The 57,671-nt window shown below is 40.1% G+C and carries 57 protein-coding genes and 1 pseudogene (1 of these 58 only partly in view); 27 read left to right on the top strand and 31 right to left on the bottom strand.

Translation table 11 applies throughout. The annotated features are described in order from the left end of the window. Window positions 1–634, bottom strand: partial view of a CTP synthase gene (locus F947_RS06055; RefSeq protein WP_004973343.1) — the beginning only. It extends 1,007 nt beyond the left edge of the window; 634 of the gene's 1,641 nt are visible here — the first part of the coding sequence; it begins with the start codon at window positions 632–634; its stop codon lies beyond the left edge, outside the window. Window positions 635–860: 226 nt separating this feature from the next. On the opposite strand from F947_RS06055, the gene F947_RS06050 reads away from it, so the two are divergent. Further along, window positions 861–1,280 carry a hypothetical protein gene (locus tag F947_RS06050; protein ID WP_004973341.1) on the top strand — a complete coding sequence of 140 codons (420 nt, stop codon included), beginning with the start codon at window positions 861–863 and terminating at the stop codon, window positions 1,278–1,280. A 196-nt stretch (window positions 1,281–1,476) separates the two neighbouring features. Here F947_RS06050 and F947_RS06045 read toward each other — a convergent pair whose 3' ends face one another. The 3 genes from F947_RS06045 to F947_RS06035 all read right to left on the bottom strand — a co-directional run bounded on the left by F947_RS06045 (window position 1,477) and on the right by F947_RS06035 (window position 5,252). Then, the gene (locus tag F947_RS06045; protein WP_026438425.1) at window positions 1,477–2,583 is read right to left on the bottom strand and encodes a YheT family hydrolase; all 1,107 of its coding nucleotides are present in this window, start codon (window positions 2,581–2,583) and stop codon (window positions 1,477–1,479) included. Between the two features lie 90 nt (window positions 2,584–2,673). Further along, window positions 2,674–3,087: a nuclear transport factor 2 family protein gene (locus tag F947_RS06040; protein ID WP_004973337.1), complete on the bottom strand. Its 414-nt coding sequence runs from the start codon at window positions 3,085–3,087 to the stop codon at window positions 2,674–2,676. A 140-nt stretch (window positions 3,088–3,227) separates the two neighbouring features. Continuing rightward, complete coding sequence (locus F947_RS06035) at window positions 3,228–5,252, bottom strand: NADPH-dependent 2,4-dienoyl-CoA reductase (protein ID WP_004973335.1); 2,025 nt, start codon at window positions 5,250–5,252, stop codon at window positions 3,228–3,230. 134 nt (window positions 5,253–5,386) lie between these two features. Here F947_RS06035 and F947_RS06030 point away from each other — a divergent pair, with 134 nt between their 5' ends. Both F947_RS06030 and F947_RS06025 read left to right on the top strand, forming a co-directional pair. Continuing rightward, on the top strand, window positions 5,387–5,938 hold the full coding sequence (locus F947_RS06030; protein WP_004973333.1) for a PadR family transcriptional regulator: 552 nt from the start codon (window positions 5,387–5,389) through the stop codon (window positions 5,936–5,938). Window positions 5,939–6,063: 125 nt separating this feature from the next. Beyond that, on the top strand, window positions 6,064–6,972 hold the full coding sequence (locus tag F947_RS06025; protein WP_004973331.1) for an alpha/beta fold hydrolase: 909 nt from the start codon (window positions 6,064–6,066) through the stop codon (window positions 6,970–6,972). Window positions 6,973–7,033: 61 nt separating this feature from the next. Here F947_RS06025 and F947_RS06020 read toward each other — a convergent pair whose 3' ends face one another. Next, on the bottom strand, window positions 7,034–8,275 hold the full coding sequence (locus tag F947_RS06020) for an acyl-CoA dehydrogenase (RefSeq protein ID WP_004973328.1): 1,242 nt from the start codon (window positions 8,273–8,275) through the stop codon (window positions 7,034–7,036). A 264-nt stretch (window positions 8,276–8,539) separates the two neighbouring features. On the opposite strand from F947_RS06020, the gene F947_RS06015 reads away from it, so the two are divergent. From F947_RS06015 to F947_RS06000, 4 genes are all read left to right on the top strand, one after another. Further along, window positions 8,540–9,241 carry an SIR2 family NAD-dependent protein deacylase gene (locus F947_RS06015; protein ID WP_004973326.1) on the top strand — a complete coding sequence of 234 codons (702 nt, stop codon included), beginning with the start codon at window positions 8,540–8,542 and terminating at the stop codon, window positions 9,239–9,241. Window positions 9,242–9,403: 162 nt separating this feature from the next. Then, the gene (gene trmA, locus F947_RS06010) at window positions 9,404–10,486 is read left to right on the top strand and encodes a tRNA (uridine(54)-C5)-methyltransferase TrmA (protein ID WP_004973323.1); all 1,083 of its coding nucleotides are present in this window, start codon (window positions 9,404–9,406) and stop codon (window positions 10,484–10,486) included. Window positions 10,487–10,727: 241 nt separating this feature from the next. Beyond that, window positions 10,728–10,952: a hypothetical protein gene (locus tag F947_RS06005; RefSeq protein WP_004973321.1), complete on the top strand. Its 225-nt coding sequence runs from the start codon at window positions 10,728–10,730 to the stop codon at window positions 10,950–10,952. 231 nt (window positions 10,953–11,183) lie between these two features. Then, window positions 11,184–11,432 carry a hypothetical protein gene (locus F947_RS06000; protein WP_004973320.1) on the top strand — a complete coding sequence of 83 codons (249 nt, stop codon included), beginning with the start codon at window positions 11,184–11,186 and terminating at the stop codon, window positions 11,430–11,432. 30 nt (window positions 11,433–11,462) lie between these two features. On the opposite strand, the gene F947_RS14835 is transcribed toward F947_RS06000, so the two are convergent. Continuing rightward, the gene (locus F947_RS14835; protein ID WP_249399396.1) at window positions 11,463–11,831 is read right to left on the bottom strand and encodes a phosphodiester glycosidase family protein; all 369 of its coding nucleotides are present in this window, start codon (window positions 11,829–11,831) and stop codon (window positions 11,463–11,465) included. After that, entirely contained in the window at window positions 11,746–12,216 is a 471-nt protein-coding gene (locus tag F947_RS14830; RefSeq protein ID WP_004973317.1) for a hypothetical protein, read from the bottom strand. The genes F947_RS14835 and F947_RS14830 overlap by 86 nt, the downstream gene beginning before the upstream one ends. A 135-nt stretch (window positions 12,217–12,351) precedes the next feature. Between F947_RS14830 and F947_RS05990 the strand changes: the two genes are divergently transcribed. After that, a complete protein-coding gene (locus F947_RS05990; RefSeq protein ID WP_004973315.1) occupies window positions 12,352–12,885 on the top strand; it encodes a lecithin retinol acyltransferase family protein in 534 nt (177 codons plus the stop codon). A gap of 130 nt (window positions 12,886–13,015) precedes the next feature. On the opposite strand, the gene F947_RS05985 is transcribed toward F947_RS05990, so the two are convergent. Beyond that, window positions 13,016–14,740, bottom strand: a complete 1,725-nt coding sequence (locus F947_RS05985) for a glutamine--tRNA ligase/YqeY domain fusion protein (protein WP_004973312.1) — start codon at window positions 14,738–14,740, stop codon at window positions 13,016–13,018. 206 nt (window positions 14,741–14,946) lie between these two features. On the opposite strand from F947_RS05985, the gene F947_RS05980 reads away from it, so the two are divergent. From F947_RS05980 to F947_RS05970, 3 genes are all read left to right on the top strand, one after another. Continuing rightward, window positions 14,947–15,456 (top strand): peptidylprolyl isomerase, encoded by a 510-nt coding sequence (locus F947_RS05980; RefSeq protein ID WP_004973310.1) that lies wholly within the window; start codon window positions 14,947–14,949, stop codon window positions 15,454–15,456. A 117-nt stretch (window positions 15,457–15,573) separates the two neighbouring features. Continuing rightward, on the top strand, window positions 15,574–16,293 hold the full coding sequence (locus F947_RS05975) for a UDP-2,3-diacylglucosamine diphosphatase (protein ID WP_004973308.1): 720 nt from the start codon (window positions 15,574–15,576) through the stop codon (window positions 16,291–16,293). Between the two features lie 91 nt (window positions 16,294–16,384). Next, entirely contained in the window at window positions 16,385–16,846 is a 462-nt protein-coding gene (locus tag F947_RS05970) for a super-infection exclusion protein B (protein WP_004973307.1), read from the top strand. A gap of 33 nt (window positions 16,847–16,879) precedes the next feature. Here the strand turns inward: F947_RS05970 and hpaI are convergent, their stop codons facing one another. Then, a complete protein-coding gene (gene hpaI, locus F947_RS05965; RefSeq protein WP_004973305.1) occupies window positions 16,880–17,674 on the bottom strand; it encodes a 4-hydroxy-2-oxoheptanedioate aldolase in 795 nt (264 codons plus the stop codon). A gap of 241 nt (window positions 17,675–17,915) precedes the next feature. Between hpaI and nfsB the strand changes: the two genes are divergently transcribed. Further along, a complete protein-coding gene (gene nfsB / locus F947_RS05960; RefSeq protein WP_004973304.1) occupies window positions 17,916–18,569 on the top strand; it encodes an oxygen-insensitive NAD(P)H nitroreductase in 654 nt (217 codons plus the stop codon). 115 nt (window positions 18,570–18,684) lie between these two features. Continuing rightward, window positions 18,685–18,906: a hypothetical protein gene (locus tag F947_RS14240; RefSeq protein ID WP_081402487.1), complete on the top strand. Its 222-nt coding sequence runs from the start codon at window positions 18,685–18,687 to the stop codon at window positions 18,904–18,906. Here the strand turns inward: F947_RS14240 and F947_RS05955 are convergent. The 4 genes from F947_RS05955 to F947_RS05940 all read right to left on the bottom strand — a co-directional run bounded on the left by F947_RS05955 (window position 18,869) and on the right by F947_RS05940 (window position 22,609). Beyond that, window positions 18,869–19,729 (bottom strand): DMT family transporter, encoded by an 861-nt coding sequence (locus F947_RS05955; RefSeq protein WP_004973300.1) that lies wholly within the window; start codon window positions 19,727–19,729, stop codon window positions 18,869–18,871. The genes F947_RS14240 and F947_RS05955 overlap by 38 nt on opposite strands. A gap of 103 nt (window positions 19,730–19,832) precedes the next feature. Continuing rightward, window positions 19,833–20,870 (bottom strand): class II fructose-bisphosphate aldolase, encoded by a 1,038-nt coding sequence (fba, locus tag F947_RS05950; protein ID WP_004973298.1) that lies wholly within the window; start codon window positions 20,868–20,870, stop codon window positions 19,833–19,835. Between the two features lie 138 nt (window positions 20,871–21,008). Beyond that, complete coding sequence (locus F947_RS05945; protein ID WP_004973296.1) at window positions 21,009–21,281, bottom strand: hypothetical protein; 273 nt, start codon at window positions 21,279–21,281, stop codon at window positions 21,009–21,011. A gap of 140 nt (window positions 21,282–21,421) precedes the next feature. Beyond that, entirely contained in the window at window positions 21,422–22,609 is a 1,188-nt protein-coding gene (locus tag F947_RS05940) for a phosphoglycerate kinase (protein ID WP_004973295.1), read from the bottom strand. A gap of 139 nt (window positions 22,610–22,748) precedes the next feature. On the opposite strand from F947_RS05940, the gene F947_RS05935 reads away from it, so the two are divergent. The 3 genes from F947_RS05935 to F947_RS05925 all read left to right on the top strand — a co-directional run bounded on the left by F947_RS05935 (window position 22,749) and on the right by F947_RS05925 (window position 25,020). Then, complete coding sequence (locus F947_RS05935) at window positions 22,749–23,132, top strand: DUF2237 family protein (RefSeq protein ID WP_004973294.1); 384 nt, start codon at window positions 22,749–22,751, stop codon at window positions 23,130–23,132. Between the two features lie 7 nt (window positions 23,133–23,139). After that, window positions 23,140–23,733 carry a Maf family protein gene (locus tag F947_RS05930; protein ID WP_026438423.1) on the top strand — a complete coding sequence of 198 codons (594 nt, stop codon included), beginning with the start codon at window positions 23,140–23,142 and terminating at the stop codon, window positions 23,731–23,733. Window positions 23,734–23,853: 120 nt separating this feature from the next. Beyond that, window positions 23,854–25,020 (top strand): ribosomal protein uL16 3-hydroxylase, encoded by a 1,167-nt coding sequence (locus F947_RS05925; RefSeq protein ID WP_004973287.1) that lies wholly within the window; start codon window positions 23,854–23,856, stop codon window positions 25,018–25,020. Between the two features lie 33 nt (window positions 25,021–25,053). Here the strand turns inward: F947_RS05925 and F947_RS05920 are convergent, their stop codons facing one another. The 6 genes from F947_RS05920 to F947_RS05895 all read right to left on the bottom strand — a co-directional run bounded on the left by F947_RS05920 (window position 25,054) and on the right by F947_RS05895 (window position 31,672). Then, on the bottom strand, window positions 25,054–26,964 hold the full coding sequence (locus F947_RS05920) for a sensor histidine kinase (RefSeq protein ID WP_004973286.1): 1,911 nt from the start codon (window positions 26,962–26,964) through the stop codon (window positions 25,054–25,056). Then, window positions 26,961–27,665 (bottom strand): LuxR C-terminal-related transcriptional regulator, encoded by a 705-nt coding sequence (locus F947_RS05915; protein WP_004973283.1) that lies wholly within the window; start codon window positions 27,663–27,665, stop codon window positions 26,961–26,963. Before F947_RS05915 ends, F947_RS05920 begins: the two co-directional genes overlap by 4 nt. A gap of 276 nt (window positions 27,666–27,941) precedes the next feature. After that, window positions 27,942–28,985: an alpha/beta hydrolase gene (locus F947_RS05910; protein WP_004973282.1), complete on the bottom strand. Its 1,044-nt coding sequence runs from the start codon at window positions 28,983–28,985 to the stop codon at window positions 27,942–27,944. Further along, window positions 28,985–30,112 carry a YdcF family protein gene (locus tag F947_RS05905; RefSeq protein WP_004973281.1) on the bottom strand — a complete coding sequence of 376 codons (1,128 nt, stop codon included), beginning with the start codon at window positions 30,110–30,112 and terminating at the stop codon, window positions 28,985–28,987. Before F947_RS05905 ends, F947_RS05910 begins: the two co-directional genes overlap by 1 nt. Window positions 30,113–30,118: 6 nt before the next feature. Then, window positions 30,119–31,159 (bottom strand): UDP-N-acetylmuramate dehydrogenase, encoded by a 1,041-nt coding sequence (gene murB, locus F947_RS05900; protein WP_004973280.1) that lies wholly within the window; start codon window positions 31,157–31,159, stop codon window positions 30,119–30,121. 3 nt (window positions 31,160–31,162) lie between these two features. Further along, complete coding sequence (locus F947_RS05895; RefSeq protein ID WP_004973278.1) at window positions 31,163–31,672, bottom strand: low molecular weight protein-tyrosine-phosphatase; 510 nt, start codon at window positions 31,670–31,672, stop codon at window positions 31,163–31,165. Between the two features lie 119 nt (window positions 31,673–31,791). Here F947_RS05895 and F947_RS05890 point away from each other — a divergent pair, with 119 nt between their 5' ends. Together F947_RS05890 and F947_RS05885 are read left to right on the top strand one after the other, a co-directional pair. Beyond that, window positions 31,792–32,952: an iron-containing alcohol dehydrogenase gene (locus F947_RS05890; RefSeq protein WP_004973276.1), complete on the top strand. Its 1,161-nt coding sequence runs from the start codon at window positions 31,792–31,794 to the stop codon at window positions 32,950–32,952. A 101-nt stretch (window positions 32,953–33,053) separates the two neighbouring features. Further along, window positions 33,054–33,503 (top strand): acyl-CoA thioesterase, encoded by a 450-nt coding sequence (locus F947_RS05885; protein WP_004973275.1) that lies wholly within the window; start codon window positions 33,054–33,056, stop codon window positions 33,501–33,503. A 60-nt stretch (window positions 33,504–33,563) separates the two neighbouring features. Here F947_RS05885 and dnaX read toward each other — a convergent pair whose 3' ends face one another. From dnaX to F947_RS05865, 4 genes are all read right to left on the bottom strand, one after another. Next, window positions 33,564–35,819: a DNA polymerase III subunit gamma/tau gene (gene dnaX, locus F947_RS05880; RefSeq protein ID WP_004973273.1), complete on the bottom strand. Its 2,256-nt coding sequence runs from the start codon at window positions 35,817–35,819 to the stop codon at window positions 33,564–33,566. Window positions 35,820–35,884: 65 nt separating this feature from the next. After that, on the bottom strand, window positions 35,885–37,171 hold the full coding sequence (locus F947_RS05875; protein ID WP_004973271.1) for a serine hydrolase domain-containing protein: 1,287 nt from the start codon (window positions 37,169–37,171) through the stop codon (window positions 35,885–35,887). A gap of 89 nt (window positions 37,172–37,260) precedes the next feature. Continuing rightward, window positions 37,261–38,115 (bottom strand): MaoC family dehydratase, encoded by an 855-nt coding sequence (locus tag F947_RS05870; RefSeq protein ID WP_004973267.1) that lies wholly within the window; start codon window positions 38,113–38,115, stop codon window positions 37,261–37,263. Between the two features lie 142 nt (window positions 38,116–38,257). After that, on the bottom strand, window positions 38,258–39,649 hold the full coding sequence (locus F947_RS05865) for a 3-oxoacyl-ACP reductase (RefSeq protein WP_004973265.1): 1,392 nt from the start codon (window positions 39,647–39,649) through the stop codon (window positions 38,258–38,260). A 239-nt stretch (window positions 39,650–39,888) separates the two neighbouring features. On the opposite strand from F947_RS05865, the gene F947_RS05860 reads away from it, so the two are divergent. Beyond that, window positions 39,889–41,400 (top strand): acetyl-CoA C-acetyltransferase, encoded by a 1,512-nt coding sequence (locus F947_RS05860; RefSeq protein ID WP_004973263.1) that lies wholly within the window; start codon window positions 39,889–39,891, stop codon window positions 41,398–41,400. A gap of 109 nt (window positions 41,401–41,509) precedes the next feature. Here F947_RS05860 and aceI read toward each other — a convergent pair whose 3' ends face one another. Then, window positions 41,510–41,941 carry a chlorhexidine efflux PACE transporter AceI gene (gene aceI / locus F947_RS05855; protein WP_004973261.1) on the bottom strand — a complete coding sequence of 144 codons (432 nt, stop codon included), beginning with the start codon at window positions 41,939–41,941 and terminating at the stop codon, window positions 41,510–41,512. 107 nt (window positions 41,942–42,048) lie between these two features. Here aceI and aceR point away from each other — a divergent pair, with 107 nt between their 5' ends. From aceR to F947_RS05835, 4 genes are all read left to right on the top strand, one after another. Then, the gene (gene aceR / locus F947_RS05850) at window positions 42,049–42,939 is read left to right on the top strand and encodes an HTH-type transcriptional regulator AceR (RefSeq protein ID WP_004973259.1); all 891 of its coding nucleotides are present in this window, start codon (window positions 42,049–42,051) and stop codon (window positions 42,937–42,939) included. A gap of 89 nt (window positions 42,940–43,028) precedes the next feature. Beyond that, window positions 43,029–44,015, top strand: coding sequence for a transaldolase (tal, locus tag F947_RS05845; protein ID WP_004973257.1), 987 nt, complete (start codon window positions 43,029–43,031; stop codon window positions 44,013–44,015). 96 nt (window positions 44,016–44,111) lie between these two features. Continuing rightward, the gene (leuE, locus tag F947_RS05840) at window positions 44,112–44,774 is read left to right on the top strand and encodes a leucine efflux protein LeuE (protein ID WP_004973255.1); all 663 of its coding nucleotides are present in this window, start codon (window positions 44,112–44,114) and stop codon (window positions 44,772–44,774) included. Between the two features lie 83 nt (window positions 44,775–44,857). Next, on the top strand, window positions 44,858–46,033 hold the full coding sequence (locus tag F947_RS05835; RefSeq protein WP_004973254.1) for a benzoate/H(+) symporter BenE family transporter: 1,176 nt from the start codon (window positions 44,858–44,860) through the stop codon (window positions 46,031–46,033). A gap of 112 nt (window positions 46,034–46,145) precedes the next feature. Here the strand turns inward: F947_RS05835 and F947_RS05830 are convergent, their stop codons facing one another. Beyond that, entirely contained in the window at window positions 46,146–47,024 is an 879-nt protein-coding gene (locus F947_RS05830) for an IS982-like element ISAba4 family transposase (RefSeq protein WP_004973252.1), read from the bottom strand. A gap of 59 nt (window positions 47,025–47,083) precedes the next feature. After that, the gene (locus tag F947_RS05825) at window positions 47,084–48,034 is read right to left on the bottom strand and encodes an alpha/beta hydrolase (RefSeq protein ID WP_004973249.1); all 951 of its coding nucleotides are present in this window, start codon (window positions 48,032–48,034) and stop codon (window positions 47,084–47,086) included. A gap of 315 nt (window positions 48,035–48,349) precedes the next feature. Here F947_RS05825 and F947_RS05820 point away from each other — a divergent pair, with 315 nt between their 5' ends. Continuing rightward, entirely contained in the window at window positions 48,350–48,799 is a 450-nt protein-coding gene (locus F947_RS05820) for a universal stress protein (protein WP_004973248.1), read from the top strand. Between the two features lie 50 nt (window positions 48,800–48,849). Then, window positions 48,850–49,296 (top strand): universal stress protein, encoded by a 447-nt coding sequence (locus F947_RS05815; protein WP_004973247.1) that lies wholly within the window; start codon window positions 48,850–48,852, stop codon window positions 49,294–49,296. Window positions 49,297–49,455: 159 nt separating this feature from the next. Here the strand turns inward: F947_RS05815 and F947_RS05810 are convergent, their stop codons facing one another. Next, window positions 49,456–49,674: a hypothetical protein gene (locus tag F947_RS05810; protein ID WP_004973244.1), complete on the bottom strand. Its 219-nt coding sequence runs from the start codon at window positions 49,672–49,674 to the stop codon at window positions 49,456–49,458. Between the two features lie 489 nt (window positions 49,675–50,163). Next, window positions 50,164–51,516, bottom strand: coding sequence for a glutathione-disulfide reductase (gene gorA / locus F947_RS05805; protein ID WP_004973241.1), 1,353 nt, complete (start codon window positions 51,514–51,516; stop codon window positions 50,164–50,166). 329 nt (window positions 51,517–51,845) lie between these two features. Between gorA and F947_RS05800 the strand changes: the two genes are divergently transcribed. Next, complete coding sequence (locus F947_RS05800) at window positions 51,846–52,100, top strand: hypothetical protein (protein ID WP_004973239.1); 255 nt, start codon at window positions 51,846–51,848, stop codon at window positions 52,098–52,100. Between the two features lie 78 nt (window positions 52,101–52,178). Here the strand turns inward: F947_RS05800 and pepN are convergent, their stop codons facing one another. Further along, window positions 52,179–54,788, bottom strand: coding sequence for an aminopeptidase N (gene pepN / locus F947_RS05795; RefSeq protein WP_004973234.1), 2,610 nt, complete (start codon window positions 54,786–54,788; stop codon window positions 52,179–52,181). Between the two features lie 371 nt (window positions 54,789–55,159). Between pepN and F947_RS05790 the strand changes: the two genes are divergently transcribed. Then, window positions 55,160–56,317 carry a hypothetical protein gene (locus F947_RS05790; RefSeq protein ID WP_004973232.1) on the top strand — a complete coding sequence of 386 codons (1,158 nt, stop codon included), beginning with the start codon at window positions 55,160–55,162 and terminating at the stop codon, window positions 56,315–56,317. Window positions 56,318–56,431: 114 nt separating this feature from the next. Here the strand turns inward: F947_RS05790 and F947_RS05785 are convergent, their stop codons facing one another. Next, complete coding sequence (locus tag F947_RS05785) at window positions 56,432–57,163, bottom strand: hypothetical protein (protein ID WP_004973230.1); 732 nt, start codon at window positions 57,161–57,163, stop codon at window positions 56,432–56,434. A gap of 116 nt (window positions 57,164–57,279) precedes the next feature. Further along, window positions 57,280–57,671 (bottom strand): annotated as a pseudogene (locus tag F947_RS05780) (IS982-like element ISAba4 family transposase); the annotation flags it as partial.

Genomic DNA, 57,671 nt, shown 5'->3' with positions numbered 1-57,671 from the left:
TACGGCAGATGAGAATATCTGGCTGAATACCGATAGATAACAATTCTTTAACTGAGTGTTGAGTTGGCTTGGTTTTTAACTCTGCTGCAGATTTGATATATGGCAATAAAGTTAAGTGCATGAGCATAGTACGCTTATGCCCTAATTCCACCATCAATTGACGTACAGATTCCATGAATGGGAGAGATTCAATGTCGCCTACTGTACCGCCAATTTCTACGATTGCGACATCGTAGCCTTCGCCAGCGCGAAGTACACGTTCTTTAATATTATCGGTAATGTGTGGAATCACCTGAACAGTACCGCCCAAGTAATCACCACGGCGCTCTTTGTTTAGAACGTCTTGATACACGCGACCAGATGTAAAGTTATTTAACTTGGTCATTTTCGCACGACGCAAGAAACGTTCGTAATAACCCAAATCTAAGTCAGTTTCGGCACCATCCTCTGTGACAAAAACTTCACCATGTTGGAAAGGACTCATTGTCCCTGGATCGACATTAATGTATGGATCCATTTTGACCATGGTTACTTTTAAACCACGGGCTTCTAAAAGTGCAGCAACTGAAGCAGCTGAAATACCTTTACCTAGTGATGAAACTACACCACCAGTCACGAAAATAAAATGGGTCATTGGGTTTCTCGTACAATCGAGCCTAAATCGGCCTGCAATGTTGCGCAATTTTACTTTACTCTGCACCAATAAAGCAAAGTCATTCCGCATCAATTCATAGAACAATAAACAATTGGTTATTCTATCAGCATTTCCTATAAAAAATTAGAACTTCTTGAGAGGATTTTCATCTGTCATTTTATTGCTATAATACGTCCGTCTATCCGATCTTTTATTTTGTGCAATTATGAATAAGAAACTTTTAATTTGTGGTGCAATTGCAACGGCGTTGTTATTAACTGCATGTGTAAAAAAAGAACAGCCAAAGCAAGATGAGCAAGAACAAGTAGAGGTTCAAACTGAACAAACTACTGAAACTGCTCAATTTGAACCACTAGAACCTGTTGAAAACATTCAAGATGCTGAACCAGAAGCGCCTGCACAGGTAGAAGTGGAGCGCACTGAAACAGCGAACACCACAACTGAAATCCGTCGTGAAACACCTGCACAACCTGCTGCTGCACCTGCGCCTGCGCCGAAAGCGGCAGCTCCTGTAGCAGAAGATAAACCAACTCAAGCACGTCCAAGCAATAACACAGGTGCTCAATCTGAAGATGATGCTGTTGCCGCTGCGATTGCTGCTGCAACCCCAGCACTTGAGAACTAAGTGCTCATTAAAACTAAGCTTTAAGTTAAAGTCAGTTTTAAGGTGTAAGTTCTTATCTTAGATTTGAATTGACGTTAAAAAACCCAGTCATTGTGTACTGGGTTTTTTATTCATTTGGATGAGTCTTCGCTGAGATAACTCGTGAATACATTTGCAATACAGCTACCTATTTCTATATAGGTTTGTGCGCTTCACTTTAACTTGCCTGCAGCAACTGCGATTGCACTTTAAAATAATTAGAAATTAAACGCGATGCCCAAGATTTAGTAAAACCGACACCTTCATAAAAACCACAATGACTGCCTTTACGGGTCGTCACTACCATAATATTTGGCATTTTCCGTATGGTTTCTTTATAAGGATCAAAGTTTTTGATGTGGCACACTGGGTCATCTTCTGCATTTAAAACCATAAGCGGAATTTTGACATTCTCAAACACATAAATTGGGTTAATGGCTTGTGTGTAGCTGTCATAATCTTCAAAACCCGCCAATTCAAAATACGCCTTTTCAAACTCTGCCAATGTAGTCGCACTTAACACTTGCGATAAAGATTTTACGTTTTGCCAAATGTCCTGATGGGGCTGAATAAAAAACTGGAATAATTTTTTGGTCATTACTTTACTGTAAAAAGGATGCACATGCTGAAAGCCTAGTTCAGTGTTATATCCTGGGCACAGTGCAAACGCGGCTTTAATTGGGGTTTGCTCGCCTTCTTCGCCCAAATAGCGCACCAATAATCCTGTCCCTGCGGAAGAACCAACAGCATATAATTCAGATTGTGGAAATTGTTGCTGAATAAACACTATTTGTTCACGCAAATCATGCGTCGAACCAAACAGATTCATTTGTGGTACAGGCATAGGTAAATTGCCATGCCCACGACGTAAACATAAGGCAATACGCCACTGTGTCTGTTGATGTAAATCGCGCACCAACTCACGCATACTTTCCAAAGAACCTGTAATGGTATGCATTAAAACAATTGTGGGAGTATCTGCAGGTAAGTCATAACCCACCCAAGCAACTGCGGTGATACCGCCATCTTGCATAGTGAGTTGATCAACCCGATCATACTGCTGACGAATGGTTTTCTTTTTAATTAAATCAAAATATAAAAGATGCGCATGTGTATTGGACAGCCACGGTGTTGGACGGTATTTTTCTTTGAGCTGTGGTAAATAATCCAATACCCGACGGATTTCTCCATGTGGATGATAATACAACGTCGGTAAATCTGCGCCTGTGACCTGATCTAAAACCGCTTGTGTAATTTTCGCTATTTTTTGTAATGTAGACATCATTTTACTCCCAAGCAATACATGCACTTTCAAGCATGCCAACCCGAAACCGATTTCTATAAAACAACTTCATTGCCATACACACGCGGTATTTTATTTTTCGGTTGGCATAAAGGCAGCCATACGTTGTCCCATTTGCACAGCCAATGCCTCTAAACCACTTTTCGGGCGAATCATCACTTCAAAGTCCACAATTTGTCCTTGTGTATTGAATTGAATCATATCAATTCCTTTAAGTTTTTTATCTCCCACATTGGCGGAAAATTCAAGTACAACATTGCAACCATCTTCAGTATAAAACTCACGGTGATAAGTAAAGTTTTCAAAGACCTGAATTACATTGGTCAAAATAAAAAATACCACTTGTTTACCCGCATAAGGTTGGTACGCTACAGGTGAACGAAACACCACATCATCTGCCAGCAATTCACTCAAAATAGACATATCATGGTTTTGCAGCATTGTATGCCAACGCTGTACCGCTAATTTTGTTGTTTCCAAAGTCATGTTAAGTTCCTTTTTTTTGTTTTGATATTTCATTTCTATGCAGAGTCCCTGAGTGAGACTGAAGCACTGCTGCACTGGGCAGAAGCGATTATTAACTCTCTCCCCAGCCCCCTCCCAAAGGAGAGGGAGAAGGAATTACATTAAATTTTCGCTGCCAATTCAGCACCCTGACGAATTGCACGTTTGGCATCTAACTCGCCTGCTTCTTTCGCCCCACCAATTAAATGCACATTTTTGCCTGCTGCCTGTAATTGCTCATACATGGCGGTGTAAGACTCTTGCCCTGCACAAATCACCACATGATCAACTTCGAGCACTGTACTTTGACCATTGACGGTGATGTGCAAGCCTTGATCATCAATCAGGTCATAACTTGCCCCTGCAATCATTTTAACGTCACGGTTTTTTAAACCTGTACGATGAATCCAGCCTGTTGTTTTACCCAAGCCAGCACCCACGGATGATGCTTTACGTTGCAATAAATAAATTTCACGTGGCGATTCTTCAACTTTTGCTGCTTTTAAACCACCGACATGCGCATAATTGGTATCAATTCCCCATTCATCGTAGAATTTTTCAGGATTTAGACTACCACTTTCACCTTCATGGCTTAAATATTCTGCAGTATCAAAACCAATACCACCAGCGCCAATAATCGCAACACGTTGACCTACAGGCTTACGCTCTTTTAATACCTCAATATAGCTCAGCACTTTAGGGTGATTAATACCTGCGATATCCAATTGACGCGGGGTTACACCTGTTGCCACAACCACATCATCGAAGTCAGCATTGAGCAATTGTTCAAAACTAGCCGTATGATTCAATACCAATTTAATATTCGGTTGCAGCTCAATTTGGCGTTTGAAATAGCGCAAAGTTTCGTAAAACTCTTCTTTACCAGGAATGGTTTTAGCAATATTAAACTGCCCACCAATTTGATTCGATGCTTCAAAAATCGTCACCTGATGCCCACGTTCTGCAGCATAGGTTGCAAAGCTCAAACCTGCAGGCCCTGCACCAATCACCGCAATTTTTTTAGTCTGTGTTGCTTCTTTAAAAATGAGTTCTGTTTCATGGCAAGCACGTGGATTGACCAAACATGAAGCAATCTTCATTGAGAAAATATGGTCTAAACAAGCTTGGTTACAACCAATACATGTGTTGATTTCATCACTGCGACCTTGCTCTGCTTTTTGCACAAAGAAAGCATCTGCCAACATTGGACGTGCCATCGATACCATATCGGCATGTCCTGCAGCCAAAACATGCTCAGCCATTTCAGGGGTGTTAATACGGTTTGAAGTGATCAGTGGCACTTTAACCAAACCTTTTAATTTCTCTGTCACCCATGTAAAAGCTGCGCGAGGGACTTTGGTAGCAATGGTTGGGATACGTGCTTCATGCCAGCCAATCCCTGTATTGATAATGGTTGCACCTGCTTTTTCAATCGCTTGTGCCAATTGCACCACTTCTTCAAAACTCGAACCGCCTTCGACTAAATCCAACATCGACAAGCGGTAAATAATAATAAAGTTTTCACCCACTTCTGCACGGGTACGTTTAACAATTTCAATTGGGAAACGAATACGGTTTTCATAACTGCCGCCCCATTCATCATCACGATGGTTGGTACGCGCAACAATAAACTCATTAATTAAATAGCCTTCCGAACCCATGATTTCGACACCATCATAGCCTGCGTATTGTGCCAATTTGGCACAATTCACAAAGTCGGCAATGGTTTGCTGTACTTCTGCCGATGTTAGTGCATGTGGTTTACTTGGGTTAATCGGTGCCTGAATTGCTGACGGTGCGACAATATCGGGCTGATAGGAATAACGTCCCGTATGTAAAATCTGTAAAGCAATTTTGCCGCCTGCATCATGCACAGCCTGAGTCACCACTTTATGTTTTTCTGCTTCTTGACGAGTATCAAGTTTATTGCCGCCCGCAAAGGTTAAGCCTGCATCATTCGGTGAAATACCACCTGTTACAATCAGCCCAACGCCACCTTTGGCACGCTCTGCATAAAAAGCCGCCATACGTTCGTATCCACCCGGTGCTTCTTCTAGTCCAACGTGCATTGAACCCATTAAGACCCGATTTTTTAAAGTGGTAAAGCCTAAATCTAAAGGCGCAAGTAAATGTGGATAGTCAGACATAGAATCTCCCTGCTGGCAAAAATGCTGGCTGTTTTATGCTTAATGCAACTTGTTGCATACTTTTATATTCTAGATTTAATTTTTATGCAACATGTTGCATAATTACAGCTGAAAAAAATAAAGTTGCTCTGTTTATGTCGCTCGCTCACGTTTTATTGACCAGTTTAATTGAAAAACCCAGTAACGGTATTGAATTGGCACGCCGTTTTGACCGCTCTATGGGGTTTTTCTGGAATGCGACCCATCAACAAATTTATCGCGAACTAAATACCATGCTGAAAAAAGGTTGGATTTCAACCTTAGAAGATGAAGATTCTAGCAGTCGTAGCAAAACCTATCAGGTAGAAGCTTTGGGGCGGCATGAACTGGCAAACTGGATGGTCGAGCAAAGCCCGCCTGCACAATTACGCGAAGAACTTATGGTACGTTTACGTGCCGAAGCCCAACTTGGCGGCAACAGCGTCTTACCCGAACTAGAACGACATTTGCTGCTTCACAAAGCCAAGTTGCACACCTATCAACAGATTTTTGCCAAAGACTTTAGCCAAGCACCTGCGAACAACCGTACCCTGTATATTCATAAAATGATTTTGCAGCTAGGGATAGATCAGGAAATTGGCTGGATTGAATGGCTAGAAAATGTGATTCCTGAACTGAAAAAGTTTGATGCCGAAGCCTCATCTTAAAAGTATATTTTTAAGTAATAGCAACCACATCAATGTGAAATCAGGGTTGCTCACCATACAGAAATGATCAGGCTATGCTATAAAGAATAACGCATCTTTAATTACAACCATGCAAGGAAATGCTGATGCCTTTTTACCGCATGCCCGATGGCGAAGCTCTATTTGTACGTGAATTTGGTCAAGGTGAGCCTGTGGTTGTGCTTTCAGGTTTAGGCATGCACAGTTGGCAATGGTTGCCATTTCTGTATCAACATAAAAAGCAGTATCGTTTTATTATTCCAGACTGGCGTGGTTTTGGGGGTTCAAACCTGTGTGCCGTTCCAGAACTGGATGCTATTTCGAGCCATTGGCAAGATTTAAACAGTCTGCTTCAACAACAGAACCTGCAACAATTTAAACTGATTGGCTATTCCATGGGGGTAACCACTGCCATGCATGGCATGCAATATGGACAATTGGCTGCGCATTTAAGCAGTTATTTACAAATTGACCAAGCACCAAAAATTGGGGTAGATGAAAACTGGCCTTATGGCTTATTTGGCAATCAACATCAACAATTTAAACAGTTATTGATTCATCTGTCCGAGTTTTTACATGATCACGCGCAATATACTGATATTCAACAAATGGATGTGTTGCAGCGTAAAAACTTAGTCGAACTTTGGCTAGAATTTATAGAATTACAAGCCAGCAATAAAATCAGTCCGTTTTTATTTAAACTGGCCGTCAAACGTCCTGTTTTACAACGCTATATTTTACCTACACAGCGTTTAGATTATTTACGCTGGTATATCGACAATTATTTACACCATCAGGAAGATTATCGTGAGGCTTTAACTCAACTGGGTTGTCCGACAGTCTTTTTTACAGGCGCACAATCGACCTTGTATGCGGCAGAAGGACAACGTCAAGTGGTAGAAGCTATGCCGAATGCGAAACAAGTCATATTTCACCAATCTGGGCATACCCCTTTACTGACCGAACCGTTGAAATTTAATCAGGAAATTAGCCAATTTTTAAAACTAAACAGCTAAAGTAAAACGGTGGAAAATGTGGTTTGCAATATTTTCCACCGTAGCATCATTAGATCTAGATTTAATTGGCAAAAGCCGCGATACCCGTTTGCGCACGACCTAAAATTAGCGCATGCACATCGTGCGTCCCTTCATAGGTATTCACGACTTCCAAATTGACCAAATGCCGCGCCACGCCATATTCATCACTGATACCATTCCCACCAAGCATATCGCGCGCCATACGAGCAATCTCTAAGGCCTTGCCACAGTTGTTGCGTTTAATCAGCGAAGTACCTTCGAGTGAAGCAATACCCTCATCTTTCATACGACCAAAACGTAAAGCAATTTGTAAACCCAGCGCGATTTCGGTTTGCATATCGGCAAGTTTCTTTTGAATGAGCTGATTGGCCGCCAAAGGACGTCCGAACTGAATCCGATCCATCGTATATTGATGCGCAGTATGCCAACAAAACTCAGCCGCACCCATAGCACCCCAAGCAATGCCATAACGTGCACTATTTAAACAAGTGAACGGCCCTTTTAAACCACGCACTTCAGGTAACATATTTTCTTCATGCACAAAAACATTGTCCATGACAATTTCACCTGTGATTGAAGCGCGTAAACCAACCTTGCCTTGAATGATTGGTGCAGAAAGTCCATCCCAACCTTTTTCTAAAATAAAACCGCGAATATCACCCACTTGCCCATCTGCTGAAACTTCTTTTGCCCACACCACAAATACATCGGCAATTGGACTATTGGTAATCCACATTTTCGCACCGTGTAAACGATAACCGCCTGCAACTTTATGTGCTCTGCTGTTCATACTGCCAGGGTCGGAGCCAAAATCAGGTTCAGTCAGACCGAAACATCCCACCCATTCACCCGAAGCAAGTTTGGGTAAATATTTCTGTTTTTGTGCTTCACTGCCAAACTCATAAATTGGCACCATCACCAATGAGCTTTGTACACTTGCCATAGAACGATAGCCTGAATCGACCCGTTCAATTTCACGTGAAATTAATCCATAACTCACATAATTTAAACCTACACCGCCATATTGTTCAGGTATGGTTGAGCCTAACAAACCAAGCTCACCCATTTCACGGAAGATGCTGCGATCTACCGTTTCATGTCTAAACTGATCACGTACCCGCGGCAGTAATTTTTCCTGACAATAAGCATAGGCACTATCACGAATCATACGTTCGGTTTCAGTCAATTGCTGTTCAAGCAAAAAAGGATCTTTCCAATCAAATTTCACTTTTTCACTGTGAGTTGCAGGCGTGTGATTTGGCGATGGATTGTGTTGTGACATGGCATCCTCTGCACATTATTATAGGTTCTGGTTCATCAATATTTGATTTTGCAGCGTCATACTACTTTACTTTATGTTCTATCATTAAAATGAAATAACAAGCAATAAAAAGTGAACTTTGATTCAATTATTCAGCAAAGTTATAGACAGCACTAAACTTTCACATATTTAGATACTTAAAATTCTGAAAAAATGAGCTGTAGATTTGTGTTTCTATTTTCGGCACTTATACTCAAATCTAACCATCCATCAAGAGAATAAAACATGCGTAAATTAGTGGTTTTTTCGGGTGCAGGTATGAGCGCAGAAAGTGGAATCAACACCTTTAGAGATGGTGATGGCTTATGGGAAAAACATCGCGTGGAGGATGTCGCAAGTCCTGAAGCATGGGCAAGGAATCCTGAATTAGTCCAACGCTTTTATAATGAACGTCGTAAAAACATTCTTAATGCGCAGCCTAACTTGGCGCATCGCTTAATTGCTGAACTTGAAGATGATTTTGATGTACAAGTGATCACCCAAAATATTGATGATTTGCATGAACGTGCAGGCAGTTCAGAAGTTTTGCATTTACACGGCAATATTCGTTTAGCCAAAAGCTCAGGGCCTCATGCACAATACACGACAGAATTTTTTCCAATTGAAGGTGACTCGCTGAACTTGCAACAGGATCTTTGCCCACAAGGCTATCCTTTACGTCCGCATGTGGTCTGGTTTGGCGAAGCAGTTCCTGCCTATGAAGAAGCACTGGATTTGATTCAAGATGCCGATATTTTTATTGTGATTGGTACAAGTTTGGTGGTGTACCCTGTTGCTGGATTAGTACACGAAATTCCTGCAAATTGTCAGGCTTATTATATTGACCCAAAAGCCATGCAAGCCCAACTTCCTGCTCAATTTCAACGGATTTCCAAAACTGCCACTGAGGGCATGCAGCAATTGTTCGATCAATTACATCAAGTTTAAAGTAATTACAGTATCTAAATTTTTCCACTTGTAAGATGTCATCAACATGCTTAGGCTATTTTGACATCTTGCAGGATTGCATCATTTTCATAATAGTTTTAGGTATCTCTTTAAAACTTTGTTACCATCGCTCTTTCTCTGTGTTTGTGATGTTTACTGCATATGACCTCATCTTATCAGCAACAACTTGATGCAAAAGTTGCCCGTATTTCTGCCCAATTTGCCGAATATAACCCGCCTGCCTTGCAAGTATTTGCCTCACCAGAACACAACTACCGTATGCGGGCAGAGTTCCGAATTTGGCATATTGAAGATGATCTGTTTTATGCCATGTTTGAACGCAGTGAAGATAAGCAGAAAAAAGTTATTCGTGTAGATGAGTTTCCGATTGCAGACCGCAGCATTAACTTATTAATGCCAAAGCTGTTAGCCGCCCTGAAAGCCGATCCCGTATTATCGGCTCGTTTATTTGAAGTGCATTTTTTAGCGACTTTAAGTGGCGAAATGTTGGTTTCACTGCTTTATCACCGCAAACTTGAATCTGATTGGGAGCCTGCAGCCCAAGCTTTGAGCAAAGCATTAAACATTAAACTGATTGGACGCAGCCGTGGGCAAAAATTCGTGCTATCCGATGAGTATGTAGTTGAACAATTACAGGTTTTTGAGCGCACTTATACCTATAAGCAAATTGAAAGCAGCTTTACCCAGCCAAACGCGCAAGTTTGCCAAAAAATGCTGGAATGGGCATGTACGGTTGCCGAATATTCTGAGCAAGATTTATTAGAACTTTATTGTGGTAATGGTAACTTTACCCTGCCGCTATCGACTCGTTTCCGTCGTGTACTTGCCACAGAACTGGCTAAATCTTCGGTATATGCAGCGCAGTGGAATATTGAACAAAACCAGATTGAGAATATTCAAGTGGCACGCTTATCGGCTGAAGAGTTTACTCAAGCCTATAACGGTGAGCGTGAATTCCGCCGCTTGCAAGAAGCGAACATTGATCTTGCAAGTTATGATTTTGATACGGTCTTTGTCGATCCGCCACGCGCAGGAATTGACGATGACACCTTAAAACTCCTACAGCGTTTTAAACGTATTATTTATATTTCGTGCAACCCAGACACTTTGCATGACAATTTAAAAACCTTGTGTCAAAGCCATAAAGTGACGAAATTTGCACTGTTTGATCAATTCCCATACACCCATCATGTTGAATCGGCTGTTTTACTGGAAAAGATTTAAACAATTTGTTGCATTTTTCTTCAATATTTACAAGTTCTGCTTTTGAGCACTTGTAAATATTATGATGTAAATGAATCAGTTAAAGCATTACAAGCCCTTTAGCTGTCATAATTTCGTTAAAAAAATGCAATATCATCGAAAATTCTGCAACTCGATTGCTGCTTTTATCACTTAGGTCGACTTGATTTATTTTTTATATTGGCTATATTTCGATCTATGTTAGGTTGTGAATGAAGGCTGTATGAGTTTTTGGCAAAAGTTGTTCTCTACAGAACAGCAAAACGAGCATAAAAATCAAATTGCTTGTGTTGAAAATGATTGCTCTTGCAAGACAAATGAACAACTTCTCGAAGCTTTAACCAAAGCCACAGATGAAGATGTCATTATCGGGATTAAGAAGGTTCTCGCTTCGCGAGGTTATAGCCGCAAAGAGTTAAATGAACTCCAGCATCTACCATTCCAGTAATGGAATATGATAAAAAAGGCATTTAGTTGAACTAAGTGCCTTTTTTAATTGCTTCAAATATATTGGCACTTAAAACAATAAATTTTATAAATCTTAATACGTGCTTGAGCTTGCACAAAAACGCTAATCTTTTCAAACGCAGTCAATCATATCTTCATAATCATGCGCTAATATTTCTACACATAATCATCACACCAATAAATTCGAATTATTCAAACAGAGAAAATGACAATGAAAAAAACTAGCCTTAGCTGTCTTGCCCTACTCAGCCTAAGTTTAACAGCCTGTAGCCCAATGCCGAAAGAATGTGCCGAAACTTGGGAGAAAATGGAAAGTTTTGCTAAAAACATGGGTATTTCAGATGAGCAACTTAAACAACAAAAAAAGCAATTTGAAAATGAAGTCAAACAAATGAAAAGCGAAGAAGCAGTCAAAATCTGCAGGATGCAAGGCACAGCCTTAGGTTTTATTGGACAATAAATTCAGCCAAGCCAAAACCAAATTCCAATGTTAGGGTTTACAGCCTTGATGATCTATATAAGCTAAAATTGGACCTAAATTGCGATGTGGATGAGTATGACGTTGTAATTGCGGAATATACGCTGTAGAAATCGAACCATCTAAATACAAGGCATTTGGCGTTTGCAGTTCATCTTTAAAAAAGGTGGCAAATTGATGAAAAGTTACGGGCGTCTTGCTAATCACAAAGTACAGGCTTTGGTCTTTTAACCCAACCCCATTTCTAATTTTATAAGAAGTACTGTCTGCCAAAAAACGTGAATTTAACTGGCGATTAATAACTAACATTGGGCCAGACTGTGTCGCATACTGCGCTTTGAACGCTTGATTGGCATATTGTTGGGTTGTTCCTAAAAACACCCGTTGATGATTCCACGCCAGTACACCACTGGGCTGAATTAAAAAAATTCCCCCATCCCTGTTGCTGTCGGTTCAGCTTTTTAAGTTGTCGTCCTTGTTCCACATACAAACCCACGGGCGAATAATCTGGATGAAACATGCCTGCATTCATGGCAAATTGCATGTTTTCACAAGACTGTAGATTTTTTTGTAGTTGTGAAATTTGCAGATATGGTTTCCCTTGCCGATCTTTCAGATATAAGCCTAACTGTGACAACTGTGTCACTTCCACCACATCTGCATTGATTTTACTGTTGTTAACCGTCCATGCGCGAATTTCCGCTTGTGCAGTAGGCGTGCAGAATAAATAACAGAGCAATAAGCACTTCCACCGAGAACAAAACATTATCATCTCCATACCTGCTATGTTACAAATTGTGCATATAACTGAATGGGTTATCGCATATTTGCTTCAGACGCAGTACACTATAAAACCTGATTTCTTTTCTCTACTCATGTTACTTTATTGGTCAAGCGTACGATGCTCAAGCAGAAAACACGATTTCCTTTAGGGGCACATTTAATTGTGAAACACTTCGGCTATAGCCATCATGGTATCTATGCCGGGCGTGGTCGCGTGATTCACTATTCGGGTTTTGCACATCTTTTTAAAAAACACCCGATTGAAATGACCAGTATTGAAAAGTTTAGTCACGGCAAAAATTTTATTGTGCAGTCGTATCATGCGCCCAAGTATAAAGGCCGCAAAGTGGTACGCCGTATGCGCTCCAGAATGCATGAAAACAATTATCATCTGATTATGAATAACTGTGAACATTTATGCACTTGGGCAATTACAGGTGTGGAAAGCAGTCCGCAAGTATTTAAGATGATGGATCGTTTGACCACCATTGGGTATGTCAGCTCATTGATGAGTTATATGAATAGTATGATGCTGACCCTGACCACCACTTGCTTTGCTTTAGTGCTCTATATTAAGAAGAAACTACGCGATAAAGCCAAAATGCAGTTACCGCAAATCCTGATGAAGCAGGAACAGCATAAAAACCGCTGATTGCTGCCATTTTAGCGACACTGTATATCTCACAAAATATTCTATAAATCTTAAATAGACAAAATCAAAAGCCCAACCTGAATTGATCAAGTTGGGCTTTTAAGTTGCAAGCTAAAAGCTAAATAAGGTGTTACTTGCCTGGCTTAAAGCTGTCTTTTAAGTCTAAAATACGGTTAAACACTGGTTTTTCCGCACTGTGATCATACTGATCTGCAACAAAATAACCTTCTCGTTCAAATTGGAAACGATCTTCAGGTTGTGCTTTTGCCAATGCAGGTTCAACAATGGCTTGTACCACAGTCAACGATTCGGGGTTTAAATTCGCCAAGAAATCATCACCCACTTCTGGATCAGACTCAGTAAATAAGCGATCATATAAACGAACTTCTGCCGCAACGCCTTTACTTGCAGATACCCAGTGAATCACGCCTTTGACTTTACGACCTTCTGGGTTTTTGCCCAAAGTTTCAGGGTCAATTGAACATTTCAGCTCAATGACTTCGCCGTTAGCATCTTTAATCACTTCATCACACTTGATTACATAAGCATGGCGTAGACGCACCTCACCTTCTGGCACTAAACGCTTGAAACCTTTAGGCGGCACTTCTTCAAAGTCTTTACGGTCAATATAAATTTCAGAAGTCAGTGGAATACTACGCTCGCCCATATCTACATTTGGATGACGTGCATGGACTAAATCCAGTGCTTCAGGCAAATTGGTCAAAGTCACTTTAAGTGGATTCAACACCGCCATGCCACGTGCTGCAGTATTTTCCAATGACTGACGGATGCAATATTCAAGCATTGCAACATCCACAATACCATCCGACTTAGACACACCTACACGCTTACAGAAATCACGCAAACCTTCTGGTGTAAAGCCACGACGACGCATACCTACCACTGTTGGCATACGTGGGTCATCCCAACCATTCACAAAACCGCCTTCAACCAATTTACGCAATTTACGCTTAGATGTGATGGTGTAATCAATATTCAAACGGCTAGATTCATACTGACGCGGCACAGCCTCGGATTTCACCTTTTCCACCACCCAATCATAGAATGGACGATGGTCTTGGAATTCTAAAGTACATAGTGAATGAGTAATGCCTTCAATGGCATCTGATAATGGATGCGCATAATCATACATTGGGTACATTTTCCATTTATCGCCCGTTTGGTGATGCGATGAATGTAAAACACGATACAAAATCGGATCACGCATGTGTACGTTTGGTGAAGCCATATCAATTTTGGCACGGAGTACTGCCTGACCTTCGCCTAATTCACCATTGCGCATTTTTTCAAATAAAGCCAAGTTTTCTGCTACTGGCGTATCACGATATGGCGAATTTTTACCCGGCTCTACAAAAGAACCACGATTGAGCTTAATCTCATCAGGGGTTTGCAAATCGACATAAGCATCGCCTTGTTCGATCAGCTGAATTGCCCATGTATATAATTGATCGAAATAGCTTGATGCATAGCGTGGTTCGCCATTCCACTCAAAACCCAGCCATTTCACGTCATTGGCAATACCATCAACATATTCTTGTTCTTCTGCATCTGGGTTGGTGTCATCAAAACGTAAGTTACACACCCCTTGATATTCTTGTGCGATGCCAAAGTTCAAGCAAATTGCTTTCACGTGACCAATATGCAAATAACCATTCGGCTCAGGTGGAAAACGTGTCACCACCTGCTGAGTGCGACCCGCCGCAATATCATCGGTAATGACTTGACGTATAAAGTCCAAGCCCGGCTGTTGTTCTTGCTGCACAGCATCGACAGAGGCATTTGAACTTGGTGTCGGGGTGTTTGGCAGAGATGCAACAACATCATTTGGCTTCATAGCAATAAAATCACTTCTAAAATAAAATTGGATAAACTAGGTTACAGAAACTTCAGTAGTGAAGCATACATCACCCATTAGAACGCTTTTCCTTGTTTTTAACAAAGAAAATAACGTTTTTACTTGCCTTGTAGTTTACAGTTTGCTTATGCTTCTCTCAACCAAAAAACCCATGGCATTCGTGTCCATGTTTAGGAGATTACACAATGAGTTTTCCTCAAGTCGAATTAAACACCAATAAAGGTCGTATTGTTTTAGAATTGAACGCTGAAAAAGCACCAATTACAGTTGCTAACTTCTTAGAATACGTTCGTGATGGTTTTTATGACGGCGTAATTTTCCACCGTGTTATTGATGGTTTCATGATCCAAGGTGGTGGCATGGATGAAAACTTCAAAGAAAAAGCAACACGTGATGCGATTGAAAACGAAGCAGACAACGGCTTAAGCAACGATGTTGGTACAATTGCAATGGCACGTACCCAAGCACCTCACTCTGCTTCTGCACAGTTCTTCATTAACGTAAAAAATAACTCTTTCTTAAACCACACAGGCAAAACTGCACAAGGTTGGGGTTATGCCGTGTTTGGTAAAGTTGTTGAAGGTATGGACGTTGTAGATGCAATTAAAGGCGTGCGTACTGGCAACCGTGGTTATCACGCAGATGTTCCACTAGAAAATGTGGTGATTGAATCTGCAAAAATCATTGCTGAATAAGAATCTTACCCGACCTCGCTTACGCACATCATTTTAAAGTACTGCTTTAAAATTCGTTTAGGGAGGAGAAATCCCTCTTTTAAAAGAGGGATTTCGGGAGATTCCAAGGAATAATTCGTGACCTATCTGTTTATCGCAGATTTACACTTGTCACCAAATCACCCTCGACTTGTTCGGGGGTTTTTAGATTTGCTAGACGCTTATCAAAATAAAAACACCCAACTGTATATTTTAGGCGACTGGTTTAATGCATGGATTGGCGATGATTACACCGCAGCGTGGCTCGATGAAGTTGTTGCACGTTTAAAGCAATTTAGCCAAGCAGGTAATCAAATTTACTTTATTGTCGGCAATCGTGATTTCGCTTTGGGTCAGAAATTTTTAGATCAGTTTTCAGGACAACTCCTGCCCGATGTGTACACGCTGCATATTGGTTCTCAACAGGTACGTTTAGAACATGGCGATGCACTGTGTACCGATGATGTGTCCTATCAAAAATTCCGTAAAATCATTCGCAATCCCATCATTTTAGGGATTTTAAAGAAAACACCTTTGGCTTTTCGGCAAAAACTTGCACAAGGTTTCCGCAAAAAAAGTCAGCAAGCCAATCAAGTCAAAAGTTATGACGTCATGGACGTAAATGCAGATGCTGTGTCACAAGCCTTGCAGCATGCAGATGTGTTAATTCATGGGCATACGCATCGTCCAAATATTCACAATGAACACGGCAAACCTAGAATTGTATTAGGCGATTGGCGCGCAGATGCTGCGCAAATTTTAGAAATTAATCCACAACAAAACAATATGGAATTAAAATTAAAGAAATGGAGTTACTAGGATAAAAGTTGACAACATTAACTTCTAAGACTTGCCAAATCCGTTTTTAATATATTAATATTTCAATAACTTAGTTTTAAAAATTTATAATATGAAATTCAACGTTCAAAAAATAAATGCTGTATTTTCCATTTTTATGCTATTAATATTTTTTGTAGCTGCTATTAATTTAGATGAACACTTATCGTCTTTTGTTCAAAAAAATTTCACTTTTCTATTGATCATTTTCTTATTTAGTATCTCACTCATGCTATATGATTTATTATCAATGATCAAAGCTAAGAAGGATCAGGAGTTTTCTTTTTCAAATAAAAATAAAGAATTAATCAATAAACTAACAAAGCTTTCTTATGAAGAGAAAAACATCTTATCTTTATTTATGAATGACAAAGTTCAAGAAAAAGCATTAAATCCAAATGATCAAGCAGTAGTTTGGCTAGAAACAATTAAATTTATTTTTAATACAGGTAAAACAGAAGGAAATAAAAAAATTTTTAGAATAGAACCCACTCTATCAAAACATCTTCTACAAAATCCAAATAGTTTATATTGAAGAAATACCCAATAAATATTGGACTTTTATATTTTAGTACCCGCCTTCAAACTGAATGACTTCGGCATCTGCTTTATATTTAGCCAACAACTCACGCAGCGAAGTCATCAACACACTGGTATCTACCCCAACTGCCACAAATTCTGTGCCTAAATCCAAATACTTTTGTGTCACTTCATGTTGGGTCGATAAAATCCCTGCTGCTTTGCCTGCTGCACGAATCCGTTGAATCGCATCGACCACAGCGGCTTGTACTTCTGGATGGTTCGGATTGCCTTCATAACCCATCGTGGCAGATAAATCCACCGCACCAATAAACACCCCATCAATCCCATCGACTTGTAAAATAGCATCCAGATTTTCTAAACCTGTGACCGATTCAATTTGAATGAGCAAACAAATATTTTCATGCGCTGTCGCGTAATAATTTGGAATACTGTTCCAGCGAGTTGCACGTGCTAAAGCTGCGCCTACGCCGCGAATACCTTCAGGTGGATAACGTACCGCTTTGACCATCAACTCAGCGTGTTCAACGCTTTCAACCATAGGAATCAGCAAAGTTTGTACGCCAATATCCAACAGTTGTTTAATGAGTTGCACACTGCCAATCGGCGGGCGCACCACCGCTTGAGAGGGATAAGCCGCAATACTTTGTAATTGTGACAAAGTGGTTCTTAAATCACTCGGTGCATGTTCCCCATCAATTAAAAGCCAGTCATAGCCTGCATTGGCGGCAATTTCAGTGCCATACGCATCTGCTAAACCTACCCATAAGCCAATTTGCTGCTGAGTTTTTAATTTACGCTTAAAATAATTGATATATTCCATCCATACACCTTTGGGATGCACCATGCTCAAGTTTATATTTAACGCCTATTTGCTATAAACAACCAATAGTGAAAACGTCTTGCATGATTGAATTTAACACTAAGTTTAAAGATGTTTATGTCGTGCTCATCTCATCTTAACCGCATAAATAGCACATGGATTCATTCCGTTAGCATAGCGAGGCATGTTAAGCTTTTGGCGCACACCTGCCCCAAATATAGTCTTTAAATGGAGATGATTCATGGATTTGCTCAACGTTGCACAAACTCGTTATACGACCAAAGCCTATGATGCGAGTCGCACTATTCCTGCAGAACAATTTGAGCGTTTATTAGAAATTCTGCGTTTAGCACCATCTTCCATTAATATTCAGCCGTGGCATTTTTTTATTGCAGATCGCCCTGAAGCCAAACAACGTATTGCTAAAGCTTTAGTTGGAAAGTACGCCTATAACGCCCCTAAAGTTTTAGATGCTTCGCATACCATTTTATTTTGCACCAAAGCTGACATTAGCGAATTACATTTAGAAAACCTGCTTAATCAGGATGCTGCTAGTGGACGCTTTAAAGATGAAGCCGCTAAACAAGGTCAGAAAGACAGCCGCACAGGTTATGTCGATTACTACCGCAATGAAAAAGGCGATATTCAGCGTTGGGCAGAAAATCAAACCTTTATTGCACTCGGACAAATGCTTTTGGCTGCAGGCATTGAAGGAATTGACGCAACGCCAATTGGTGGTTTTGATGAAGCAATTTTAACTCAAGAACTGCAACTAACTGAGCAAGGACTGATTCCTTCGGTTTTATTGTGTTTAGGCTATCGTAGTGAACAAGATTTTAATGCCAAACTGCCAAAATCACGCCTTGATAAACGCGAGATTTTCACGCAACTGTAAAACAAACATGCGATAACACTAGGGACAAAATTTGTCCCTATTTTTTGGTCTGAATTTTGCTTTATCTATATTTGCAATCTGTACTCAATCTCTATCAAAAATAAAAATGAGGTGTATGATGCTCAATTTAATGCCGCTAAAACTAGAATGCCGACGTTGTAAAAAACTGTATTTATATCAAGCCAAACCAAGCTATCCAACCCTGCGCTGCCCGATCTGCGATAGAACCACAATGCTGCATGGTCTTGCAGAAACTGCAGATTTATTGCGACATCCTTTTCGCTTTATGTTGAGTTATCTTAAACCGTCATGGCATAAGCGAGGCAAAGCACACTAAGCAATGCCAAGCCTAGCCCAATAGTGGTCGTGCTTTTCAGCTTTTCTTTAAAGAACAATACTCCACTGATCACGCCAAATAGCACCACTAAAATATTCATCCCTGCAAATACCACTGCAGGGCTGTCTTTGAGCAGCATGTGAGCTTTGACATACAAGGCAATATTGGCAAAATTCAGTGCACCCAAAATTAAACCTGCACTGATATTTTGCATACTGCCCATGCTTTTATCGCGGATTAAGATATAAGCCATCGCCAAAACAAAAGCACATACAAACATCAAATTCAGCGCAACTGCAAATTGCAGTCCTAAACCTGTGCTGTATTTAAGCAAAACATCAATCAGTGCATAACCCAGCCAAACACAGCTCAAATATAAGATGCCTTGTTGCGCTTTAGCAGACTGCCCTGCAGCACGATGCGAATACAAAATACATAAGACTGCGATAATCCCAAGCGCGATTCCCACAATTTTCAGTTGGCTAAAATTTTCCTGAAAAATAAAATAAGCGGCTGCCAAAGACAAAACCACTGACAAACGCTGTGCAATTTCAGTTTTTAAAATACCTGCGCTGTCTAACGATTTTGCTAATGCTAAAAAGACACTCGGCAACAACACACCCAAACTAATAATGAGCCACCACGGCGTATGTTGGATTGAGATCGTGCCCAAGTTGGGTTTAAACCAGTAAAAACACAACACACTGGCACTGACATAATTCCATGTGATCATCTGCATAGGGTTAAAACCCTGCATTTTGCAGACTTTTAATAAAATAGAGACCAGTACACTACAAAAGGCTGCGGCTACAATCAGTTCCATGACACGCTCGAGGATTGTTTTTGTTCTTGATTGGAAGTTGTGGACTCATCAGTAAAAAGCCCACAAGGACTGTGGGCTTTCGAGTTCTTAATTAAATTAAGAATTATTTGTAACGTTCAACCATTTTCTCTAAAGAAATTGGGCGAATTTTGTCTGCATTACCTGCAGTACCAAATGCTTCATAACGGTCTATACAAATTTGTTTCATTGCATCTACAGTTTTTGCGAAGAATTTACGTGGGTCAAATTCGCTTGGTTGTTCTGCCATCATACGGCGCATTGCACCAGTAGAAGCTAAACGTAAATCTGTATCGATGTTGATTTTACGCACACCATGCTTAATTGCTTCAACCAATTGCTCAACAGGTACACCATAAGTTTCTTTGATGTCACCGCCGTATTGGTTAATCACCGCCAACCATTCTTGTGGTACAGAGCTAGAGCCGTGCATTACAAGGTGTGTATTTGGCAACGCAGCATGAATTTCTTTAATACGGTCAATTGCAAGAATATCGCCTGTAGGTGGACGAGTAAACTTGTATGCACCGTGCGAAGTACCAACAGCAATCGCTAAAGCATCCACATTAGTATCTGCAACGAAGCTACGTGCTTCTTCAACAGATGTTAACAATTGAGAGTGGTCAAGTACGCCTTCTGCGCCCACGCCATCTTCTTCACCTGCCATACCTGTTTCAAGACTACCTAAACAGCCAATCTCACCTTCAACCGATACACCACACGCATGCGCCATTTGCACAGTACGACGCGTCACTTCGACGTTGTATTCATACGACGTTGGTGTTTTACCATCTTCACCCAAAGAACCATCCATCATTACTGATGAAAAGCCTAGTTGGATCGAACGCTGACATACATCAGGGCTTGTACCGTGGTCTTGGTGCATAACCACTGGAATATGTGGCCACTCTTCAATTGCAGCCAAAATCAGGTGACGCAAGAATGGCGCACCTGCATATTTACGCGCACCTGCCGAAGCTTGAACAATTACAGGTGAATTGGTTGCATCTGCGGCTAACATAATTGCGCGCATTTGTTCTAAGTTGTTGACGTTAAACGCTGGAACGCCGTAAGCATGTTCACCGGCATGATCCAAGAGCTGGCGCAATGAAATAAGAGCCATAATATCCTCCCAAATAATGTTGGTTATTCTACCCTGTGATTTGTTTCAATTCAGCAACAAATCGCCTTTTTCAAAAAAAAGTCCCTGCAAAAGCAGGGACTTTTAAACAAATTACTACAATTTGTCGTTTTTCAGCACTTATTGCGCTTCAGAAGCAGCAACTTCTGTGTCTGTAGTCGCAACGTCAGCAGGTGCATTTGCAACGTCTTCAGGAATATCGGTGTTGCCTTCATCCAAGATTGGTTGGTCAATTGCGTCGATTGCAGCTTGTTGTTCTGGTGTAACTTGAGCGTTATCTACAACTGCAGAAGATGCATCAGTTTCAGTCGCAGGTGCGCTTTCTTTTTTTGCACAAGCAGTCAAGGCTAAAGATGCAGCAATTAAAGCAGCAAGTGTTAGTTTTTGAATCATCGTCATTTCCTACAGTTAGGTCATTCATTTACTACAGTTTATTGCATATTTATGACATTTTGATGACTACGGCATGACATAAATATAAAAAAGTTGACCGAAGTCAACCTTTTTAAAAATTATTGATAAATTTTCTAGATTTAAGCGCGTTCTAATAATACCGCAACTGCAGGTAAGGTTTTACCTTCTACAAATTCAAGGAATGCACCTCCACCTGTAGAGATATAGCCGATTTTGTCTGCAACTTCATACTTGTCAATTGCAGCTAAAGTGTCACCACCGCCTGCAATAGAGAAACCTGCAGATTCTGCAATCGCCAATGAAAGTGCTTTCGTACCTTCACCAAATTGATCAACTTCAAATACACCCACTGGGCCATTCCAAAGAATTGTTTTTGAAGTTTTTAAAATTTCAGCAAATGCTTTTGCAGTTTCTGGGCCTACGTCTAAAATCATATCGTTGTCTGCAACATCTTCAACTTTTTTCACAGTTGCTTTCGCTGCTGCCAATGAACCCAAGAAATCTTCAAAATTAATTTCAGCGGCATCTGCAACTACAACATCGGTTGGCAGTGGTACAGAAACTTTTGCGGCAATTGCTTTGGCAGTGTCAATCAAATCATTTTCACATAATGATTTGCCCACGTTATAGCCTGCTGCAGCAAGGAAAGTATTGGCAATACCACCGCCTACAATTAATTGATCGCAAATATCAGACAATGAAGTCAATACATCTAACTTAGTCGATACTTTAGAACCTGCAACAATCGCCACCATTGGTTTTTCAGGTGTTTTTAAGGCACGACCCAAAGCATCTAATTCCGCAGCCAATAATGGGCCTGCTGCTGCCACTGGTGCTAAACGTGCAACGCCTTCAGTAGAGGCTTCTGCACGGTGCGCGGTACCAAATGCATCCATCACAAATACATCACACAATGCTGCATATTTAGCGGCAAGTTCTGGGTTGTTTTTCTTTTCACCGTGGTTAAAACGGCAGTTTTCCAATAAAACGACTTGACCAGGAGCAACGTCTACACCATCTAAATAGTCAGTGATCAGTTGAACATCTTGACCTAATGCTTGGGTTAAATACGCAGCTACAGGTGCTAAAGATTGTTCAGCTTTTGGCTCACCTTCAACAGGACGACCTAAGTGAGAATACACCATCACTGCTGCACCTTTGGCAACAGCAGCTTGAATCGTTGGCAATGCCGCACGTAAACGTGCATCGCTGGTGATCACACCATTTTTAACAGGTACGTTTAAATCTTCACGAATAAGGACACGCTTACCTGCTAAATCGAGGTCAGTCATACGCTGAAAGTTCATGTATAGCTCACTTTATTGATATCAAAACGCCACGATTTTAAATGATTATGCAGAAAAAGGTTAGCAACTTTTGTAGAATTGCTGTTTAAAGCAAAAGTTTTGATTATGATAGAGAAAAGCCACCATCTTTCTCGCACTTATGTCTATTCATCCTGATCCAAATATCAATCGTTTAAATGTTTTGGGCGAATCTCTCGCCAGTTGTTGCTTTGATCCTATTACTGGATATTTTCGTAACGGTTTTTGTCATACCGCCCCAACCGATTTAGGTCAGCACACCGTTTGTGCACAAATGACCTCTGATTTTTTAAATTTCTCGCAAAAAATTGGCAATGATTTAATCACGCCAGTACCAGAAGTTGGTTTTAACGGCTTACAACCGGGTGATTTCTGGTGTATTTGCGTCACCCGTTGGGTTGAAGCCTATCAGGCAGGTCAAGCACCACCAATTAAAATTCAAGCCTGTCATCAGTCAGTATTGTCTTATGTGCCTTTAGATATTTTGATGGATTATGCGGTGTGATGATCTGATGCAACATCCTGAAATTATTTTAGCGTCTGGCAGTCAAACTCGTCAGCAATTGATGAATCGTCTGCATTTGGCGTATAAGTCAATTTCACCTGATATTGATGAATCTGCACAGGGTGAATTGCATGCAGATAATTTGGCGCGACGCTTGGCTTTTGAAAAAGCACACTGTATTGCGCAGCAATATCCTGATGCAATTGTGATTGGTTCAGATCAAGTGGCATGGCGTGAACAGCAGCCAGATATTTTTATAGGTAAACCGCTCACTTCAGAAAAAGCTATACAACAATTACAAGCCAATTCAGGTCAAACGGTTTATTTCAGCACTGCGCTGAGTGTGCAGCAGCAATCTACAGGCTTTGAACAAACGGTTGTAGAACACTACACAGTTAAATTCCGCAGCTTAACTGACAATGAAATTGCACGATATGTTGCAAAGGAACAACCGCTACATTGTGCAGGTAGTTTTATGTGCGAAGGTTTAGGTATTAGTCTGTTTGAAGCCATGCAAGGCAATGACCAAACTACTTTGATGGGTCTGCCGATGATTCAGTTATGCCGCATGTTAAGAATGCTGAATATTCAGGTTCCTTAAGTTTAAAACTGTGTAATTTAACAGCCGTGAATATTTATAAAGACTATAAATCACCTTGCCCTTTGCAGCGACAAATCAGACAATATTGAGATTATTGATAAAACTTGCTTAGGCTATTTTATGTCGCAACCTTTAGATGTTTTGGGCGGAATTACCGCAGAACAATTCCTAAGTGAATATTGGCAAAAAAAACCACTTTTGGTACGCAATGCACTCCCAGAAATTGCCAACCTACTTGAACCTAGTGACGTGATGGAACTGGCTCTCGAAGAAGATGTGACTGCCCGTTTAATCAAACAAAAAGATCGTGATCCAAATCAATGGACTGTGAAATCATCACCGCTCATTAAGGCTGATTTTCAAAAAATGCCAAAGTTGTGGACGCTATTGGTACAAGCCGTTGATCATTACTCTTTTGATCTCGCTGAACTTTGGAAAAAATTTCCTTTTATTCCGCAATGGCGACGTGATGACATAATGGTGTCTTATGCCCCTAAAGGCGGCTCTGTAGGTCAGCATTTTGATTTCTACGATGTGTTTTTGCTACAAGGCTATGGACATCGTCGTTGGCAACTTGGGCAAATGTGTGATGCTGAAACTGAATTTGTCGCAGGACAACCGTTAAAATTATTGCCTGAAATGCAGGTCAATTTTGATGAAGTTCTTGCACCTGGCGATTTACTCTATGTGCCACCGGGTTTGGCACATTATGGCGTGGCGGAAGATGATTGTCTGACGTTCTCGTTCGGTTTCCGCATGCCGAATATTAGTGAAATGATGGATCGAGTGAGCGATAAATTCTCTGCCGATGAAATGTTACGCACGCCACTACAAGACCTTGTTCGTAAAAAAAGTACCCAAATTGGCGAAATGACTGCGACAGAATTGGATTATCTGAAAGCAGAATTGTGGGCGCGTTTACAAAACTCATCGGTGTTGGATGATGCGATTTTAAGCTTAATGTCTGAACCGAAATATCCTGAAAATATTCCTGAAGTAGATGAAATAGGTGTAGGCGATTTAGAAGATGCGCTAGATCAGGGTTATCAAATCATGTTGGAACCCGCCTCTCGCCTACTTTATGCAAATCAGCTAGATGAAGTTTTATTTTGGGCGAATGGTGAAGCGATTTGTGTCGCAGAAGCATCTATCCCTACGCTGCAAAAAATTGCCAATGGTGAACGCGTGCTGCTCGATGAAAACCTTTACGACGCAAATATTTTGGAAGATTTGGTACAACTGCTCAATGAATCCATTTTAATGTTGTTACCTGCTGAAGACGCTTAAAATATTCGTTTCAGCCCCCTCAAGATGATCAATTCATCTTGGGGAATTTAGATAAGCGGGATCTAAAGTTAAAACTGCCTGAATTAACGTATAGCCAGGTGTCGAATTTAATTTTAATTGCCCTCCAACCCGTTCTAAACGCATTTTCATACTGCGCATCCCAATACTCATGCCATGTTCAAGCACGCTATTGGGTTCAAAACCTACACCATCATCCTGAATTTTAAGTACCAATTGCTTAGGCGGTACAAATTGCATACTGACGGATACATGCTTGGCTTGGCTGTGTTTAATCACATTGGTTAAACTTTCTTCTAATACCCGCATCAAAGTTAAGCACTGTAACGAATTCGGCTCAATCACCCATTCATTTGGAAAATCCCACTTGGAATGAATATCCATTTCATCCATCAATTGACTAAAACGATGACGTACTGGCGCAACCCAAATTTTAGGATTTTCAGGCACTTTAGAACCAATGGAAGAACCACTATCAATAATTTGACGTAAATCATCACGCAGTAATTTCAGCATAGATAAGAACTGCTGATTACTCATGTTCTGTTCGCTTTGGTCGACCATAATCATGGAACGTACCAAAGATGCACCCAAACCATCATGCAAATCATGCGATAGATGAATCCGCTCTTGCAAACGCACATTTTCCAATTCTAAATAATGCTTTTCTGACATACTGCGTTTTAAATCATCACTGACTTCAAAAACTTTAAGCTCTAAATCTTGATTAAATTTCTCAATTTTTTGAATATTTCTTTTTAGGCGCATGCCTAAAATAATCGCAATAAATAAAGTAATTACTGGCGAGGTATACGGTGATAATGGCTGATATAAACTTGCCGTTGCCGCATTACTTAAACGAAATACATCTACACCCGCAAAAAAGCCAATCAAGGTTAAACAAAATAGCAGCAGATATACTTCTGTTTTTGGGGATTTATACGCTAAATACGCCAAATAAAAATAAACCACGACTAGTAAGCTGGCATAACTTAAAAAGACAATCCCAAATACCAGTTTGACATAATCTAAGGGTGTTAAAAACACACAAACGATTACCGCTAAACTCAGAATAAAAATACTTTCTTCCAATATTGGCAAGCGTTGATTGACAAACCTAATTAAATACATACTAAAAGCTAAAACATAGAGGATAAAAAAGCTTAAATTGGCTTGAGATGCCACCAATACACTTGGGTATGGAAAGGTTTCTGTGGTTAAAAAATGAGAAATAAATAATAACCAGAACATGCAACTCAACGCGAACCAACCAAAACTCTGATCACGGCGTAAAAACAGCCAAATAACCAAACATAAAATGCCTAAAGTGGCAGATAAAATCGCATTAATTTCAAATAAAGTACGTTTATTCCATATACTTTGCTGGTGCTGTTCAATATTGTTATGCACATTATTAAAACTTATTTTTCCTATACCCGCATTTTGAAATGCATATCCATTTACATAGACCAATATTTGATTTTTACCTTGTTTTAAGCCTGAAATAGGTAAAATCCAGTAACGTGGCATATTCCAGTTTTTTGACAAAGGCTCTTCTAAATGTTGACTTGCCCAAAGTAAATCTTGATTCAGATAAACTGCCCCTGCACTATTTAAAAAATTCAGTGCAAAAACGATGGGTTGATTTAAACGATGATCACGCTCACAAAACCACTCCCACTCTATTTTGTACCACGCCCCACCATTATAATTTTTCCAGCGATCATCCCAAACGTCGGGCAGTTGAACATTTTCCCAACCCGTTTCAGGTTTTTTATTATGTGATGCTGTTTTGGCAGAGCTGATTGAAAGTACATGCACATTGCAGTACTGATTAATTGGGTACACCACTTGCTGCGCATAGCTTTGCCACGCACAGAACAATAACAACACGCCCAAACCACACTGCCAAAGCCTTTGAATCATAAAAGACCTAAAGTTCTAGCGGTACTGACAGCCTTAGTGCGTTTAGTGACCGACAACTTCCGATAGATATGTTTAATATGACTTTCAACGGTATAACGCGACACAAATAATTGCTCAGCAATTTCACGGTTACTTAAGCCCTGCGCCACCAGATTTAAAATTTCTAATTCACGATTGGTGAGCTGTTCATAATGTGAGTTGAATGCTTGAGCATCGGCGCGATCTGATAAATCTTCGGTCAGCACGGGTACTTTTTGATGTGAAATTTGCGATAAAATTTCACGGGCGATAAATGGGTCTATCGGTGCACCACCTCTTAAAATGCTGCGTATTGCGATAATAATTTCAGCATCATCACGTTCTTTAAGCACATAGCCTGTTGCACCTGCTTGAATTGCAGAAAATAAGCTGTCTTGGGTGCTCCATGCAGAAATCACCAAAATTAATGCGCTTGGATCTCTAAAATGTAATTGTTCGATTAGTTCTTTACCATTGCCATCGGGCAAGCCTAAATCGACTAAAGCTAAAGCAATCGGATGATCTTCTATACACGTCATTGCAGCTTTAAGATGACTCACGAAAAATAGCATGTCATCTTGATAGCCAATATCATGCAAAATTTTTCTAAGACGTGACTGAATAATAGGCTCATCTTCAACAATTAAAACCGGTACGGGTAATATCGCTTCCATTTCTGCCATCATTCATCCCCTTGATTATGTTTGTAAATATATCAATCGTTTTGATGTAAACACTATCCCTAGAATTAAGGAGTTTTTCAAATTTAGCTTATTTTATAAACATGAGCATAGCACTGAAACATGAAACTCGAGCATGAAATAAAAAATAAATGTGAGGTACTATTTTATTTTAGAAATCGCTTCACATTTTAATGAGCAGCGCAGCATAAATATGCTTTGATGCCGAGAACAGCATCAAAGCAAATGTAGAGCCGTATTTAAAAGATGGTTGATAAATTAATAATAAGTCTTAGAGCTATGTGCATGTAAAAATGCAGGAATCAGCCCTGTTAAAGCCGCACGAATATCCGCACGTTCATTGATTAATTGATGCGAGCCTTCTTCTAACATGAGTAAGGTTTGCAGGCGGAATTTACGCCGAATAAACTCAATGTTGTAGCGCCAATCTACGGTTTGATCTTGCGCCCCTTGTGCCAACCAAACAGGAATACGGCAAGCTGGACGTTCTTCCATCTCCAACATCCATTTAGACATGGCTAAAATCCAATCCATGCCCATCATTCTAGGTTGCAGCGGGTCTTTTAAACGCACAAAGCGTAAAAATTCAGGATTATGATTATTGCGTCGGAAATGTCGCGGCACTTCACGCTTAATCCGACGGATAATGCCCAAACCAACAGAGTTATGCCACCATGCCGATTTTGCAGGACGAATCAAAGGCGATAACAACAACACACGCTCTACAAATGGATTTTCACGGCGCTGAGCAAATTCCAACAAGTGATGCATCCAAATTGCACCACCTGTACTTTGCCCAATGCCCAACCACGGTTTTGGCAATTGATCGGCATTTTTTACATATTGATAAACCGCATGTAATACTTGCTGATAATGATCAAAATTTTTGATGTTGGCAGGATAACCATCACTCAATCCATGTCCGGGCAAATCATAAGTCAAAACACTAAAGCCCTGCTCTAATAATTCTTTGACGATAGGTTGATAAATCCCGCTATGTTCCAAATAGCCATGCAGTAGAAATACCGTGCCCTGCAGCTGATCAAATTTGGTTTTGCTTAAATCGGGTTGAAAAATTTGCACATGCAATTTAAACAACGGCATTTGCACATAGCCTTGCCAATGTTCACAGTCCAACAAATGAAAACCATAAAGCTGTCGATAGGCTTGTAACTCAACACTCGGTTCAAAACCACGATTCAAATTTAAAGGTTGGAGAATTTGTGGTGTGGTTTCCCGACTCGGCACTGGCAAATCTAATTGCTTCAACACGCTTGGGTTTAAAAATGGAATATCAGGCATTATGGCACCTCGCGACATGCGCTAGAACCAATCAAGACATCCCGAATGGTGGCAAGCATTTCATAATTGGCACGGCGGCTATGATCATAGTTTTGTTCACTTGGACGCCATGCAGTCAGTTGAGTCGGCATGGGAGCCTCGACTGGAATCGTTTCAATTCCATTCAAAGCAAATAAACGGCGGGTGCGTGGCATGTGATAACGGTCTGTAATCAAAATCACTGTCGGCGCCCCCCCTTTTTTTTGTAATAATAAAGAACTAAAACGTGAATTTTCACAAGTATTCATGCTGCGATCTTCTAATAATTTTGCTTCGACATCATATTTTTTTAACCAACGCTGCATATAAGGTGCTTCTACACCACTCAGTACAATCGGCAATTGATATTGTTTTACCACCGCTAGGGTCGTTTCTAAACGTAAACGTGTGTAGTCATTGACCACAATATCTTTGCCATTATCATCTAAAGTTAAGCCACCACCTAAAACCACAATCGCATAAGGTTTAGAGTTTGCAGGTATTTTTGGAATATTTTGTTGCTGAATTAAAGCAATATCTTTAAAGATTTCTTCATCTACAGGCTCACTTTCGGTTTCGGCAATTTTATGAGTGCTTAAAAACTCCAAGTATTGTTCCATGAGTACCTGATTTTCATGACTATCCAAATTGAGCAAGGCTTTTACATTTTCGGATGGGTCTTCTACAACTGCTTCAGAAGCTGCATTAGACACCAACAATGGGACTTGCGGCAACTCTTGCTCAGATGCTAATTTTTTTTGCGTTTGTTCTTCTAAAATAAGCGCTTGTAAGGCTTTATAACGAGCCTGAATTAAAGTTAAATTTTTCGAATTTTCAGATTGAATCTCTTGCTCCATCAGCTTCAAATAAGCTTGTCGGGCAATCCATAAATCTGAACCGGGTTCCAAGCTGTCTTGATCACTAAAAGCCGCCATTTGCTGACTTTTTGCTGCCACTTGATTCACTTCTACAGGTACCAAAGTGTTCAGCGTTTTGACCACCAAAGTAGAATAAAAAGGTGAATAGATAAAAATCATGAACGCTGCAAACAATACAAATAGCACGGCAGCAATTTGTACCAATCTGAGCATCCAATGATTCTGTTTCATCTTCACTTAACCTACTGGTTGATGTGCACGAATCAAACCTGTTTCATCAAATAACACAGGTTCAGGTTCTAGTGAAATACCAAAACGACTCAAAACATCTTGCTGCACAGCACGATAGGTGTGTTGCACATCTGCCAAAGTGGCATCGGCATAATTGACTAAAACCAACGCTTGTTTATGAAACATACCCACCACACCCAGTTGTTTTCCCTTCCAGCCAGCTTGATCAATCAACCAGCCTGCTGCAATTTTAACTTGCGCATTCGGCTGTGGGTAATGGGGTAAATTTGGAAATTGTGCTGCAATTTGGTCAAATTGCTGAGTCGAAATCACAGGATTTTTAAAGAAACTACCTACATTTGGATATTCTGCAGGATTAGGCAGCTTACTTTGGCGAATTTGAATGACTTGTTGCTGCAGATTTTCAGCAGTTTGCTCATCGCCTACAGCAGCTTTTAAGTCGCCATAATTTAATTTTAACGCAGCCTGTTTTAACAGTTTAAAAGTCACATGGGTAATGATGTAACGGTTGGGATGATCTTTAAAAATACTGTGTCGATAGGCAAACTGACAATCTGCAGCAACAATTGAGCTGAATTGTTGGCATTCACGATCATAGACCTGCACAGATTCAATAAACTCACCGACTTCAACGCCATAAGCACCAATATTTTGCACAGGTGAAGCACCGACCAAACCTGGAATTAAAGCCAGATTTTGCAGACCATATAACTTTTGTTCCGTACTCCACAACACAAACTCATGCCAGACTTGTCCTGCCCCAACTTTTAGGGTGACACTTGCATCATCTTCAGCGCATTTTTCGATGCCCTGAATATCCATGTGCATGACCAAGGCATGAATATGTTCAGGCAATAACATATTGCTACCACCCGATAAAATCAGCACATTTAATTGTTCTTTCTGGGCAAATGCCAAAGCATCCTGTACATCTTGAATATTTTCAATTTTGACATAATGCGACGCAGTTGCATCTAAATTGAGCGTATTGAAAGGTTTGAGTTGCATGTTGTAGTGAATGTGCATGACTTAAACCTTCAATTCAAATTGTTGTTGTAAAACTTTCACCCATGCGCGACTACTCGACTCGCATTGATCGAGCACCCGCTCAAAACCATCGGCTTCGCCATAATATGGATCGGGTAATTCTTGCTGCGTATAATGCGGATCGTGTTCGCTCATTAAGGCTATTTCAGCGCGCAAACTGCCCAGTTCAGCTTCAGCACGGCGCATTAAAGATTGAATATTGCTTAAGTTTTCAAAATCCATCGCCAAAATCAAATCAAACTCGACAAAGTCTTGTATACGTAACTGACGCGCGCGCAATGTAGATAAGTCATAACCACGTTTGAACGCATGTTTTTGGCTGCGTAAATCTGGGGCTTTGCCTGGATGATAATTACTGGTTCCAGCAGAATCTACCAACACATTGAGTTGTTGTTCATCACAAAAATGTCGAAGTACAATTTCTGCCGTTGGAGAGCGGCAAATATTTCCCAAACAAACACATAACACCTTATATGGCGTTTTGGATGACATAAACAACCTCAAAGCTACTTTATTTTTAAGAGTCTTATGTTAAGTTATTTATGATATGAATCCTATATCGTGACCCTACAATAATGTTGAATTAAGTATAAAAATTAGGAATAAAGACGATGCAGCATTTTCAATTTCAAACAGTTGGCAACATTATTTCTGGATTGGGTTCAATTTCTGAACTAAAAACGGTTTTAACCGAAAAAAATTATAAGCGTTTGTTATTGGTCACCGATGCTGGCATTTTACAACAACAATTACATCAACCTATTTTAGAAATTTTAAAACAACTGCAACTGGACTATGCCATTTACTCGAATGTGCAAGCCGACCCCGCAGAACAGATTGTGTTAGAAGCAGTTGATTTTGCCAAACAGCAAAATATTGATGTTGTATTAGGTTTTGGTGGGGGTAGTGCGATGGATGTCGCCAAAATTATTGCCGTGCTGAGTCATCCTGCACAAACTCAACAACTGTCAGACTTGTACGGTGTCGGCAATGCGAAAGCACCACGTTTACCGCTCATTCTAGTTTCCACTACAGCAGGCACAGGTTCAGAAGTCACACCTATTTCCATTGTCACCACAGGTGCAACCAGTAAAACAGGCATTGTTTCTCCTATTTTATATGCCGATGTTGCCATTTTAGATGCCAATTTTACCCGTCATCTACCTGCACAGATTACCGCAGCCACAGGTATAGATGCGATGGTACATGCCATTGAAGCCTATACTTCTAAAATCAAAAAAAATGCGTATTCAGATTTTCTGGCAAAACATGCGCTGCGTTTACTTGATCAAAACTTAAAATTAGTGCTTGAAGATGGCAGCAATATGCAAGCACGGCAAAACATGCTGTTTGGTTCAATGCTGGCAGGACAAGCCTTTGCCAATGCTCCTGTGGCTGCGGTACATGCGCTTGCCTATCCTTTAGGCGGACATTTCCATATTTCACATGGGCATAGCAATGCATTGGTACTAACCGAAGTTTTAAAATTTAATGCGCCTGCAGCCAAACAGTATTATGCAGAACTGATGTGTTGGTTAGACCCACGCAGTAAAGGCTGCACAGATGGATTATGTGATTTGTTTATTGATCATTTACAAAATCATTTAGATCAAAGTGGCTTGGTGTTAAAACTCAATGCCCTAGGCATAGCAGAAAACATGCTGCCACAACTGGCAGAAGATGCGATGCTGCAAAGCCGTTTATTGCAAAACAACCCGAGAGCAATGCAAATGCAGGATGCGTTACAGATTTACCAAGCCATTTATGCCTAACATTTACGCTTAACGTTCTGTATTTAACTTTCTACATTTATTTGGGATGATTTCCACCCATTAAAGCATGACACCACATTGATAAAAATATAGGTAAACTTGTGAAACCTGACACCAAAACCCGTGAGCAATACGCTTTTTTCTTTCCCATCCAAACTCGCTGGGCAGACAACGATATGTATGGACATGTCAATAATGTCACTTATTACAGCTATTTTGACAGCGCAGCCAATGCCCTACTGATGCAAAAAGCAGGCTTTGAACCCAAACGATCACCCTGTATTGGTTTAGTGGTCAATTCCACCTGTCATTTTTTGCAGGAATTGTCCTATCCTGAAATGATTGAAGTAGGTGTTGCTATTCAAAAAATTGGAAACTCATCCTTAATTTATGATTTGGCAATTTTTAAAAACAATCAAAATCTTGCCGCTGCACAAGGACAAGTGGTGCATGTATTTGTAGATCGAATTACACGCCAAAACTGCCCGATTCCTGACTCCATCCGCGAAGCATTACAGCCATATAAAAGCACAGATTCAGCTTGCGCTTAGCAAAAAATAAGGCTGGTTTGACCCAGCCTTAAAATTCTGCAAACAAAAGCTAACAACAGGTTATTTCAACTGAATGTTATGTAATTCGCCATCAAAGTTTTGCAAAATATCTTTCACAATCGGTTCTTGATGCAATAAATTTTCAGCCCGTTGATAAGCGCGTTGTTTGCGCTGTTGCTGCAAAATGTACGGTGTCGTGTCATCCACATTTTCATATTGCACTTTAAACAGAGTTTTACTCCACTGTTCTTTTAAAGCACTTTCTAAAGCATGTTGCAGTTGAGTCAATAACTGCTGATATTGCTCAGGAATATGAAAAACCGATTCAGCATTAATCTGCCCCGTCATTACGCCATGCTGCGCCAATTCTTGCACGGCAGGTGACAACTCGCTGTGTCTAAACCAATATTCCCACTTGTCTAAAGTCCACTCACCTTCTAAAACTTGCGGCTGTAAACGCAGAATATCCTGCGGCATTAATTGATCATCGGCATTAGATGCTATGGTTTGCTGCGGTTGTGCTGTCGCACTGGCAACATTCGGTTCGACTTCAGTCGCTGCTAAATCAAATAAAGCGGTTTCTGCATTACTTACATTTTGTGTAATTGACGGTGAAGCATTATTCGATTGTAGTGTAGATGAAACTAGCGATGTTTCGGCTGATGCAGCAAGATCACCTAACGGTGCAACGGCATCAAAACTTTCCAGTAAAAAATCATCATGACTTTGCACATCAGATGTAGTGCTTACCGATGAGGCATCTTCATCTAAACCAAACAATTGTGCATCTGCATTTGGATCAAACACGATAGATTCAGATTGCTTATCCTCAGCCTGTATTGCAGTTTCTTCATTCACTGCAGGTTCTGACATAGATTCTGGTGAAATCGCAGCTGTTGAGTGTAGCGCTTGCGGAGTCGGTTGTTGCGCTTGAATCGACTGTTGATCTTGATGTGTTAAAGCTTCAGGCTCATCCTCATCTAAAAAATCATCTGAAGAAGGTTCTGCAACACTGGTTTGTGTCGTGGTGTGATCTGAATAATCGTCATCCTCATAGTCAAATCCATCAAGATCAGGTGTTGCAACCGCATCTAATTCAGTTACATGCTGTTCCGCTTGTGCTGTATTTTGAGTTGCCACAGCTTGTGGAGTTTGCTCCATTTGAGCAACTGGCTGGGAAGCCGCTGTTTGTGCAGTATTTTGTGGCGCAGCAACCAACACTTCATTGGCTTGCAAAGGTCGAAATGCCAGTAAACGCAGTACACACATTTCAAAGCCTTGTTCCTGGGTTACGGCAATTTGTAAATCGGCGCGTCCTTTACAAGCAATTTGATAATACAACTGTAAATCTTGTGCAGAGATCAGACCCGCAAGCTGCTGAATTTTTTGATTAATTTCAGCACTGTATTTTAGGTTTAAATCTGGCAGATATTGCATGATTGCCAATTCATGCAGTGTCGAAATTAACTGATCCAACACCAAAGACACATCTAAAGCTTGCTGTCTAAATTGTAATAACAACTGACTCACACGCTGCTGTTGGTTTTGATGAATCGCTAAAATCAAATCATAGATAATGGTGCGATCAATCAAGCCCAGCATGTCTTTGACATCTTGATGATGAATTTCACCCTGACCATAAGCAATGGCTTGGTCTGTCAAAGACATCGCATCACGCAAAGAACCTTGCGCAGATTCAGCAATCTGCCAAATTGCATCTTGCTCTGCAACAATCTGTTCTTTGGCTAAAATATCCGTTAAATGACTGGTAATTTCATCGACCTGCAATGGACGCAAAGTAAATTGCAAACAGCGCGAAATCACAGTAATAGGGAGTTTTTGTGGGTCTGTGGTCGCAAACAGAAACTTCACATGCTCAGGCGGTTCTTCCAAAGTTTTTAGCAAAGCATTGAACGAATGCGTAGACAGCATGTGCACTTCGTCAATCAGATAAACCTTAAAACGTCCCTGAGTCGGTGCATAAGGTACGTTATCGAGCAACTCACGTGTGTCTTCAACCTTAGTACGTGACGCCGCATCAATTTCGATTAAATCAATAAAACGACCTTCATTGACCGCAGTACAGGTCGGACACACTTCACATGGGGTAGATGTCACGCCTGTTTCACAGTTCAGGCATTTGGCCAAAATACGCGCAATGGTAGTTTTACCTACACCACGTGTTCCCGTAAAAAGATAAGCATGGTGCAAACGCCCACGTTCCAAAGCACTGGTCAATGCCCGTGATACATGGTTTTGTCCCACCAATTCATTAAAATTACGAGGACGATATTTACGCGCAAGTACCTGATACATGAATGCTCCTTTTTACAGGTCTAAGCATACTGTTTTTTTGGCAAAGAGTGAACGTACAATCACGCCTAAAACCAGCCTTTACGCCCTTGCAATTGCCGATCTGCACAGCGAATGGCTTCCTGACTCAGTCCCCAAAGTCGATAATCACCAATTAAAGAACCTGCAGCAAAATTATGGGTATAGGCAAAACTGAGTTGACGGTCAGGATCACACCACGCGCCTGAACCATTAAAACCCATGTGTCCAAAACCGTGAGAGCGCTTACCCAAACTTAATACGCGGTGATAGCCTAATCGCCAATGCATCGGGATAGGCATAACTCGATCACGCTGCACATATTGCACTTGGCTTAATTGCTGAAAAACTTCAGGCTGAACCAATTGCTGACCCTGCCATGATCCACCCTGCGCCAACATGGCATAAATACGTGCCAAACTTTGGGCAGTAAATACACCATTGGCAGCAGGAATCACAGCTTGCAAACCAGTATCACTAAAAAAACTAAAATTTTTCATGCCTTTGGGAATCATGCCATCCTGAAAGTCTTGCGGATTTTGCCCACTCCATGCAATGACTTTATCGAATATTGATACAGGATGTTTGCTCGATTTAGCTTGGTTTTGAACTTTAGCTGTCTGTTTATTTGTGGGTGATGAATCTGTTTGCACTGATGTCACAGCAGTTTTAAATGGTCGTGCGACACGCGAAAGCTCAGATGCAGGCACACCAAAATAAGCCCCATCCAAAGCCAAAGGTTCAACCAAGTATTGCTGCATCAGTTCAGCCAATGTTCGACCTGTAGCTTTTTCTAAAATCCCACCGACCAGCCAACCAAAAGTTAAAGGTTGATATGCCGCCTCACTTGCCACATCAAAACGAGGCTTGGCTTGAGCCAGCACATTCAGCATGTGCGACCAATCTGCCATTTCAGTCGCATCGGCTATGATATTACGGATGTCATATAAACCACTTTGATGGCTTAGTATGTGCTTTAAAGTCATCGTTGCTTTGCCATTTTGGGCGAATTCAGGCCAGTATATATAAATGGGAGTATCGTAATCGACCAGTCCTTGACTGACCAAAATATGTGCCAGTGTCGCTAATACATCTTTGCCTGTGGAATAACATACCGATAACGTATCGGCTTGCCAGTCTTCATCTGGCGACTTTTTACCTGTGTAAATATCGACGACTTTCTGACCTTGAAAGTACACCGCTAAAGCAGCTCCGCCCTGTTGGCTACGTGCATTTTGCAAACGGCTAAATTGCATCGCTAAATCATGAAACTCAGGTGCAACCCATCCACGATAATTTTCAGTTTCAGCAAAAATATAATCCTTTAAATGTTGCATCGTCCTGTCTATCTCGTTTTTATTATTAATAAAAAGCTAGCGCAAATAAAAAGCCTAAATCCAAAGGATTTAGGCTTTCGATCACTGAATTAAAGCGCGGTGACAACACCTGTCACGTGCGGTTTTTGGTTTTTACTGTTTCGAATTAAAAAGTCTGTATTTTTAGCTTCAGTTGCAGTTAAAAACTCAACTTTAGATGGCAAATACATAGGTAACTTAAACCAGACATCGGCTTCATAGGCATCTGGCAAAGTCAAACTCGATAAGGCTTTGGCTTTGCTCCACATGCCGTGCGCAATCGCTTGTTTAAAGCCAAATGCTTTTGCAGTAATCGCGTGGATATGAATTAAGTTAAAATCGCCAGACGTTAAGGCATAACGGCGACCCGTATTTTCAGAAATATCCCATTCAGCTTGAACGGCATAGTTTGGCGCTTTGCTTTCTGCAGATTTTGCAGCTGCTTTAGTGGTGGTTTTTTGACGTGCTAAATACGTGGTTAAACCTTCAATCACCACCTCATTGCCTACTTTAGCAGTGGTAATAAAATCAAATTGTACGCCTTTATCATGTGGTTGCAATTCACCAAATTTACATGACAAGGTCAGTTGTTCATTCAATCCAACTTTACGGCTTTGTTTAACTTGATTACGAATATGTACCAAGCCCAAAATTGCAAATGGAAATGCTTCTTGGGTCATCATGTGCATTTGCAGACTTTGTGACAATACAGCCAAATAAATTGCAGGAATATAGCCGTTATTTTTAAAACCTGTCACTGCATTATAGGCTTTTAAGTGCTTTTGATCGACCTTGAATGAATCCACCACATATTCAACTTGCGGCAGAACTTTTTCACCTTTTGGCTTTTTAAAAATTAAGCCCTGAATCACTTTTGGATAGGCTAAATAGGGTTTTGGAAGTTGACTAAAATGGCGAGTATTCATACTAAACCTTTGAGAAGTTTTTCTAATTTATTTAATGGAGTTCTTTCTCCCGCTGGGAGAAAGCTAGAGAGAAGGGTTAATAATCTATCCCCTTATCTCCCTCTCCTAAATCCTCTCCCCAAGGGAGAGAACTTTGAAGGTGTTAAGCCCCTAACAAGCTTTGACCACAAACACGTACCACGTTACCATTAATACCTGTCGATGCCGATGAAGCAAAGTAAGCAATGGTTTCTGCAACGTCTACAGGTAAACCACCCTGACTCATAGAGTTCATACGACGACCTGCTTCACGAATGGCAAAAGGAATTGCAGCAGTCATTTGCGTTTCAATAAAGCCAGGTGCAACGGCATTAATCGTGATCCCGTTGTTTAACACAGGGGCGGTAAATTTCACGACACCAATCACGCCAGCTTTAGATGCTGCATAGTTGGTTTGACCCAAGTTGCCTGCAATACCTGAAATTGAAGATACGCAAACGATACGACCATTGGCATTTAAACCATCATTTGCCAATAAGTAATCGTTCACACGCTCAATTGCAGACAAGTTGATGTTAATGACTAAATCCCAAAGCTCTGGTTTCATATTTGCCAAAGTTTTGTCACGGGTAATCCCCGCATTATGCACAATAATATCCAAACCACCTTGTGCAGCGGCAGCTGTTTTAATTTGCTCGCCTGCATCTGCAGCAGTAATGTCAATTGCTAGCGTTGAACCACCAATTTCAGCAGCAACACGGTCTAAATCTGCTTGTTGTTGTGGAACGTCTAGGCAAATAACGTGTGCACCATCACGTGCCAACACATGCGCAATCGCTTCACCAATACCACGGCTTGCACCTGTCACCACTGCAGTTTTACCTGCCAATGGTTTTGCCCAATCTACATCTACAGTTTCAGCACTCGACACACGAATCACCTGACCTGACACATAAGCAGAACGTGGTGAAATTGCAAAACGTAACGTAGATTCTAAGTTTGCTGCAGCACCTTGATCGACATAAATTAAGTTAGCCGCAATGCCTTTTTTAAATTCTTTGCCTACCGATTTTACAAAACCTTCCAAAGCGCGTTGTGCAATGGCTTTTTTCACACTGCCTGCAGTTTCTGGTGTAGTACCAATCACCACCACGCGACCAGAAGCCTGAATTTGGCGTGAGATTGGGTTAAAGAACTCATAAAGCGCTTTTAATTGTTCAGAGTTTTCAATACCTGAAGCATCAAACACCACCACTTTAAATTTAGATTCTTTATCGCCTGGATTGAATGCACCTAAATTTAAGCCCACTTTTGCCGCAGCTTGTTGCAATTCTGCATTGTTACCTGCATAACTGTTGGCATGTACATTAGCTAAAACTTGTGCAATTGATGCAGACAAATCACTTGCAGGGGCTGCACCTAAAAGTACTGCACCTTTTACCACTGGTGTTGCAGACTCAAAACGATCTAAAAAAGTTGGGGATGGTAAACCCAAATTTTTAATGACAAATTTACCAATAGGAGATTTTGCAAATGTTTGGTATTGATCAGTCATGATTATTATCTCTCATAAATTCATTTTTTGATGGATTACACGATATCTTTTAACATCAATATGATGCCAAATGCCCACATTTCAATAGCGTTACCCGTTTGTGCTAAATCATACTTGAGTTAATTATGAGATGTCTTGACCTGAATGCATTCTGCAATGTCATTGTAGTCAATTCAGCTGTCATACTATTGTGCTAATGTACGCATCAAGTAGACCCTTAACATGCTTGGAAAAGCCTTATGAGCAAAACAACTCAAGAAAATCCAGCAGTGGAAAATTCTGCAACGGATTCTGTGTCAAATACATCAACTGCTAAACGTACAAGCAAAAGTAGCAACACTGCAACCCGTTCCAACACGAGTACGACAAAAACTACACGTACCCGCACGACTAGCCGTGCTAAAACAACTGCTTCAACGCAAACAAAAGCACCATCTAATACCAATACCTCTGTTCAACAGGATAAAATTATGAGCCAAAACACTGTTCGCCGCGTTGCTATTATCGGTGGTAACCGTATTCCATTCGCACGTTCTAATGGCGCTTACTTTACTGCATCTAATACAGATATGTTTACAGCAGCATTAAATGGTCTTGTTGAACGATTCAACTTACAAGGTCAGCGTTTGGGTGAAGTTGTTGCAGGTGCAGTGCTCAAACACAGCCGTGACTTTAACATGACTCGTGAGTGCGTACTCAATACTGCCCTTGCTCCTGAAACACCAGCTTACGATATACAACAAGCATGTGGTACTGGCTTGCAGGCTGCTTTTTTAGTTGCGAATAAAATTGCACTGGGTCAAATCGAGGTTGGTGTTGCAGGCGGTGTAGATACGACTTCTGACGCACCAATCGCATTTGGCGATGGTTTGCGTAAAGCATTGCTTGAATTGAACATTGCAAAAACAGGTAAAGACCGCTTAAAAGCATTAACCAAAATCAATATTAAAGATTTAATGGATGCGCCACGTAACGGTGAACCACGCACAGGTTTATCAATGGGCGACCACCAAGCCATTACTACGTTGGAATGGGGCATCTCTCGTGAAGCGCAGGATGAGTTAGCAGCTTCATCTCACCAAAAAATGGCAGCTGCCTATGACGAAGGTTTCTTTGATGATCTCATCACGCCATTTTTAGGTTTAGAACGTGACAATAACTTACGTGCAGATTCTACTGTAGAAAAACTAGCGAAGTTAAAACCTGCTTTTGGTAAAGGCGACGCGCGCACTATGACTGCAGGTAACTCTACCCCACTGACTGATGGTGCATCTTGCGTATTACTTGCCTCTGAAGAATGGGCAAAAGCCAACGGTCATGAAGTCTTAGCTTATTTGACTTTCCAAGAAACTGCAGCAGTTGATTTTGTAGGTAAAAAAGAAGGCTTATTGATGGCGCCTGCTTATGCAGTACCACGTATGCTTGAGCGTGCGGGCTTAACTTTACAAGACTTCGATTATTACGAAATTCACGAAGCGTTTGCATCTCAAGTATTGTCTACCTTAAAAGCATGGGAAGATCCAAACTTCTGTAAAGAACGTTTAGGTTTAGAAGCACCTCTAGGTTCAATTGATCGCAGCAAACTGAACGTTAAAGGTTCATCTTTGGCAGCAGGTCACCCATTTGCAGCAACAGGCGGACGTATTCTTGCCACTGCGGCGAAACTTCTGAATCAAAAAGGTTCAGGTCGCGTATTGGTGTCAATCTGTGCAGCAGGCGGTCAAGGTGTAACAGCCATTATTGAAAAATAATTCTGCCTAGTTCTAATTTAGATAGAGATAAAAGCCACTTGATTCATTCAGGTGGCTTTTTTATAACCCTAAATTTATAGCAGCCAACTTTTAATTAGCTACTAGCGCTTTATCTGACTGAATGTTGCGGGGCATAACCCAGTTTCGCTTCAATATGGTCATAACAATATTGAAAAATAAAGGTATAGAGCAAAATGCTGAGCGTCATCAGCAAATCAATCAAAATTGCCTGCAGCAGGGATATTTCTAAGGCATACGCCACCATGGGAATAGTGGCGAGCATTAAGCCACCTTCAAAACCGATTGCATGTAAAACGCGGATTTTAAAAGTTCTGCGTAATTGGTGTTGCGCTTCAAACTTTTCAAAATAATGATTAAACAGCATATTCCACAGCACCGAAGTCACCGCCATTGCAATGCCTAGACCACCTGTCACTTGCATTGGCATTTCAAACACATAACTTAATGCCAAAGCAATGATGACCAATAAAATCACTTCATAACTCAGGGCATGTACCCATCTTCTTTTGGAAATCAACATCTGCTTACTCAAATACTTATCCTTCACCGCTTATTTTATTTTCATTTAATTGACCAATCGAGTTAGAATCCATCAATAATATTGAAAAGTAAAACGAATGCTCAGCCATGAATATCAATCAAGATCAGCTGATTATTTTTATCACCGTCATGGAAACGGGTTCTTTTTCTGCAGCTGCACGCCAATTGGGCAAGGTGCCTTCGGCAATTAGTATGTCCATTGCTAATTTAGAAATTGATTTAGACCTAAAACTGTTTGAACGGATTGGGCGTGAACCTTTGCCTACCCCACAAGCGCAGAGTCTTTACGAAAAAAGCAAACAACTGCTCATAGAAATGAAGCAATGGAAACAACATGCTTTTGCGCTCAGTTCTGGGCTGGAAGCACACTTAAATATTGTGGTGGTGTCTGAATTACTACACACTCGCTGGACAGATTATATTGTGTTACTAGAACAGCAATTTCCTGAATTGCAGATCAATATTTTCTCTGCGCCACAAGAAGATGCACTGCATTTACTCATGACTCAAGCAGCGGACTTGGCCTTTATGTTTGAACGCGAACAATTACAAAGCAGTGAACAATTTGTGGAATTAAAACGTGAAATTTTAGTGCCTGTCGCTGCCCGACATTCACCGCTGGCTGAATCTGATCAAGTCAGTTTTGAACAGATTTTACAAAATCGGCAAATTGTAGTGGCGAGCCGTGATCGGCAGATTAAACCCGAGTTGTTATTTTCTAAGCACTATTGGCGTACCGATAATCATCATTCTGCCTGCAGTATGATTAAGCAGGGTTTAGGCTGGGGTGTCTTACCCTTGGAAATGCTGAATGAACATCCTGAACTACAACACGAATTAAAAATTTTACAGCTGCTAGATTTCACCCCAAAATTTGAATATTTTGTCGATTTGGTCTGGAGCCGAGAACATCAATTGGGCGCTGCTGCTCATTTTTTGATTAATCACGTCCGAAATCTGAGAAAAACTGGTAAATAATCCACAAACCCTCTTACTTGGTACTTGGGTTAAAAGCTGTTTGTGATATAACTGAATGTATAAGCAATAACCTAAGAACTAGATCTCGAATGACACAGACAGCCTTAAATCAACTAAAAAACTTAACCACCATTGTTGCAGATAGTAGTGACTTGGCTGCGATTGAAAAGTTTCGTCCTTTGGATGCGACCACCAACCCATCACTCATTACGGCGGCTGCCAATCAACCTGAAAATAAAGCGTTGATTGAAGCTGCATTTGAGCAAGCCAAAGCTGAAGGTTATACAAATAATCTATTGGTTGAGCGCAGCATTGATATTTTAACGGTCAAATTTGGTGTAGAAATTTTAAAGCTGATTGAAGGTCGTGTTTCGACTGAGGTGGATGCTTCTTTGTCTTATGACACTGATGCGACCATTGCCAAAGCCAAAGAACTTTTAGCACTGTACCAAGCTTATGGTGTTCATTCAGACCGCATTTTGATTAAGATTGCATCGACATGGGAAGGCATTCAAGCGGCGAAAGTGTTGGAAGCCGAAGGCATTCACACCAATTTAACCTTATTGTTTGGTTTACATCAGGCACATGCTTGTGCAGATGCCAAAGTGACGTTGATTTCACCATTTGTGGGTCGTATTTTAGATTGGTATAAAAAAGCTGAAAATGTCATGTACTACCCTATTGAAAAAGATCTGGGTGTACTTTCGGTGAAGAAAATTTATCAATTCTATAAACAGCATCAAGTACAAACTGAAATTATGGGCGCGAGTTTCCGTAGTATTGATCAGGTTTTGGCTTTAGCTGGTTGTGATTTATTGACCGTTGCACCAAATTTATTGGCAGAACTTGAAGCTGATGAACGAGAAGTCGCTGCAGCGTTATCGACCAATGGCATTCAAGTTCAAGCTGAACCACTGGCAGCAATTGAAAAGGAACAATTCAAAGCGCAACTTGAGGCAGATTTGATGGCGTTCCAATTGTTACAAGGCGGCATTGATGGCTTTATTAAAGCGCGTGAGCAACTTGCCACCCTATTACGCCAGTCTTTCGGCTTAGATGCAGAGATTAAAGCTTAAGCTTTAACCTATCCCAGTAAAATTCCAAAATTTTTACTAAGCCACAAAACCGATGTTGTTATACTGCAACATCGGTTTTTATTTAGGTGAGTTTGCGTGTTTGGTATTAGTGACCTCAGCACTTTTATAATTGGCACAACCTTAATTGTGCTCTTGCCTGGCCCAAACTCACTCTATGTCATGTCAGTGGCTTCACGCTTTGGGATACGCACAGGCTATGCAGCTGCTTTCGGTGTATTTACGGGTGATCTGATTTTAATTGTGTGCACCATTTTAGGGGCAGCCTCATTATTGCATGCTTTTCCATGGCTATTCACCTTATTAAAAGTAGTTGGTGCGCTCTACTTAGGCTATTTAGGTATTAAACTACTGATTGCAGCCTATAAAACATGGTTTCCACAAACCAGAACTTCGCACGCCAATCTTTCTACAACAGCAACGAGCAATACAACTGAACGGGTTCATCCCTACCGAACTGCTTTAATGATTAGCGTTATTAACCCAAAAGCAATTTTGTTTTATTTGTCTTTTTTTGTGCAATTCGTCAATCCTGATTACACCTACCCGATGCTGAGCTTTGCTGTTTTAGCCATCGTCCTACAAATCATTAGCATGGGTTATTTATCTATCTTGATTTTTTCAGGAGTCAAATTAGCCAGTTATTTCAATCAACGCTATAAAATTGCAGCCATTTGCGTTGCAAGTATTGGTATTTTGTTCTGCGGTTTTGGCTTTAGACTGGCAAGCTCAACGCTATAAAAAAAGTATAAAAAACACTTTTGACTATTTGTTCAAATGTGTATGATCTGTTCATAAATTATAGAAAGTATGTCTAAGAAAGCATGCAAAAACTTTTAAATGACTTCTCTGTGCCTGCAGTATTTGCAGGTTTTATTACCTTCTTGGTCGGTATTAGTGTTTCCGCGGTTTTAGTCATTCAGGCAGCACAAATTTTAGGCGCAAGTGCTGAGCAAATCAGCTCTTGGTTTTGGGCGTTGGGTTTAGGTATTGGTCTAAGCGGGCTGATTTTATCTTGGAAATTTAAATATCCTGTGGCGACCTCATGGTCTACCGCAGGCTTGGCACTGATTATCGCCACGGGCAGCGGTTATAGCTTACACGAAGCAATTGGCGCATTTTTATTTTGTGGCGTACTCACAGCAGTGCTTGGCTTTTTAGGTATTTTTGAAAAGGTACTGACTTATATTCCACAGAGTTTAACCAGCGCCATGTTGGCAGGTGTGCTGCTTAAATTTGGAATTGCCCTATTTACCAGTCTGCAAGAAGCATGGGCATTTATTTTGTCTTTATTGGCGGCTTATGTATTGGCAAAACGATTTAGCCCACGTTATAGCATTGTTTTAACTGTATTGATTGGTGTCGCACTATGCCCAATCTTCTTGCAATTTCAAATGCCGAGTGTGCAATGGAGTATTGCACAACCAGTTTGGATGCAACCTGAATTAAGTTGGTCTGCTATTTTAGGTTTAGCCCTGCCTTTGTTTGTCATTAATATGGCATCGCAATATTTACCCGGTCTTGCCATGATCAAAAGCTATGGTTTTAACCCGAACGTACGTCACTTAATTGGTTGGACAGGCACAGCACAAGCGATTTTCGCGCCATTTGGATGTTTTAGTGTCAATATCGCATCCATCAGTGCTGCGATTAGCTTAGATGATCAATCGCATCCCGATGCCAGTAAGCGCTATATTGCGGGAATTAGCTGCGGTTTGTTTTATATCTTGATGGGGATATTTGCGGCAACGCTTACCAGTTTGCTGATGGCATTCCCTGCTGTTTTTATTACAGCTTTGGCAGGAATTGCACTGCTTGGCACCATTGGACACAACATCGCCCTCGCTTTTCAGCAGGTTGCAGAGCGTGAAGCTGCTTTATTGACCTTTTTATTTAGTGCTTCTGGGGTGCAGTTTTTTGGTATTGGTTCTGCATTTTGGGGACTGATTTTTGGTTGTGTGGTTTTGACAGTTTTAAAGTTTAAACAAAGCAAAAGCTAAATAACTTAAGCAGTTAAAAAACACTTTTTCTGAAGCATCGTATTGATTTATTGTATGCGCGATACATTAGGGTCTGCTGTGCTTCGGATAAATTCTACTGTTTTAACCCCAGTTACGGATAAGCCAAAGATTTAATCACATGAATTTTAGGCTTATTCTTTTGGCAAAGTTGATACGCACATAGTGAAGAAAATACGCCTGCTAAAAAACCAGCAATCGAACGATGTTTACTCGTAACTAAGTGATATTTTTCTTTCAATAATCCTATCAATGTTTCAATTCTTTTACGTTGTCGTAGATGAAATTCATCAGAAAATGGCAATAAGGTCACTCTCATATTTTTTCTTGGATAAGTAATTAAATCAATGCCTTGCTCTTTAAGTGTTTCTTTCAATGGTTGGCTAATGTAGCCTCTATCACCATAGACCGTTGCTGATAAGCCATTCACTAAATCCTCAACTTTTTTAAGATCAGCAATATGTCCGTTTGATAAATCTGAATTTACAATTTCACCCTCTTGATTCATCAGCAAGTGTAATTTGCAACCATAAAACCAGCCCATCGTACTTTTACCACGAGAAGCAATCTCATCTAAAGCATGATGACCTTTAGGGATTCTTTTATTTTTACAAACAGGTAAAGGTGTTGAATCAATCCATAAATATGAACTTTCATCTTTTTGGCTCAACGCATAAAGCAAAGCATGAATAGCAAGTTGGTGCTGATTGATGAGGGTAATCAGGTTTTTATAACAAGGCAAGTCTTTAAAGAGTTTGCTTTCAAACTGACAAAGCAAGTTAAAAAACATCTTAAAATTATGTACTTGAGATGTTTTATAGTAGATGGAGATAGCCACAATTTCTGATAAAGATAGCGTTGCTTGTCTGATACGTTGACGTTTGTTTTCTTGCTTGAGAAATTGCCAATAGATGGGTTCAAATTTTTTGAAAAAATCATCAACAATACAAAAAATTTCTGTAAAATCGTACATGGTAGTTAGAGCCTTTGGGTTGTGTCGTAACTTTCTAAATGGCTCTAACTACCTTTTTTTCAAGGGCTTTTCTTATCCGTAATTCGGGTTGTTTTAGCAAAAGTTTGCTGGCTTTCTTTTTGGTGCATAAAAAATTGATATTCGTGAATTAACCATGCTTTTGTATCTGGATAAAATGCTGTCGTCACAGGAATCTGCTGTTGCTGTAAAGCATGCAGCATCGGCATAGATTGAGTTTCTGTTAAAAAGTCTTTGTTACCACCACTGATAAATACCGCAGGATAGTTTGCCGTTAAATGTTGAATAGGCGAAATATTCTTCAGAAATTCACTGTCCTGTTTCCGATCTCCCGTGTAAGCCTGCACCAAATTATAAACACCCCACTCTACGATATTCATTTCATCTGGCGCAGTTTCAACAAACGCTTTTAGATCATAAATCCCGCAGTGCAAAATCAGCCCTTTAAGTTGTTTGTGCTGAATAGTCGGCTGTAAATTAGACTGCTGTGCAAATGCAGGATTACTCAATAATGCGGCATAATGGCTAGCTAAATTCGCCCCTGCAGAATCGCCTGCTAAATATAATTGTTGTGGATTAAGCTGATATTTTTCTGCATGTTGCGTGATGTAATTTAAAGCCTGATCAATTTGTTGCAACTGAGTAGGATAAGTTGCATGCGGGGCAAATTGATATTGTACGGCAATTACATTAAAGCCCTGCGCGGCTAATAATTTAAAATAGCCACGTGCGTGGGCTTTTGAACCTGCAATCCAGCCACCACCATGAATCCAGACAATTGTCGGGCGTGCAGCTAAATCTTGCAATTGACTGTTTTGATACAAGTCAAAACTCAAATTAGGCTGCGTTGCATACACAATATCATGTTGCACTTGTATATTTTTGGGTGCATAGCGATCCATGATTTTCTGCTGCAAGCCTGTGGTGAGATTAAATGCACTAGCAATGATTCGACTGTTCTGCTGCGTGGTTTGACAAGCACTTAACAACATAAAACACAGCAACATCCAAATTATTTTCAAACCACATTTCCCTCAAGATTCATACGCCCAATTCAAACCCAAGTAATTTAAAATTAAATTATGAAGGTCTATTTATTTTTGCAAATTTAGCATCTTATTTTATCGTATAGCTTTGCCGTTGAGTTGAGTAAATTCATCATCTTCAGCTTATCTTTTCTTTCAGCAAATTTGGCGGGTAATTAAATGAATTATCAATCTTTTTTCAGATTTTAAATTGAACCTATATAGACTATATGCTATCAATAAAGTGTAAGGCGAATAATCATAATTTCTGGAGTTACCCGCATGTCGTACCAAAATATTTTAGTCCCTGTAGATGGTTCACAAATTTCTTTTTCAGCGGTCAAACATGCAGCTGAAATTGCCAAAGTATTTAACAGTAAACTCACCTTAATTAGCCTTGTTGCGGAAGACCCATTTACTGATTCTGACTTTTACTATAATTATTCATCTGCCATTATGAAAGAATACTTTGTGCAAGCGACAGCCAATGCACAAAAGGCATTAAAAGAAGCAGATGAAATTGCGAAAGCAGTGGGTGTAAATGCAGAAACTCGCGTGGTTGAGGGTTTGGTATCTGCTGAAGGTGTAATCAAAACTGCGAAAGACTTAAATGCCGATGTGATTGTGATGGGTTCACATGGTCGTAAAGGTTTCCAAAAATTATTATTGGGTAGCTTTGCCACAGACGTATTACGTCATACAGAATTACCTGTGCTTGTAGTTAAAGCTTAATCACTATTTTAAGCCATATTTTCATCATAAATTTTTAATAAGGATTTGCCATGACAACTTATAAACACTTACTTGTTCCAGTAGATGAGTCACCTATGTCTTATGCTGCAGCCGAACAAGCACTTTCATTGGCAAAAGATCTAAATTGCCCTGTTACTATTATGAGTGTAATTGCAGTTGATCCTTTTGTAGGCGTGGACTTCTACAAAGTTGCACCAGCAATTACCGATTATTTCATGCAGGCTGAACAAAATGCACAAAATCGTTTGGCTGAAATTCAGCAATCCTTTAGCCGTGAAGGTATTTCGGTAGATACCAAAATTATCCGCGGTGTTGCAGCCTCTGAAGGGATTGTACAAATTGCCAATGAAATTGGTGCTGACCTGATTATTATGGGTTCGCATGGCCGTACTGGAGTGAAAAAGATGATGCTCGGTAGCGTTGCCCAAAACGTACTGACTCAGTCTCCTGTTCCTGTTTTGATTGTTAAGGTTTAATTCATTACCAACTGTGCTCTGCCACAGTAAAAGATAAAATAAAAAAATCCCGTTCGCCAATGAACGGGATTTTTCTGGATAAAACTTTTAAAAGCTTTTCTAAATTACATATTATGCAATCCAGTTTAGCTAGGTTGAATATTCATTTCAGACCAAAACTTAATTAACCCGATGCGGTAAACGGAACATTTCATGCGTATCGGTATAAAAACTGCGACCATCTAAATTCAGTTCAATTTCCTGACCACATTCCAACAACACATGTTTTCCGACTTCGACCCATTTAAAACCATCACGGGTATTTTGCTTTTTCTTTGATGCCACCAAAGACACCATAATTTCGCGACCATTCACTGCTTTCGCAAGCATTGTTTGCATTTTTTTCAATATTTACACCAATTCATTTATAACTTACAAATCAAGCTCAAATTAAAATTTTGAGCATAGTTTTTAATACAACAACATTCATCACACTTAATTTGCAGTGCATAGAAAATAAATGCAGCACAGCATGATGATGAATAACTACGAGAGAATAGAGATATTTTTATTGTACAAGTTATATTATAACATAGATTTAAAGTCTTTGCAGCATGGACTACAAAGTTGTAAAGATAAACTTAATAAAACAAAAACTTCTTAATCAAACCTTAATCATTTTCGTGAGATAATCTACCCCAAACACAATGGATGGTGTTTGATCGCACAAGCCCACTTCGGTGGGTTTTCTTATTAGGCTAACTAAATAACGATAACAAACTTTATCTTACTGACGTTTATCTTCTGATCTTTATCTACAAACTTCAAAAATAAAAACGAGTATGGATTTTTTAACCCATACTCTTTGTGAGCGACCACGCTATTCTATTAACGCATGGTCACAAATTCTTCTGCAGCAGTTGGATGAATTGCAACAGTATTGTCAAAATCCTGCTTGGTCGCACCCATTTTGACCGCGACTGCAAAACCTTGCAAAATTTCATCCATGCCATAACCAATACCATGCACGCCCACGACTTTCTGTTCATCACCAACGCAGACCAATTTCATTTTAGACGCTTGACGATGCTGAGTTACAGCTGTGTACATTGAGGTAAAAGAAGATTGGTAAACTTTAACCTGATCTTGCCCAAACTGTTCAATGGCTTGTGCTTCGCTTAATCCCACCGTACCAATAGGCGGATGACTAAAGACCACTGTGGCAACATTTTGATAATCTAAATATTCATTTGGTTTATTGTTGAATAAGCGCTCAGACAATTTGCGTCCTGCTGCAACAGCAACGGGTGTCAGCTCAATTTTTCCAATAATATCGCCCACCGCATAAATACCCGCTTGGCTAGTATTTTGGAATTGATCTACACTGATATATCCTTTTTCATCAATCTGCACATTTGCAGCAGCCAAGTTCAATGCTTGTGTATTTGGTTTACGTCCAACTGCCCAAATCAAGCAATCAACCTCGTGCTGTGAACCATCTTCAAGATGTAATAACAAAGACTGATCCGCTTGGCGAGTGACTTTCTTTGGAATGGCTTGCGTATGCACTTGGATATGTTCATCACGCATACATTCAAGTAATGTTTCACCTAAAAATTGATCTAAACTACGCAGCGGCAATTGTTTACGAATAAACAATCCAACTTCTGAACCCAACCCATTTAAAACACCTGCTAACTCTACGGCAATATAACCCGAACCGACAATTGCCGTGCGTTTTGGTAATTGTTGCAATTCAAAGAAACCGTTTGAATCAATTCCTAGCTCTGCCCCTTCAATATCTGGACGTGTTGGCTCAGTTCCTGTGGCTATTAAAATGTGATCTGCAGTGTATTGCTGCTGATTTACTTCAACTGTTTTTTCATTTACAAAACGAGCAAAGCCCTGAATCACATCAACATTGTTTTTAGCTAAACCTGATTGATACGATGCATGGATACGCTGAATATAAGCTTGACGATTTTGAATTAACGTATTCCAATCATGCGATTTTAATTCAGTATTAAAACCATAATCTGGGCCGTATTTTTGAATAGCATCGGCGATTTGCGCAGAATACCACATCACTTTTTTAGGCACACACCCCACATTGACACAAGTCCCGCCCAAATCTGCAACTTCAATTAATGCACATTTTTTACCATATTGCGCCGCGCGATTGGCCGAAGCAATACCACCACTTCCTGCCCCAATTACCAAATAGTCATAATGTTTAGCCATTTCATGCCTCAATTTTTCGTGATTTTTTAGATACTCATCTGCAGAAATTCAGCGCAGAAAAACATTCATTTTCATCAAAACTAACACATAAAACTGCATTTCCCAAGTCAGCCATATTGTCTAAATACACAAAATCGACACACTGTCATTCAATTGATTTCACTGCCAATAAAACTGACTATTCACTTAAATTTTACGCTTTTAAGGCTATAATATAAATTTGATTTTTTATCATTGGGGTCAATGTGAAGCAGTGGGTTTACGTTCTGATATGTAGCTTTATCACTTTCGGCTGTTCCCCATCCCAACCGTCAGATCAAGCCCCAAGCATGTTTGATGAACTCGATCTCATCAATACCAAAATGAATGAAATCTTGCTTCGCGATTTAGATAACTATTCTGCAGATGAGCGCAAACATATTATTTGTGAAGAATATACGCAGATTTACAAACATGAATATATGCCAATTGTACTTAAAAATTCTAAACCTGAAGATCGGCAATATAACGAGAAAAAATTACTTGCTGAATTAAATGAAACTTACACCAACTATAAAAATGAATATCAAATTCGCTGTGACTAAGCTAGATTATTTTTAATGTATTCCAGCCACAAAAAAGCCATTTCAACGAATTGATGAAATGGCTTTTAGTTTTTTAACTTAAACCTCTAACATACTATTTAGGGTTTCAACCACGTTTTTAGATTTCACCACAGACTGCAAATTTAGCAACGCTGCTTGCACTTGATTACGTTGTGGCTCTGCCAAAGTGTACCAACGCGACAACACCTGCAATAAACGCGAACCTACAATTGGGTTTTTCTCATCTAAATACTTGGCTAAGTCAATAAAATGCTGAACACCAAAACTCCATGTATTCACAGGGTTGCTATTTAAACCACCACTGACTGAACGAATACGGTTAGGTGTACCCAAATCATAATCAGGATGTGAAGTTAAAGCCTGAATGGTTTCAACTGTCGCTTTTGGATGTGAAGCTTGAACCATAAACCATTGATCAAGTGCTAAAGCTTCATCTTTAAAACGTGTATAAAAATCTTCCAAAGCAGCTTTGGCTTGCGGTGCATCATTCCACACCAAGACACGCAATGCCCCTAAACGCTCAGACATATTTCGAGTTGTTTGGTATTGCTGCTTTGCCAGCTCAAACGCTTCGGCATCGCCCTGACGTGCCATTAACGCCAACATGATATTCTTTAAAGCACGTACACCCATTGCCTGAGAGAAATCTTGCTGCATGTCTGGATCAAGGCTTAAATAGGTTTCTTTGCAGAATGCACCAAGTTCGCGCGCCAATGTATCTAACAGCGCATTGCGTTGTTGCTGAATTTTTTCAGGTTGATAATTTTGATCAATACGGCTGCCCAAATAGCCTTCAGAAGGTACATCAAAAATACGTGATGCCAACAAAGGATCTTTTTCAATTAAAGCAGGTACTGTATTTTTCATGGCTTGCAAATAAGTATCTGCTGCATGTTCTTCCAATAAAATACGTTCCAATAGAGTCTGAGTCGCCTGCCACTGGTTAAAGCCATTGGTTTCGTGCTGCATTAAAAATGCCAATTCATCATTAGAATAGTTAAATTCTAAATTCACAGGTGCAGAAAAATTACGCAATAAAGAAACAACGGGATGCGCAGTTATACCGCTAAATTCAATACTTGCTTGTGCCTGATCAAACAAATACACACCATCTTTTACTGAGTTTTCAACCAAAGCTTCAGACTGCAAAATATATTGCTCGCCTGTTTCTGCATTGAACAATGCCAATGCAACAGGAATAGGCAATGCTTTTAAGTTTGGATATTTGGCATTGCTTTTCAGACTTTGTTTTAAATTTAAACGATAAACCTGCGCAGCCGCATCGTATTCGCCCTGCACTTCAAGCTTTGGTGTGCCTGGTTGATTGTACCAAGTCAGGAAATTAGATAAATCGACACCTGAACCTGCGCTTAAAGCATTGACCCAATCTTCAACCGAGACTGCTTGTCCATCATGACGACGGAAATATTCATCACTACCTTTACGGAATTTTTCTTTACCGAGTAAAGTCGACATCATGCGGTTAATTTCCGCACCTTTTTCATAGACTGTTGCGGTATAGAAGTTATTAATTTCTACAAAATGATCTGGACGTGGCGGGTGCGATAACGGGCCAGAATCTTCGGGGAATTGATGTGCTTTGAGCACCGCCACATCATCAATACGCTGTACTGCGGCAGACTGTAAATCTTCAGAGAAAGATTGGTCACGGAACACCGTTAAACCTTCTTTTAAACACAACTGGAACCAATCGCGGCAAGTAATACGGTTACCTGTCCAGTTATGAAAATATTCATGCGCAATCACGGACTGTACGCGCATAATTGCGGCATCTGTGGTGTATTCTTCATCGGCCAATACACATGACGTATTGAAAATATTCAGACCTTTATTTTCCATTGCGCCCATATTGAAGGCACTGGTCGCCACAATCATATAATTATCTAAATCATACGGCAGACCATAGTGTTCTTCATCCCAACGCATCGAATGTTTTAACGCTTGCATAGCAATTTTGCATTTTGGAATGTCTTTTTCTTCTGCATAAATTTCCAGTGCAACATTACGCCCTTCAGATGTCACATAATGGTCTTTCATGACTGCCAAATCGCCAATCACACAAGCAAATAAATAGCTTGGCTTTTTGGTCGGGTCTTGCCAAATCGCATAATGACGACCTTCGCCTGCTTCACCTGTTTCTAACAAGTTGCCGTTTGCCAATAACACAGGATATTTTTTATCGGCTTCAACACGTGTGGTAAATACCGACAATACGTCTGGGCGGTCAGGATAGAAGGTAATTTTACGGAAACCTTCAGGCTCGTTTTGGGTAACAAATAAATCAGAACTTGCCTGATATAAGCCTTCAAGTTGCGTATTGCTTTCAGGATGAATGATCACGATGGTTTCTAACGTGACTTGATCAGGTGCATTTGCAATGCGAAGCTGCTCACTATCTAATTGATAGTCACTTTCCGATAATTCCGTGCCATTCAAAATAATAGATTTCAATTCTAAATCACGGCCCAATAACACCAAATCGCCTGCAGTCTGACGCTGCATTTTCAATGTTGCACCCACTTGGGTGTAATCTGCATAGACTTGAATATCTAGCTCTACAGCATCTACCAAGAATGAAGGTTTTTGATAGTCTTTTAAATAGATAGTTTGGCTGGCTTCAACCATAGGATTTTCTGCAATATTCATCTTGTCCTCATTCTTTGTGGCGATGCGCTTGTTTTTGTAAAGTTGCAATGATCATACGACAACTTTCAACATCTGTCTGCGCACAATCTATTTCAGTCTTGTTCAACAATGCTGATTTATATGGGCGCTCAACCCAAGCTTTTCAATCCTATCTGGATTAATCCTGTACAAGTAACATAAAAGCAGACTGTTTAAATCAATACCTGTATTGCTATTACGCGTAAATTTAATATTTTGATATGCAACTTCACTTCAAATACGACCAACACAGGCTAATTTTGATGATGATCAAAAGCACAGAAGCTTCCACCTTTCAGTACACAAGCCATGTATAATGACATATCACGATTTACTTGAGCTTCTATTTCACAATGCTACAAATTCTGCAAAAACAATTAGATGAAAGCACATTATGCCCTTTGTGTCAGGCATCTATGTATTGGGTAGAAGCAGAACAATATGAGCAGGAATTAAATTTTCACCAATGTAGTCATTGTGAACATCGCATCTTTCAAAATAGCCAACAACAAAACTGTCATTGCGCAAGCTGTACCCAACAACGCAAAAAAATCATGGCGGAAACCCGCTTGCAAGAACAACAAAAATTCAAAAAACAGGATGCACCTGAACGCGAATTAAATCAGCTGCGTTTTATAGATAAATTATTTTTATTGAGTATTTTAGATCAGCATGCACAGGAACATATTCCACATGAAGAATTTATAGATTGGGAAAAAATCAAGTATTTAAATATTACCCCCAACTATTTTTTCCAGCACGGCATGATCAAACATTTGCTAAAAGAGCAAATATTAATTGCCAAAGATTTTGCCGAAAATGCGCAGCAATATTATATCAATGTCCGTTTAGATGGTTATTCTGAACCAAGCTTATTCAGCATTGCACAACAATTACGTTATTGGTTTTATGAAAATCTGAGTATGGGCACACCGTTCAAAACAGCAGATGAAGTCAAAGATGCGCTGTATTTATTGCTGTATCAAGAGATTGTGCAGTTTATGCAATTTTATTGTCGGACTTGGGGAATACAAATTGCGGGCAACCATAGTTTTCAGAGCTTTTGCTACCGACTTTTAGATGTCTTGGCGGTTGGGCAAATTTATTACTTGGTGCAAACTGCTTTGGAATTTTTATACCAACAAAAAGCACTCAAACCGCGTAATGAAAACTTTATTAATACCAATTTACTGAAAAAGACTGTGCAGCAATACCGAGAACGGTCAGTGGCTGAAAAATGGGAGACCTCTACCCTGCCACGCCCGCCTAATTTGCCTTTCAGCTATATGAGCGAAATTTTATTCTTCCGCTTTTTGGGTTATGACGAAAGGATTTTCTTTCAACCTGTGTGGCGTTCTTGGCGAAAAATTGAAGCACGACTTAAATTTTATTCACTTAAACGCTGTATGCACTGCGGATCGGATGAACTGACTGTCGATTATGACGCAGAAAATTATGTGTCCTTATTTTGTCGCAACTGCAAACATCAAGATCATTATTTCACTCAATAAAACTTTGGTGAAGATGATGGTTAGACCCCATCACTGCCCAAATTCATCATCTACTGCAGTATAGAGTCAACAGGATACGTACAGAGGATTACAGTTTTTCGATGTGATAAGCACCTAATCCACTTTTCTGTTTAGTGCTAAATTGAGTGCCGTTTCAGATAAAGTTTTACCGTCTAATTTACAAATACACATAATGCCCCAACCATCAAAATAATCAGGCGCGTGCTGCAAAAAGAAATTGGAATGTACATCTTGCGGAATTCTCAAATGCATCAGTTGCTCAAAACTTCGTGCTGGAGAATGAGTTTCATGCACATATACGCCTTCACCGCGCTTTTGAATTTCAGGATACCGTGCCGCCATAAGCTGCAAAACTTCATGATATTCCTTAGGCATAGTTTTCCCGACTCTTGGGAAAAAACTTTTAGAACGCGAAGCAAACAAAGAATAAATCTTCGGTTGATTAATGCTAATCACAAACCACAATGGAATAAATGGATTTTTTAAGCGTCGATTCAACATGGCTTTGACTGCACTTGGAATCGTCAAATTTTGTTTTTGATATTCAGACAAAAAACCCGCTCGTGAATTGACCACATGCATAGGCTGTTCATTATAATGAATCAAAATAAAAGGAATAACATTTTGCCCAACCACTTGATCTCGATCATGATATTGAATAACCGTGACTGCGATTGCATCGGGGTCATAAACAAAGGCTTTAAATTCTTCTAAACTCGAATTTGGAAAGATTTTTTGATCGAATTGATAAATTTTTTCAAAAAAATACGATTGCTGCTGCATTGAAAGCGCTTTAAAGTCAAAAACTGTTTCTATTAAATTCATAAAAACAACCCAGTTTCATATTTAAAGAGAGACGCAAAATTTTTTTAATTGGTCAATGCATTAATAATATGACACATTTTAATTACATAATTTTACAATCATTATAGTAACCCCAGTTACGGATAAGCCAAAGATTTAATCACATGAATTTTAGGCTTATTCTTTTGGCAAAGTTGATACGCACATAGTGAAGAAAATACGCCTGCTAAAAAACCAGCAATCGAACGATGTTTACTCGTAACTAAGTGATATTTTTCTTTCAATAATCCTATCAATGTTTCAATTCTTTTACGTTGTCGTAGATGAAATTCATCAGAGAATGGCAATAAGGTCACTCTCATATTTTTTCTTGGATAAGTAATTAAATCAATGCCTTGCTCTTTAAGTGTTTCTTTCAATGGTTGGCTAATGTAGCCTCTATCACCATAGACCGTTGCTGATAAGCCATTCACTAAATCCTCAACTTTTTTAAGATCAGCAATATGTCCGTTTGATAAATCTGAATTTA

The sequence above is a fragment of the Acinetobacter towneri DSM 14962 = CIP 107472 genome, assembly GCF_000368785.1.
Lineage (GTDB): Bacteria > Pseudomonadota > Gammaproteobacteria > Pseudomonadales > Moraxellaceae > Acinetobacter > Acinetobacter towneri.
The sequence above is the reverse complement of the archived record's forward strand: the minus strand, read 5'-3'. Positions and strand labels throughout refer to the sequence as shown.

What these genes read in the sequence shown, in the direction of transcription:
- F947_RS06050 (WP_004973341.1), top strand. Translation starts at nt 861, where the DNA reads ATGAATAAGAAACTTTTAATTTGTGGTGCAATTGCAACGGCGTTGTTA.
- F947_RS06045 (WP_026438425.1), bottom strand. Translation starts at nt 2,583, where the DNA reads ATGATGTCTACATTACAAAAAATAGCGAAAATTACACAAGCGGTTTTA.
- F947_RS06040 (WP_004973337.1), bottom strand. Translation starts at nt 3,087, where the DNA reads ATGACTTTGGAAACAACAAAATTAGCGGTACAGCGTTGGCATACAATG.
- F947_RS06035 (WP_004973335.1), bottom strand. Translation starts at nt 5,252, where the DNA reads ATGTCTGACTATCCACATTTACTTGCGCCTTTAGATTTAGGCTTTACC.
- F947_RS06030 (WP_004973333.1), top strand. Translation starts at nt 5,387, where the DNA reads ATGTCGCTCGCTCACGTTTTATTGACCAGTTTAATTGAAAAACCCAGT.
- F947_RS06025 (WP_004973331.1), top strand. Translation starts at nt 6,064, where the DNA reads ATGCCTTTTTACCGCATGCCCGATGGCGAAGCTCTATTTGTACGTGAA.
- F947_RS06020 (WP_004973328.1), bottom strand. Translation starts at nt 8,275, where the DNA reads ATGTCACAACACAATCCATCGCCAAATCACACGCCTGCAACTCACAGT.
- F947_RS06015 (WP_004973326.1), top strand. Translation starts at nt 8,540, where the DNA reads ATGCGTAAATTAGTGGTTTTTTCGGGTGCAGGTATGAGCGCAGAAAGT.
- trmA (WP_004973323.1), top strand. Translation starts at nt 9,404, where the DNA reads ATGACCTCATCTTATCAGCAACAACTTGATGCAAAAGTTGCCCGTATT.
- F947_RS06005 (WP_004973321.1), top strand. Translation starts at nt 10,728, where the DNA reads ATGAGTTTTTGGCAAAAGTTGTTCTCTACAGAACAGCAAAACGAGCAT.
- F947_RS06000 (WP_004973320.1), top strand. Translation starts at nt 11,184, where the DNA reads ATGAAAAAAACTAGCCTTAGCTGTCTTGCCCTACTCAGCCTAAGTTTA.
- F947_RS14830 (WP_004973317.1), bottom strand. Translation starts at nt 12,216, where the DNA reads ATGTTTTGTTCTCGGTGGAAGTGCTTATTGCTCTGTTATTTATTCTGC.
- F947_RS05990 (WP_004973315.1), top strand. Translation starts at nt 12,352, where the DNA reads ATGCTCAAGCAGAAAACACGATTTCCTTTAGGGGCACATTTAATTGTG.
- F947_RS05985 (WP_004973312.1), bottom strand. Translation starts at nt 14,740, where the DNA reads ATGAAGCCAAATGATGTTGTTGCATCTCTGCCAAACACCCCGACACCA.
- F947_RS05980 (WP_004973310.1), top strand. Translation starts at nt 14,947, where the DNA reads ATGAGTTTTCCTCAAGTCGAATTAAACACCAATAAAGGTCGTATTGTT.
- F947_RS05970 (WP_004973307.1), top strand. Translation starts at nt 16,385, where the DNA reads ATGAAATTCAACGTTCAAAAAATAAATGCTGTATTTTCCATTTTTATG.
- hpaI (WP_004973305.1), bottom strand. Translation starts at nt 17,674, where the DNA reads ATGGAATATATCAATTATTTTAAGCGTAAATTAAAAACTCAGCAGCAA.
- nfsB (WP_004973304.1), top strand. Translation starts at nt 17,916, where the DNA reads ATGGATTTGCTCAACGTTGCACAAACTCGTTATACGACCAAAGCCTAT.
- F947_RS14240 (WP_081402487.1), top strand. Translation starts at nt 18,685, where the DNA reads ATGATGCTCAATTTAATGCCGCTAAAACTAGAATGCCGACGTTGTAAA.
- F947_RS05955 (WP_004973300.1), bottom strand. Translation starts at nt 19,729, where the DNA reads ATGGAACTGATTGTAGCCGCAGCCTTTTGTAGTGTACTGGTCTCTATT.
- fba (WP_004973298.1), bottom strand. Translation starts at nt 20,870, where the DNA reads ATGGCTCTTATTTCATTGCGCCAGCTCTTGGATCATGCCGGTGAACAT.
- F947_RS05945 (WP_004973296.1), bottom strand. Translation starts at nt 21,281, where the DNA reads ATGATTCAAAAACTAACACTTGCTGCTTTAATTGCTGCATCTTTAGCC.
- F947_RS05940 (WP_004973295.1), bottom strand. Translation starts at nt 22,609, where the DNA reads ATGAACTTTCAGCGTATGACTGACCTCGATTTAGCAGGTAAGCGTGTC.
- F947_RS05935 (WP_004973294.1), top strand. Translation starts at nt 22,749, where the DNA reads ATGTCTATTCATCCTGATCCAAATATCAATCGTTTAAATGTTTTGGGC.
- F947_RS05930 (WP_026438423.1), top strand. Translation starts at nt 23,140, where the DNA reads ATGCAACATCCTGAAATTATTTTAGCGTCTGGCAGTCAAACTCGTCAG.
- F947_RS05925 (WP_004973287.1), top strand. Translation starts at nt 23,854, where the DNA reads ATGTCGCAACCTTTAGATGTTTTGGGCGGAATTACCGCAGAACAATTC.
- F947_RS05920 (WP_004973286.1), bottom strand. Translation starts at nt 26,964, where the DNA reads ATGATTCAAAGGCTTTGGCAGTGTGGTTTGGGCGTGTTGTTATTGTTC.
- F947_RS05915 (WP_004973283.1), bottom strand. Translation starts at nt 27,665, where the DNA reads ATGGCAGAAATGGAAGCGATATTACCCGTACCGGTTTTAATTGTTGAA.
- F947_RS05910 (WP_004973282.1), bottom strand. Translation starts at nt 28,985, where the DNA reads ATGCCTGATATTCCATTTTTAAACCCAAGCGTGTTGAAGCAATTAGAT.
- F947_RS05905 (WP_004973281.1), bottom strand. Translation starts at nt 30,112, where the DNA reads ATGAAACAGAATCATTGGATGCTCAGATTGGTACAAATTGCTGCCGTG.
- murB (WP_004973280.1), bottom strand. Translation starts at nt 31,159, where the DNA reads ATGCACATTCACTACAACATGCAACTCAAACCTTTCAATACGCTCAAT.
- F947_RS05895 (WP_004973278.1), bottom strand. Translation starts at nt 31,672, where the DNA reads ATGTCATCCAAAACGCCATATAAGGTGTTATGTGTTTGTTTGGGAAAT.
- F947_RS05890 (WP_004973276.1), top strand. Translation starts at nt 31,792, where the DNA reads ATGCAGCATTTTCAATTTCAAACAGTTGGCAACATTATTTCTGGATTG.
- dnaX (WP_004973273.1), bottom strand. Translation starts at nt 35,819, where the DNA reads ATGTATCAGGTACTTGCGCGTAAATATCGTCCTCGTAATTTTAATGAA.
- F947_RS05875 (WP_004973271.1), bottom strand. Translation starts at nt 37,171, where the DNA reads ATGCAACATTTAAAGGATTATATTTTTGCTGAAACTGAAAATTATCGT.
- F947_RS05870 (WP_004973267.1), bottom strand. Translation starts at nt 38,115, where the DNA reads ATGAATACTCGCCATTTTAGTCAACTTCCAAAACCCTATTTAGCCTAT.
- F947_RS05865 (WP_004973265.1), bottom strand. Translation starts at nt 39,649, where the DNA reads ATGACTGATCAATACCAAACATTTGCAAAATCTCCTATTGGTAAATTT.
- F947_RS05860 (WP_004973263.1), top strand. Translation starts at nt 39,889, where the DNA reads ATGAGCAAAACAACTCAAGAAAATCCAGCAGTGGAAAATTCTGCAACG.
- aceI (WP_004973261.1), bottom strand. Translation starts at nt 41,941, where the DNA reads ATGTTGATTTCCAAAAGAAGATGGGTACATGCCCTGAGTTATGAAGTG.
- aceR (WP_004973259.1), top strand. Translation starts at nt 42,049, where the DNA reads ATGAATATCAATCAAGATCAGCTGATTATTTTTATCACCGTCATGGAA.
- tal (WP_004973257.1), top strand. Translation starts at nt 43,029, where the DNA reads ATGACACAGACAGCCTTAAATCAACTAAAAAACTTAACCACCATTGTT.
- F947_RS05835 (WP_004973254.1), top strand. Translation starts at nt 44,858, where the DNA reads ATGCAAAAACTTTTAAATGACTTCTCTGTGCCTGCAGTATTTGCAGGT.
- F947_RS05830 (WP_004973252.1), bottom strand. Translation starts at nt 47,024, where the DNA reads ATGTACGATTTTACAGAAATTTTTTGTATTGTTGATGATTTTTTCAAA.
- F947_RS05825 (WP_004973249.1), bottom strand. Translation starts at nt 48,034, where the DNA reads ATGTTGTTAAGTGCTTGTCAAACCACGCAGCAGAACAGTCGAATCATT.
- F947_RS05820 (WP_004973248.1), top strand. Translation starts at nt 48,350, where the DNA reads ATGTCGTACCAAAATATTTTAGTCCCTGTAGATGGTTCACAAATTTCT.
- F947_RS05815 (WP_004973247.1), top strand. Translation starts at nt 48,850, where the DNA reads ATGACAACTTATAAACACTTACTTGTTCCAGTAGATGAGTCACCTATG.
- F947_RS05810 (WP_004973244.1), bottom strand. Translation starts at nt 49,674, where the DNA reads ATGCAAACAATGCTTGCGAAAGCAGTGAATGGTCGCGAAATTATGGTG.
- gorA (WP_004973241.1), bottom strand. Translation starts at nt 51,516, where the DNA reads ATGGCTAAACATTATGACTATTTGGTAATTGGGGCAGGAAGTGGTGGT.
- F947_RS05800 (WP_004973239.1), top strand. Translation starts at nt 51,846, where the DNA reads ATGTTTGATGAACTCGATCTCATCAATACCAAAATGAATGAAATCTTG.
- pepN (WP_004973234.1), bottom strand. Translation starts at nt 54,788, where the DNA reads ATGAATATTGCAGAAAATCCTATGGTTGAAGCCAGCCAAACTATCTAT.
- F947_RS05790 (WP_004973232.1), top strand. Translation starts at nt 55,160, where the DNA reads ATGCTACAAATTCTGCAAAAACAATTAGATGAAAGCACATTATGCCCT.
- F947_RS05785 (WP_004973230.1), bottom strand. Translation starts at nt 57,163, where the DNA reads ATGAATTTAATAGAAACAGTTTTTGACTTTAAAGCGCTTTCAATGCAG.